This window comes from Brevundimonas diminuta (genome assembly GCF_022654015.1).
GTDB classification, from domain to species: Bacteria; Pseudomonadota; Alphaproteobacteria; order Caulobacterales; family Caulobacteraceae; genus Brevundimonas; species Brevundimonas diminuta_C.
This window is the reverse complement of record NZ_CP073063.1, coordinates 2915399-2972052: the sequence shown is the minus strand read 5'-3', so window position 1 is coordinate 2972052 and position 56654 is coordinate 2915399. Positions and strand designations below refer to the sequence as shown.

The 56654-nt window shown below is 65.3% G+C and carries 52 protein-coding genes and 2 pseudogenes (2 of these 54 running past the window's edge); 24 read left to right on the top strand and 30 right to left on the bottom strand.

The window, feature by feature from the left end; translation table 11 throughout:
* From KAK88_RS14710 to map, 10 genes and pseudogenes are all read right to left on the bottom strand, one after another.
* Positions 1-745, bottom strand: partial view of an oxidoreductase gene (locus tag KAK88_RS14710; RefSeq protein ID WP_242077198.1) — the 5' portion only. The gene continues 158 nt to the left of window position 1, outside the view; 745 of the gene's 903 nt are visible here — the first part of the coding sequence; the start codon lies at positions 743-745; its stop codon lies off the left edge, out of view.
* A 5-nt stretch (positions 746-750) separates the two neighbouring features.
* Positions 751-993, bottom strand: a complete 243-nt coding sequence (locus KAK88_RS14705; protein ID WP_045809808.1) for a BolA family protein — start codon at positions 991-993, stop codon at positions 751-753.
* 56 nt (positions 994-1049) lie between these two features.
* On the bottom strand, positions 1050-1574 hold the full coding sequence (locus tag KAK88_RS14700) for a GNAT family N-acetyltransferase (RefSeq protein WP_242077197.1): 525 nt from the start codon (positions 1572-1574) through the stop codon (positions 1050-1052).
* Positions 1571-1861: pseudogene (locus KAK88_RS14695) on the bottom strand (JAB domain-containing protein); the annotation flags it as partial. The pseudogene KAK88_RS14695 and the gene KAK88_RS14700, both read right to left, overlap by 4 nt.
* A gap of 238 nt (positions 1862-2099) precedes the next feature.
* Positions 2100-3407, bottom strand: coding sequence for a recombinase family protein (locus KAK88_RS14690; RefSeq protein ID WP_242077196.1), 1308 nt, complete (start codon positions 3405-3407; stop codon positions 2100-2102).
* A gap of 263 nt (positions 3408-3670) precedes the next feature.
* Complete coding sequence (locus KAK88_RS14685) at positions 3671-4288, bottom strand: hypothetical protein (RefSeq protein WP_242077195.1); 618 nt, start codon at positions 4286-4288, stop codon at positions 3671-3673.
* Between the two features lie 7 nt (positions 4289-4295).
* Positions 4296-4502, bottom strand: coding sequence for a DUF2188 domain-containing protein (locus KAK88_RS16125; RefSeq protein WP_347265080.1), 207 nt, complete (start codon positions 4500-4502; stop codon positions 4296-4298).
* A gap of 267 nt (positions 4503-4769) precedes the next feature.
* Positions 4770-5195: pseudogene (locus tag KAK88_RS14680) on the bottom strand (hypothetical protein); the annotation flags it as partial.
* A gap of 41 nt (positions 5196-5236) precedes the next feature.
* Positions 5237-5740: a hypothetical protein gene (locus KAK88_RS14675; protein WP_242077194.1), complete on the bottom strand. Its 504-nt coding sequence runs from the start codon at positions 5738-5740 to the stop codon at positions 5237-5239.
* A gap of 78 nt (positions 5741-5818) precedes the next feature.
* Complete coding sequence (map, locus tag KAK88_RS14670) at positions 5819-6637, bottom strand: type I methionyl aminopeptidase (RefSeq protein WP_017504701.1); 819 nt, start codon at positions 6635-6637, stop codon at positions 5819-5821.
* A gap of 98 nt (positions 6638-6735) precedes the next feature.
* Here map and KAK88_RS14665 point away from each other — a divergent pair, with 98 nt between their 5' ends.
* Complete coding sequence (locus KAK88_RS14665; RefSeq protein ID WP_242077193.1) at positions 6736-7503, top strand: competence/damage-inducible protein A; 768 nt, start codon at positions 6736-6738, stop codon at positions 7501-7503.
* 162 nt (positions 7504-7665) lie between these two features.
* On the top strand, positions 7666-9015 hold the full coding sequence (locus tag KAK88_RS14660; protein WP_242077192.1) for an OmpP1/FadL family transporter: 1350 nt from the start codon (positions 7666-7668) through the stop codon (positions 9013-9015).
* Between the two features lie 112 nt (positions 9016-9127).
* Here the strand turns inward: KAK88_RS14660 and KAK88_RS14655 are convergent, their stop codons facing one another.
* Positions 9128-10618: a DEAD/DEAH box helicase gene (locus KAK88_RS14655; RefSeq protein ID WP_431307194.1), complete on the bottom strand. Its 1491-nt coding sequence runs from the start codon at positions 10616-10618 to the stop codon at positions 9128-9130.
* 274 nt (positions 10619-10892) lie between these two features.
* On the bottom strand, positions 10893-11456 hold the full coding sequence (locus KAK88_RS14650) for a hypothetical protein (RefSeq protein WP_242077191.1): 564 nt from the start codon (positions 11454-11456) through the stop codon (positions 10893-10895).
* 165 nt (positions 11457-11621) lie between these two features.
* Here KAK88_RS14650 and KAK88_RS14645 point away from each other — a divergent pair, with 165 nt between their 5' ends.
* The 3 genes from KAK88_RS14645 to KAK88_RS14635 all read left to right on the top strand — a co-directional run bounded on the left by KAK88_RS14645 (position 11622) and on the right by KAK88_RS14635 (position 14718).
* On the top strand, positions 11622-12374 hold the full coding sequence (locus tag KAK88_RS14645; protein WP_242077190.1) for a hypothetical protein: 753 nt from the start codon (positions 11622-11624) through the stop codon (positions 12372-12374).
* Between the two features lie 410 nt (positions 12375-12784).
* Positions 12785-13744 (top strand): retron St85 family effector protein, encoded by a 960-nt coding sequence (locus tag KAK88_RS14640; RefSeq protein ID WP_242077189.1) that lies wholly within the window; start codon positions 12785-12787, stop codon positions 13742-13744.
* Complete coding sequence (locus tag KAK88_RS14635; RefSeq protein ID WP_242077188.1) at positions 13741-14718, top strand: retron St85 family RNA-directed DNA polymerase; 978 nt, start codon at positions 13741-13743, stop codon at positions 14716-14718. The genes KAK88_RS14640 and KAK88_RS14635 overlap by 4 nt, the downstream gene beginning before the upstream one ends.
* A gap of 20 nt (positions 14719-14738) precedes the next feature.
* Here the strand turns inward: KAK88_RS14635 and uvrB are convergent, their stop codons facing one another.
* Positions 14739-17081 carry an excinuclease ABC subunit UvrB gene (gene uvrB, locus KAK88_RS14630; protein ID WP_242077187.1) on the bottom strand — a complete coding sequence of 781 codons (2343 nt, stop codon included), beginning with the start codon at positions 17079-17081 and terminating at the stop codon, positions 14739-14741.
* A gap of 141 nt (positions 17082-17222) precedes the next feature.
* On the opposite strand from uvrB, the gene KAK88_RS14625 reads away from it, so the two are divergent.
* The 6 genes from KAK88_RS14625 to KAK88_RS14600 all read left to right on the top strand — a co-directional run bounded on the left by KAK88_RS14625 (position 17223) and on the right by KAK88_RS14600 (position 21336).
* Positions 17223-17558: a PadR family transcriptional regulator gene (locus tag KAK88_RS14625; protein ID WP_161638426.1), complete on the top strand. Its 336-nt coding sequence runs from the start codon at positions 17223-17225 to the stop codon at positions 17556-17558.
* A gap of 26 nt (positions 17559-17584) precedes the next feature.
* Entirely contained in the window at positions 17585-18697 is a 1113-nt protein-coding gene (locus KAK88_RS14620; protein WP_242077186.1) for a hypothetical protein, read from the top strand.
* A gap of 73 nt (positions 18698-18770) precedes the next feature.
* Positions 18771-19472 (top strand): hypothetical protein, encoded by a 702-nt coding sequence (locus KAK88_RS14615; protein WP_242077185.1) that lies wholly within the window; start codon positions 18771-18773, stop codon positions 19470-19472.
* Positions 19465-19674 (top strand): helix-turn-helix transcriptional regulator, encoded by a 210-nt coding sequence (locus tag KAK88_RS14610; protein ID WP_017504712.1) that lies wholly within the window; start codon positions 19465-19467, stop codon positions 19672-19674. The genes KAK88_RS14615 and KAK88_RS14610 overlap by 8 nt, the downstream gene beginning before the upstream one ends.
* 58 nt (positions 19675-19732) lie before the next feature.
* Positions 19733-20812, top strand: a complete 1080-nt coding sequence (locus tag KAK88_RS14605) for a bifunctional transcriptional activator/DNA repair enzyme AdaA (RefSeq protein WP_242077184.1) — start codon at positions 19733-19735, stop codon at positions 20810-20812.
* Positions 20809-21336 carry a methylated-DNA--[protein]-cysteine S-methyltransferase gene (locus KAK88_RS14600; protein WP_242077183.1) on the top strand — a complete coding sequence of 176 codons (528 nt, stop codon included), beginning with the start codon at positions 20809-20811 and terminating at the stop codon, positions 21334-21336. Before KAK88_RS14605 ends, KAK88_RS14600 begins: the two co-directional genes overlap by 4 nt.
* Here the strand turns inward: KAK88_RS14600 and KAK88_RS14595 are convergent.
* Together KAK88_RS14595 and KAK88_RS14590 are read right to left on the bottom strand one after the other, a co-directional pair.
* Positions 21333-21905 carry a tetratricopeptide repeat protein gene (locus KAK88_RS14595; RefSeq protein ID WP_242077182.1) on the bottom strand — a complete coding sequence of 191 codons (573 nt, stop codon included), beginning with the start codon at positions 21903-21905 and terminating at the stop codon, positions 21333-21335. The genes KAK88_RS14600 and KAK88_RS14595 overlap by 4 nt on opposite strands.
* A 318-nt stretch (positions 21906-22223) precedes the next feature.
* A complete protein-coding gene (locus KAK88_RS14590) occupies positions 22224-22934 on the bottom strand; it encodes a LamG domain-containing protein (protein ID WP_242077181.1) in 711 nt (236 codons plus the stop codon).
* Between the two features lie 109 nt (positions 22935-23043).
* Between KAK88_RS14590 and KAK88_RS14585 the strand changes: the two genes are divergently transcribed.
* The gene (locus tag KAK88_RS14585; RefSeq protein ID WP_017504716.1) at positions 23044-23442 is read left to right on the top strand and encodes a host attachment family protein; all 399 of its coding nucleotides are present in this window, start codon (positions 23044-23046) and stop codon (positions 23440-23442) included.
* A gap of 37 nt (positions 23443-23479) precedes the next feature.
* Here the strand turns inward: KAK88_RS14585 and KAK88_RS14580 are convergent, their stop codons facing one another.
* Positions 23480-25687, bottom strand: a complete 2208-nt coding sequence (locus KAK88_RS14580) for a methyl-accepting chemotaxis protein (protein ID WP_242077180.1) — start codon at positions 25685-25687, stop codon at positions 23480-23482.
* Positions 25688-25756: 69 nt separating this feature from the next.
* Positions 25757-27271 carry a threonine ammonia-lyase, biosynthetic gene (ilvA, locus tag KAK88_RS14575; protein WP_242077179.1) on the bottom strand — a complete coding sequence of 505 codons (1515 nt, stop codon included), beginning with the start codon at positions 27269-27271 and terminating at the stop codon, positions 25757-25759.
* Between the two features lie 188 nt (positions 27272-27459).
* On the opposite strand from ilvA, the gene nadA reads away from it, so the two are divergent.
* The 4 genes from nadA to nadC are packed head-to-tail and all read left to right on the top strand — an operon-like array spanning position 27460 to position 31835.
* Positions 27460-28551: a quinolinate synthase NadA gene (nadA, locus tag KAK88_RS14570; protein WP_242077178.1), complete on the top strand. Its 1092-nt coding sequence runs from the start codon at positions 27460-27462 to the stop codon at positions 28549-28551.
* Between the two features lie 58 nt (positions 28552-28609).
* Positions 28610-29470 carry a metalloprotease gene (locus KAK88_RS14565; RefSeq protein ID WP_242077177.1) on the top strand — a complete coding sequence of 287 codons (861 nt, stop codon included), beginning with the start codon at positions 28610-28612 and terminating at the stop codon, positions 29468-29470.
* A complete protein-coding gene (locus KAK88_RS14560) occupies positions 29467-30981 on the top strand; it encodes an L-aspartate oxidase (RefSeq protein ID WP_242077176.1) in 1515 nt (504 codons plus the stop codon). Before KAK88_RS14565 ends, KAK88_RS14560 begins: the two co-directional genes overlap by 4 nt.
* On the top strand, positions 30978-31835 hold the full coding sequence (gene nadC / locus KAK88_RS14555; RefSeq protein WP_242077175.1) for a carboxylating nicotinate-nucleotide diphosphorylase: 858 nt from the start codon (positions 30978-30980) through the stop codon (positions 31833-31835). Before KAK88_RS14560 ends, nadC begins: the two co-directional genes overlap by 4 nt.
* A gap of 21 nt (positions 31836-31856) precedes the next feature.
* Here the strand turns inward: nadC and KAK88_RS14550 are convergent, their stop codons facing one another.
* Positions 31857-32981 (bottom strand): cell wall hydrolase, encoded by a 1125-nt coding sequence (locus tag KAK88_RS14550; RefSeq protein WP_242077174.1) that lies wholly within the window; start codon positions 32979-32981, stop codon positions 31857-31859.
* A 447-nt stretch (positions 32982-33428) separates the two neighbouring features.
* On the opposite strand from KAK88_RS14550, the gene KAK88_RS14545 reads away from it, so the two are divergent.
* Together KAK88_RS14545 and KAK88_RS14540 are read left to right on the top strand one after the other, a co-directional pair.
* Positions 33429-33614: a hypothetical protein gene (locus KAK88_RS14545; protein ID WP_137722277.1), complete on the top strand. Its 186-nt coding sequence runs from the start codon at positions 33429-33431 to the stop codon at positions 33612-33614.
* A gap of 246 nt (positions 33615-33860) precedes the next feature.
* Positions 33861-34217, top strand: a complete 357-nt coding sequence (locus KAK88_RS14540; protein WP_055752926.1) for a DUF6481 family protein — start codon at positions 33861-33863, stop codon at positions 34215-34217.
* 63 nt (positions 34218-34280) lie between these two features.
* On the opposite strand, the gene KAK88_RS14535 is transcribed toward KAK88_RS14540, so the two are convergent.
* Positions 34281-37556 (bottom strand): PAS domain S-box protein, encoded by a 3276-nt coding sequence (locus KAK88_RS14535; RefSeq protein ID WP_242077173.1) that lies wholly within the window; start codon positions 37554-37556, stop codon positions 34281-34283.
* 200 nt (positions 37557-37756) lie between these two features.
* On the opposite strand from KAK88_RS14535, the gene KAK88_RS14530 reads away from it, so the two are divergent.
* The 4 genes from KAK88_RS14530 to KAK88_RS14515 all read left to right on the top strand — a co-directional run bounded on the left by KAK88_RS14530 (position 37757) and on the right by KAK88_RS14515 (position 42452).
* Positions 37757-38938, top strand: coding sequence for a cell wall hydrolase (locus KAK88_RS14530; RefSeq protein ID WP_242077172.1), 1182 nt, complete (start codon positions 37757-37759; stop codon positions 38936-38938).
* A gap of 79 nt (positions 38939-39017) precedes the next feature.
* Positions 39018-40955 carry a PAS domain-containing protein gene (locus KAK88_RS14525; RefSeq protein WP_242077171.1) on the top strand — a complete coding sequence of 646 codons (1938 nt, stop codon included), beginning with the start codon at positions 39018-39020 and terminating at the stop codon, positions 40953-40955.
* Positions 40956-41018: 63 nt separating this feature from the next.
* On the top strand, positions 41019-41426 hold the full coding sequence (locus KAK88_RS14520; protein WP_039244394.1) for a response regulator: 408 nt from the start codon (positions 41019-41021) through the stop codon (positions 41424-41426).
* Between the two features lie 69 nt (positions 41427-41495).
* Positions 41496-42452 (top strand): aldo/keto reductase, encoded by a 957-nt coding sequence (locus tag KAK88_RS14515; RefSeq protein WP_242077170.1) that lies wholly within the window; start codon positions 41496-41498, stop codon positions 42450-42452.
* Between the two features lie 19 nt (positions 42453-42471).
* Here KAK88_RS14515 and trxB read toward each other — a convergent pair whose 3' ends face one another.
* Positions 42472-43479: a thioredoxin-disulfide reductase gene (gene trxB, locus KAK88_RS14510; protein WP_242077169.1), complete on the bottom strand. Its 1008-nt coding sequence runs from the start codon at positions 43477-43479 to the stop codon at positions 42472-42474.
* A gap of 69 nt (positions 43480-43548) precedes the next feature.
* Here trxB and KAK88_RS14505 point away from each other — a divergent pair, with 69 nt between their 5' ends.
* Positions 43549-43839, top strand: a complete 291-nt coding sequence (locus tag KAK88_RS14505) for a hypothetical protein (RefSeq protein WP_242077168.1) — start codon at positions 43549-43551, stop codon at positions 43837-43839.
* A gap of 124 nt (positions 43840-43963) precedes the next feature.
* Here KAK88_RS14505 and KAK88_RS14500 read toward each other — a convergent pair whose 3' ends face one another.
* The 5 genes from KAK88_RS14500 to KAK88_RS14480 form a co-directional block, all read right to left on the bottom strand.
* Entirely contained in the window at positions 43964-44917 is a 954-nt protein-coding gene (locus tag KAK88_RS14500; RefSeq protein WP_242077167.1) for a mitochondrial fission ELM1 family protein, read from the bottom strand.
* A gap of 47 nt (positions 44918-44964) precedes the next feature.
* Positions 44965-45438, bottom strand: a complete 474-nt coding sequence (gene greA / locus KAK88_RS14495) for a transcription elongation factor GreA (RefSeq protein WP_055752933.1) — start codon at positions 45436-45438, stop codon at positions 44965-44967.
* 146 nt (positions 45439-45584) lie between these two features.
* A complete protein-coding gene (locus tag KAK88_RS14490; protein WP_045809837.1) occupies positions 45585-45785 on the bottom strand; it encodes a hypothetical protein in 201 nt (66 codons plus the stop codon).
* Between the two features lie 54 nt (positions 45786-45839).
* On the bottom strand, positions 45840-46505 hold the full coding sequence (locus tag KAK88_RS14485; RefSeq protein WP_242077166.1) for a glutathione S-transferase family protein: 666 nt from the start codon (positions 46503-46505) through the stop codon (positions 45840-45842).
* Positions 46506-46575: 70 nt separating this feature from the next.
* Positions 46576-46776, bottom strand: coding sequence for a hypothetical protein (locus tag KAK88_RS14480; RefSeq protein WP_039244534.1), 201 nt, complete (start codon positions 46774-46776; stop codon positions 46576-46578).
* A gap of 128 nt (positions 46777-46904) precedes the next feature.
* Between KAK88_RS14480 and KAK88_RS14475 the strand changes: the two genes are divergently transcribed.
* Positions 46905-48203: a dicarboxylate/amino acid:cation symporter gene (locus tag KAK88_RS14475; protein ID WP_242077165.1), complete on the top strand. Its 1299-nt coding sequence runs from the start codon at positions 46905-46907 to the stop codon at positions 48201-48203.
* Here the strand turns inward: KAK88_RS14475 and KAK88_RS14470 are convergent.
* From KAK88_RS14470 to KAK88_RS14450, 5 genes are all read right to left on the bottom strand, one after another.
* Positions 48193-48471, bottom strand: coding sequence for a DUF1294 domain-containing protein (locus tag KAK88_RS14470; RefSeq protein ID WP_242077164.1), 279 nt, complete (start codon positions 48469-48471; stop codon positions 48193-48195). The two genes, KAK88_RS14475 and KAK88_RS14470, sit on opposite strands and share 11 nt — an antisense overlap.
* A gap of 70 nt (positions 48472-48541) precedes the next feature.
* Positions 48542-51841 carry a carbamoyl-phosphate synthase large subunit gene (gene carB / locus KAK88_RS14465; protein WP_242077163.1) on the bottom strand — a complete coding sequence of 1100 codons (3300 nt, stop codon included), beginning with the start codon at positions 51839-51841 and terminating at the stop codon, positions 48542-48544.
* Between the two features lie 25 nt (positions 51842-51866).
* Positions 51867-52181 (bottom strand): ribonuclease E inhibitor RraB, encoded by a 315-nt coding sequence (locus tag KAK88_RS14460; protein WP_038293704.1) that lies wholly within the window; start codon positions 52179-52181, stop codon positions 51867-51869.
* Positions 52182-52421: 240 nt separating this feature from the next.
* On the bottom strand, positions 52422-55751 hold the full coding sequence (locus tag KAK88_RS14455) for a TonB-dependent receptor domain-containing protein (RefSeq protein ID WP_242077162.1): 3330 nt from the start codon (positions 55749-55751) through the stop codon (positions 52422-52424).
* A 227-nt stretch (positions 55752-55978) separates the two neighbouring features.
* A protein-coding gene (locus KAK88_RS14450; RefSeq protein ID WP_242077161.1) for an HAD family hydrolase crosses the window boundary here: on the bottom strand, positions 55979-56654 show its 3' portion. It continues 41 nt past the right edge of the window; only the last 676 of its 717 coding nucleotides appear in the window; its start codon lies off the right edge, out of view — the gene reads right to left on this strand; the stop codon is at positions 55979-55981.

The following is a 56654-nucleotide window of genomic DNA, read 5'->3' as shown; positions in this document are numbered from 1 at the left end:
ACAGGCAGATCGCCTCGGCCGTCCAGTTCTGGGTGCGATAAAGGAAGCCGAAGGCGTCCTTCTTGGGCGTATCGACGGGACGCTTGTCCTTGCCGAAGCCGAACAGACCCTTTTTGAAGATCGGCGCATCGGGCGCTCGCGCGCGGCGGTCGGCGTAGAAGTCATAGGCGAAGACCGCCATGTCCTGCTCGCGCGCCGAGCGGATGCGGTTTCGGATCTTCCAGTCGGCGTTGATGTCGAACGGCGTCAGCAGGGCGTCGAACGCCCCTGTCGACACATAGGCGTCCATCACGTCGCCGCCGCCGGCGATGCCCAGCAGCTTGATGCGCCCGGTGGCGCGCATGGCCTTCAGCGCGCTGAGCGACGACTGCGCCAGTTCGGTCTCGCCCGGCTCGTGCAGCACCGCCACGTCGATCCACCCCAGGCCCGAGAAGTGCAGCACCCGGTCGATGGCCGCTGTCATGCCTTGTGCCGAGAAGTCCCGCTGCTGGTCGCGGCCGTCGCCGGCGCCCAGCGTCAGGCTGACATAGACCAGCTTGCGATCCACATGCGACAGGGCCTCGCCTAGCACCTCGGCCGCCACCGGGTCGGCGGTCTCCAGCCGATAGCTGTTCACCCCGGCTTCCAGCGCCGAATACAGCAGGTCCAGCCCGGCTTCGCGTCCGCGCTTCAGCACGTCGGCGCCGAAACTCAGTGTCAGGTTGGAGATGGCGGAGCCAGAGACGCCGAAGGGGCGATAGCGCATGGCCCTCAGCCCTCCTTGGCCGGCGCTGAGGTCTCAAGCGCCAAGGCGTGCAGCTCGCCGCCCATCTGACCCTTCAGCGCGGCATAGACCATCTGGTGCTGACGCACGCGCGGCAGGCCGGCGAAGGCGCTCGACACGATCCGCGCGCGATAGTGGTCACCGTCGCCCGCCAGATCCTCGATCTCGATCTCGGCGTCGGCGAAGGCGTCGACCAGATGCTGGCGCAGCGTTTCCACGGACATGGGCATGGCGGGCACTCACACTTCGTTGGACGCCAGTTTGTCCGATAATCCTTAATGCCGACCTACGGCGCGCGGCGGGGCCGTTCGAACAGCTGAACCGGCTGATCTTTGTAAGTCGTCGTCGCATAGGGGCGATAACCGACCCGCGCCGCCAGCTTCAGCGAGGCCAGGTTCGCCGGCGCGATCATGCAGACGGTGCGCCCCTCCAGCCGCCGGTCGGTCCAGTCCAGGGCCGCCGTCAGGGCCTCGGCCGCATAGCCCCGCCCCTGAAACCCCGGCGCCACGCCCCAGCCCAACTCCGGCGCGTCGAACGGCGGCTCCATCTCGCGGCGATAGTCGAACACTCCGACGCTACCCAGATAGGCGCCGCCGTCCCGCAGCCGGATCGTCCAGTTGCCATGGCCCATCGCCGCCCAATGGCCGAGATCGCGCAGCAGCCGGAACCACACCTCTTCGCGCCCCAGCGCCCGACCCATGATGTGGCGCGTGAAATCCTCATCGGACCACAGCTTAAGCAGATCGTCGAAATCGTCGGTCGAGACGGGCCTCATCACCAGTCGCTCGGTCGTCAGAATCCTGTCGGTCACATCAGGCCCAGTTGCTTGAAGCTGGCCACCCCGTCGCGGCCGACGACCAGATGGTCGTGAACCTCGACGTTAAGGGCGCAGCCGGCCTGCACAACCTGTTTCGTGATCTCGATATCGGCGCGGCTGGGTGTGGGGTCGCCCGACGGATGGTTGTGCACCAGGATCAGGGCGCTGGCCGACAGCTCCAGCGCGCGCCGCACGACCTCGCGCGGATAGACCGGCGCATGATCGACCGTGCCGCGGTTCTGCATCTCGTCCAGGATCAGCTGGTTCTTCTTGTCCGAGAAATAGACCGAAACGCTAACCCGCCCTCAAAAGCGGACGATGCGAATGTCCGAGATGGTTGGAAAGCGGACTTCGGGTATATGCGCGACGCTTGGATTTCTGGCTGCGCAAAGTTGGGCAGTATTGGTCATCAATGGGATATCTTCTCGGCTCTGCGTGGCCCGGCGCTCAAGAGTTCTAGCCGTGAAGCAAGGTCGGCCACCTTGCTTCGCACTTGACATCGATGGCCCGACCTAAACTTCATGAGGAAAGCAGTGACGCTCGCTTTCGACCGCCGGAAACCATTTCGCCTTGGGTTCGGACATAACCGGCGAGCTCATAGGCGAGTGACAAGCTTCCAAATATTCTGCCTATTGTCCTCGGGGTGGGGAGGTTTGGGCTACGGTGAATGTTTCGGGTGCTGAGATACCCCATTTCCGCCAAGAGGAGCTTAAGCTGGCGTAGGATTTCGTCAGGATGACACGCCTCCGCTGATAGGATTCTCCGGCGTGGAATGGCTCCCGTAAACGGTACTTGCGCCCATGCAGCCTCTATCGAGCCGAACCGACGAATGTAGGCCTTCTGTCCCATGGTGGACTTCGAGTGGTCAAGCATCCGTGGGGTGAGATTGCCGTTCGCGGCGAGAAGCTGCTGCAAGTCGCGAATCATGTCCGCGTCCGTTTGACTTGCACCGTGGAGTACCGTGAACCGCGCCTGTGCTGCATCAAAGAGGCTTAGGGGTATGAGCGCCGGAGCGACCTCAACTCTCTTCCAGTCGTCCCTAGGCACCGCTTTTCGCTCGCCGAACCGACAGTATGTGCGGTTGAAAACGAACCGCCCGACGGCAATTTCATTTCGGAGAATCCGACGCACCCTCTCTGTCGTCCAAGCGGAGCCATCGCGGAATGGCCGCGCAGTAGCGTTTAGATGTTTCGCTATGTCCTTTGGTTCCCATCGCGCCTCAGCGAACCACTTGAACATGTCTCTTACTATGTCGGCTTCGCTGGCTGGCCCGTGCACCAACCGGACCACCTGATACGGACCCCGCCTCTCACCGTACTCCAAGCAGCGACCCGGCGACCCATCGGCGTTAAATATCTGACGCGCAAACCCATAGGGAGCGACGCCGCCGTGCTTCGCCCCGGCCATCACATGACGCCGCAGGGCTGACCGGCATCGGTCGGATAGCTGCCGACTGTACTCTCCCGCCATTACGCGTTTGATGCTCTTTAGAAGAGCTGACGTAGGTGAACCGTCGTCAATCATCCCGTCTGCGCAGTAGCGGACTTTCACACCCGCCTCAAAACAGAGGAACTCGTAATGGGCCGCCTGATCGGGGTTTTGATAACGCCCCCACCGGCTCACATCCAATACTAGGATCGTTGAGAAGGCAGCCCCGGAGAGCACGTCTCGCAACAGAGTTTGAAGTCCGTCGCGGCCAGTGATTGTGACGCCGCTCCGTGCTTCATCCTTGTAGGTCTGAACAATCTCAAAGCCCTCTGCTTCAGCATAGGCGGCGATGGCTGAACTTTGCGCTTCGATAGAATACCTCTGCTTGTCAGTGGACATACGAAGGTATTGCGCTGCGGGAGCTAGACGCTTGGGTTGGGTAGGGTTCATTCGGCTGGATACCGCTACTCCGTTAACGTCAAGACCCAGCGATCCTGATGGCTCCCTCGGCAGAAGGACCGCGATGGGTCGAAAGCCGTCTGAGCCAGAAGGCCGGAAAGCGAACGTTCGCGTCTGCTGTGTATTTCAATTTTAATTCCGCGTACTTCCGTCCGGGTGCGACACGCGCAACGAGGCCTCGGTGGCTGACAAAGGTATCTCTTTCACGGTGCTGCGGGACGCAACCATTCTCGCATCGCAGCCATCAACTCACGCAGGGGCTGGTCTTCTATGTCTTGGTCAGAATAATTCTGTGACTGAAGCTTAATATAGTTTTCCCCAGTGAAGTCGGCGAACTTACCCCATAGTTCCGAAGGGGGCGGAGCGGGGGCGTCCATTGACTGAGCTAACCAATCTCGGACAATTTTACAGATTTTTGCTGGTTCGTTGTTGTGGGCATCAAAATCTGAACCAGCCAAATCTGATAGAGCCTTTTTTAGCTCGTGAGCCTTATCTTCCAAGATAAGAATCTTTTTTGTCGAAAATTCACCACCCTTGTAGCGGCGGCAGGCGTAGTCTATTCCTAGTTCGAACGGCATGTTCAGTCGAAAGTACTCTTTTGCCTTTTTCGCTTTTAGTCTCGACAGGTCGTGAACTGCAAACTTGCTATCTTCGATAAGTTCTATAATTTTTTCAAGGCGAACCTCTGCTCCGTCAGCTCGCTCTTTAGCAATGCGGGGCTCAAAACCTAGGGCGAGTATGCAAAATACCAGCGGTCTGAGTATATCAACATACTCAGGATCAAACGGGCAGTTTACAAAGACGTTTTTATCAAAAGGCAATATAATTCTACTTCTTGTAGGAATTATGGGCTCGGATCATCCCGTTCTTGCCGTGAATAAAAACGTCGCTTTGATCTTTTCGAGCGTGCGTTTTGCCATACTCGATGGCGTCTTCCTGCTTTGCAAAATTTTTCGATGCCTTAGCTGCACCTTGCTTGCGGACGCTCCATCCACCAGACGTACTGGGGACCACGTGTCGGGTGTTTTTCGCCATTAAAGCACCGCAGGTCGTTGAGATCGGAGGACAAGGTGCCCGTGCCAGCCTCGCAGTTCAAGGAAGGCTTTGCGCACCGCGACATTTGCTGTGAGCCGACCTCGCCGGTAGGGCGGCAACTCCGCCTTGACGCGGCTTGAAGGCAGGTAGGCTGGGTAGCGGTGGCGTCTGCGATCCTCACTTGTTTTGGAACATCGGTGAGTGAAAGCTGGAGCCAATGGCATTCTGAGTGAGGCGCATTTCAAGGTTTTAATTCCGCGCACTTCCGTCCAGATACAGCACCCGGAACTGCTCGCGCGGCTCGTGCTGCAAGGCGACGCGCACATAGGCCAGCAGCGCCGTCCACGACGAGATCACCGGCCGTTTCGCCGTCGGCTCCTTCGCGATCCGCCGCGTCACGTCGAAGATCAGCTGAAGGTCCAGCGCCACCGCCCGCGTCGCCTTGCCGACGGCGTATCCCATCGACCGCGCCACCTGATCCTCGATCGCCTCGTGGCTGGCCGCGCCGATCCCCTCCAGCCCTCCGAACCGCGCCAGCAGATCCTTGGCCAGCGGCTTGGTATCCTTGTAGGGCACGCTGCGAAACAGCAGGAGTTCTAGCAACTCATAGTCGGGCAGGGCGCCCAGGCCCCCCTTCGCCGCCCGCTCTCGCAGCCGGTCTCGATGACCGCTGTGGCGCGGCTTGGGCTTCACTTCAGTGTCGGCCTGCCTCGGTTTCCCGGTCTTCGGCGTGGTCACGGCGCAGCCTGTTCAGGGCCAAACTCCAACCCACGCGGCCAACGAGGCCATACGGGCGGGACGGTGGACCCGCTTGCGGGAGGAGATTGGTCGTGGTGGCTGAGGAACCGCGTTCCATCCATGCGCTCCGCCGCCATCCCGACACGGCCTTCGCTGTCCGCATAAAAGGAGATGAGTTGCCACGTCCCACTTTTGCGCTCGTAGGCGTTGCCGCCTCCGGGCGCGCCGCTGTTGAGATAGGCGCCGACCTTAGCTTTCAAGCCGCAGGACGGTTCGTCTTCGGCGTAATTGACGCAGTGGGTTAGCGGGGCGTCAGGGCCCGACCACCAGCAACTGAAGATGACCTTGGTTTTCAGCGGCACGCACCGCTCGAGCTCTGCGCCTTGATCAGAAATCATTCCGATGGCGCTTGGCTTGGAAGGCCCGCGATCAGCGGCGCAGCCCAGTAGCAGCACCGCTAGGCCAATCATGGCGCAGGCATTCCTCATCGGCGAATCCATCAGGTTGCGTTCCGGCAACCTAGCGTCGCGCTCTCGATCGAGAAAGTGCCTGTCTCTAAAGCACGCCGCCGCCGTCCGTCAGTTCGGTCGGAACAACCCCGCCGGCGACGCCGTGAAGATTTCCAGTCCGTCTTCGGTCACCCCGATGGTGTGCTCGCATTGGGCCGACAGGGACTTGTCGCGCGTCACGGCGGTCCAGCCGTCGGACAGCACCTTCACATGCGGCTTGCCTAGGTTCACCATCGGCTCGACGGTGAAGAACATGCCGGGCTTCAGCACCGCGCCCTCGCCACGACGGCCGTAGTGCAGGACGTTGGGGCTGTCGTGGAAGACGCGGCCGATGCCGTGGCCGCAGAAGTCGCGCACCACGCTCATGCGCTGGGCTTCGACGAACTTCTGGATCGCATAGCCGATGTCGCCGAACGTATTGCCAGGCTTGACCTGCTCCAGGCCCAGATCCAGCGACTGATAGGTCACGTCGATCAGCTTCTTCGCCCGCGCATTGATCTCGCCTACCGCATACATGCGGCTGGAATCGCCGTGCCAGCCGTCCACGATCACGGTGTGGTCGATGTTGACGATGTCGCCGTCCTTCAGCACCCGGTCGCCGGGAATGCCGTGGCAGACGACGTGGTTGATCGAGGTGCAGACGGTCTTCTCGTAACCCTTGTAGCCCAGGCAGGCGGGAAGGCCGCCGTTGTCCAGGGTGAACTCGCGCACCAGATCGTCGATCGTGCTGGTCAGGACCCCCGGCTTCACATGGGCCGCGATCATATCCAGCGCCTCGGCGACCAGACGGCCGGCCTTGCGCATGCCCTCGAAGTCTTCCGCCTCATGGATGCGGATGGCGCTGGAGCGGACCAGGACGTCGGTTTCGAGTTCGGGCGTTTCGTACATGGGGGCGATCGGTCTGCAAAAGGCGGGATACGGCGCAATCCGTTCGCCGCAGATGGGCGTTATAGCATGAAACCTCAAGCCTGCCCCCGGATTCCCGCATGACCGACGCCGCTTCAATCGCCTCTGCGCCGACCGCCGCCGTCCTGGTCATCGGCGACGAAATCCTGTCGGGCCGGACCCAGGACACCAACACCAACACCATCGCACGATTTCTGGCGGCATTGGGGATCGACCTGATGGAGGCGCGGGTCGTCAGCGACGATCACGGCCGGATCGTCGAGGCGTTAGACGCGCTGCGCTCACGCTGGGACTATGTCTTCACCACCGGCGGCATCGGTCCGACCCATGACGACATCACCGCCGACGCCGTGGTGGCCGCCTTCGGCGTGGCCCTGCCCGAACATCCCGACGCGCTGGCCATCCTGTCGCGCCGCTATGGCGACGAGTTCAATGCCGCGCGCCGTCGCATGGCGCGCATTCCCGAGGGCGGCGTTCTGATCGCCAATCCGGTCACCGACGCGCCCGGCTTCCAGATCGGCAATGTCTTCGTCATGGCCGGCGTGCCCAAGATCATGCAGGCGATGCTGGAGGATGTGGCCCCGCGCCTGCGCACCGGCGCGATCGTTCATGTCCAGACCTTAAAGGTCACCGGCGTGGGCGAGGGTGCGGTGGCGGATGTGCTGCGAGCGGCGGCCAATCAGCGCCGCGACCTGTCCTTCGGCAGCTATCCATTCGGCCATGGCGGCAGCGGCGAGATCGGAACCCAACTGGTCATTCGTGGCCGCGATGCCGATCAGGTCTATGCGGCGGCGCATGACTTGATCGCAGAACTGCGTAATCTGAGCATCGACGTTGCCGCTGCGTAACCTCGCAAAGCCGTGATCGTGTGCGGCTCAGGCGCCACGGTTTCGCCTGTTTCCGGTCCGATGGGGGCCTTGCCCGCAACGCTTTCGCGCCGCGAACGCTGAGAGGGCTCCTCCCCTGATCGACCGCGCGTAATGCGGCCGGCGCTTACTTAGGTGTATGAAATGACCTCCAGGAACTTCGCCCGCGCGGGCGGGATCGCCCTGACGACCGCCCTGCTGGCCGGCGTCGCCGCCCCGGCCATGGCCGGCTCCTTCTATGTCCAGGAACAATCGACCCGCGGCCAGGGTCGCGCCAACGCCGGCGTCGGCGCCGACAAGGGCGTCCAGTCGCTGTGGTGGAACCCCGCCGCCATCGCCGGCACCCAGCGCGAGGTCTATCTCGGCGCCCATGGCCTGATCCTGGACTCCGATGTCGACAACACCGGTTCGACCCTGACCTACAACGTCCCGGTTCCGGGCGTCGGCGTCGTCAGCCGCTCGGCCCCCGTCAACGGCGACCCGCACGTGCATGACGTGGTCGAAAGCGGCATCGTGCCGAACTTCGCCGTCTCCATGCCGATCGGCGACCGCTTCAATGTCGGCCTGGCCGTCCAGGCGCCCTACAACTTCACCACCAAATATGAGCCGACCGACTTCGCGCGCTACGACGCCCTGACGTCGGAACTGCGCTCGGCCAACGTCAGCCTGGTCGCCGCCATGACGGTCACCGACTGGCTGGACCTCGGCGTCGGCTTCGACGCCCAATACGCCAAGGCGACCCTGTCGTCCGCCCTGCCGAACGTGCCGATCCCGGCCGTCCTGTCGCCGGCCTATGTCGTCTCGCCGTCGACCGACGGCCGCAACCAGCTGGAAGGCGACGGCTGGGATTACGGATGGAACGCCGGCGCCCAGATGCACTTCGGCAAGCTGGACCTGGGTCTGTCGTACCGCTCCAAGATCGAGCACGAGCTGGAAGGTTCGGTGAACATCTCGGGCCTGACCGGCGTCCTGGCCGGCGCCAACGTCTCGACCGATGGCGGCGCCTCCTTCACCACGCCCTGGTACGCCACCGTCTCGGCCCGCTACGCCGTCAACGATCGCCTGACCCTGAACGCCCAGGTCAACCAGATCGGCTGGAGCGAGTTCGACGCCATCCGCGTCTCCTACACCGGCGGCGGCTCGACCATCGTTCAGGACTATGACGATGTCACCACCGGCGCGATCGGCTTCGACTACAAGATCGATCCGTCGATGACCTTCCGCGCCGGCCTGGGCTACGACCCGACCCCGACGCCGGACGATCACCGCACCGCCCGTATCCCGGACGGCGACCGCTGGCTCTACGCCGCCGGCCTGTCCAAGACGGTCGGCAACATGACCTTCGACGGCGCCGTGACCTACATCGACATCGACACCGCGACGATCAACGACACCCGCGACGTCTATGGCAACGGCCTGGTCATCTCGAACCTGCGCGGCGAAGCGCAAGGCTCGGGCGTCGGCTTCTCGCTGGGCGCCACCTGGAACTTCTGAGGTCCGCTCAGCCCCGGCTGACATAAGAACGGCGGCTCCTTCGCAGGAGCCGCCGTTTTTTATTGTCTCAACATGACGGCGTCGGGGAGCAAACGCTCCCCGATCCTCAAGCTCAGCCCTTGGCGGCGCCGCCGTAGCCCTTGCCGCCGTTCGACGGGCGGCGACGCGGGCGGCGCTTCATCTGACCTTCCGCCGGCTTGGCGTTGTCATTGATCGACGGCACGCGCTCGCCGGCCAGGGGGTTGTAGGCGCGTTCGGGACGCGGGGCCGCCGGGGTTTCGCCCGGGCGGTTGCGACGCTGGCGGTGCGGCTGGCCGCCGCCTTCCGGACGCACGCCCTCGCGGTGCGGGGCGCGACGGCCGCGACCGCCGCGTCCGCCTTCGTTGCGCTCGCCGCCTTCGCGTTCCGGCATGGTCGCCTTCTTGCCGACGCCGGTGGCCATGATGGTGGCGTCCAGCTGGCCCAGGGCCTTGTCGTTGCGGCGGTCGATGGCCGGGATCTTCTGGCGCGTGACCTTCTCGATGTCGCGCAGCAGCTTCATCTCGTCGCCGGCGACGAAGCTGACGGCGGTGCCGTCCTTGCCCGCCCGCGCGGTGCGGCCGATGCGGTGGACGTAGGATTCCGGCACGTGCGGCAGTTCGAAGTTCACGACGTGCGAGACGCCGTCCACGTCGATGCCGCGCGCGGCGATGTCGGTGGCGACCAGGACGCGCAGCTTGCCCTTCTTGAAGGCTTCCAGGGTGCGTTCACGCTGGGGCTGGCTCTTGTTGCCGTGGATGGCCCCGGCCTCGACGCCGCCGGCTTCCAGATAGGCCGCGACCTTGTCGGCGCCGTGCTTGGTCTTGGTGAAGACCAGGCAGCGCGTGTACTCGGGGTCGCTGAACATCTCGGTCAGCAGGGCGCGTTTGCGGCCCTGTTCGATATAGACGACCGACTGGCTGATGCGCTGGACGGTGGTCGACTGCGGCGTGACCTGGACCTTGACTGGATCCTTCAGCAGTTCGCCGGCCAGCTTGCCGATCTCGGACGGCATGGTCGCCGAGAAGAACAGGTTCTGGCGCTTGGCCGGGATCTTGGAGACGATCTGGCGGATCGGCTTGATGAAGCCCAGGTCCAGCATCTGGTCGGCCTCGTCCAGCACGAAGATCTCGGTCGAGGACAGGTCCAGGTTCTTCTGCTGGATGTGGTCCAGCAGGCGGCCGGGCGCGGCGATCAGGATGTCCAGACCCTGTTGCAGGGCCCGCTCCTGGGCGCCGTATTTCACGCCGCCGAAGATCACCGCGACCCGGAAGCCCAGGTGCGCGCCGTAGGCCTTGAAGCTGTCGCCGATCTGGGTGGCCAGTTCACGCGTGGGGCTCAGGACCAGCACGCGCGTCGTGCGCGGCCGGGGCGGAATGCGGTTTTCGGCCAGGCGATGCAGGATCGGCAGGGCGAAGGCGGCGGTCTTGCCGGTGCCGGTCTGGGCGATGCCCAACAGGTCCTTGCCGGCCATGACGTCGGGGATGGCCTTTTCCTGGATCGGGGTCGGCTTGGTATAGCCGGTCGAGGCCAGGGCCTGCAGCAGGGCCTTGTTCAGGCCCATGGATTCGAATGTGGTGCTCACAGCAGTATCTTTCGCGTAGCGGCAGGGCGCTATCAGCCATGGCATGACGCCGTCGGGCCGCGCACCGCCAGTCCCGACGGGGCCTCGGGGAGGAGGCCTGCGGGGTGGATCGGGCGCCGCCCCGCGTGTCCGGGCAGCGAATGGATATGAGGGGCCGGCGGCTTCTACAGACAGGTCCGAAGGGGACCCACACGCGCTGGAGACGCCGGAGATCGCGAGTGTGCGACGCCGCGCAAATGGGCGCTTATCGCCGATAAGTCAACAGCCGCACACATCAGGGCGCGTATCGCGTCGCCGCCTTGGGCAGTCCGTCGGGCAGGCCGATGGCCGCGCGCCAGTCCTCGGGATGCAGCCGCGCCATCTCCAGATCCAGCCACGCCAGCGGCTTCAGCGCCCCGTCCGCGTCCCAGAACCGCTCGGCCCACGGCTGGCCCGTCTCGATCGCCCGCGCCCGGTCCCGCGCTGTCGCCTCGGGCCCCAGATGGGTCGCGCGCCAGTGATACAGCCACGGAATATGCCAGTGCGGCGCCTGCGTCAGCCGCTCGTCCGTCATCGCCGCCGCCAGACATTCCGCCAGCGCCCGCGCGTCCTCCAGCTGCGCCGTGAACGCATCGCGCCGCGCCTGGATATGCCGATCCCAGCCCTCGGCCGGCTCGATCGGCGCCAGCGTCGGCTCGGGCCGTTTCCAGCCTTCCGCCTCGCGCCGCTTCCACAGGGCGTGAACCCCGACGTCATAGCGCGCGGCGACGGATCGCGCGGTCTCGCCGTCTTCCCACGCCTTACGAACCTCGGCCCAGACGGCGTCCGGCCGGATCTTGCGATGTATGCCCTGGCTCATAGGGAAAGGGGTGTCGCACGCCCCTGCGTCATCATCGGTCGCACCCGCGCCTCATGCACAGCTGGCGCGTGACCCCTGACATGTCGCGATGTGGAAAATCAAATCTCTAGCCTCGAAAATCGGCCTTCTTCCGGCCTGGGGTAGAGACCGCCCCATAATGCCCGCATGGAAAAACGCCGCTACAAGATCAAACCGCCCGAGGTCTGGACCCAGGTCCGAAAGGACTATCTGTCCGGCCTCGACGCCAGGACCGTCGCCGCCCGCCACGACGTGACCGAGGCCTCCATCCGCGCCCGCGCGACGAAGGAGGGCTGGTCCCGCCATCCGCGCAGCGAGGCCGCGACGCCCGCGCCCCAGCCCCTGTCGTCCCAGGAGGCGGCCGACCTGTCGCCGGACGACCCCGATGATCCCGCATCCCTGGCCCGCGCCGCCGCCCAGGCCTCGGGCCGCGCCCTGCACGCCCAGGACTTCGCCCAGGCCCGCGCCCTGGCGGCCCTGGCCGAGACCTATCGCAAACTGGCCGACCGCGACGGCCCCGGCCGCGCCTCCCGCCTGACGGTTAAAAACGCCCCCCTGCAACTGGTCTTCGACATCTTGACCAACGAGGCCGAGGCCGAGCGCCGCTTCGCCATGAACACCAGCGACAAGAGCGACTGGGAACTGCGCGGCCAATACTGGCAGGCGAAGCAGAAGCTGGAGCGCGCCAACACCGAATGGGGCCACGCCCAACTGGCCCGCCGCGTCCAGTTGGAGCGCCGCATCGCCGCGCTGGAGGACCAGCTCCGCGCCGCCGGCCTCGACCCCGTCATCGAACGCGAACAGGACCGTCGCATCTCCCAGGGCCTCGACCTCTTCCTTGGCCCCCTGCGGGGGAGAGTGACGATGGAGGAATGGGAGAAGACGCTGGATGACCTCTAACGCGCTCCATCTGCTTTGCCGACGCGCGCTCCGCTACCAAAGACCGAAAACACCTGAATGGATGCCGAGGGACGCAGATTGTAATATTTTTCAAATGATTGGCGAGGCCAGCGGCTGACGCGACGGCACCTGCCGCGAGCTAGAAACCTTTGATTAGCAACTCCGCCTAGATCGCCGGAATTATCTGACCGCAAATGACGCCGAGAATGCTTCTTGACACTCACGTCACAAATGGGAAAGTAGTCCCACTTACGCGTATGGGTTGAAATTCTGTTTCGACTTTAAGTCTGGCGCTTCGCCGGACATCAGTTGATTGGTCATTTTTTGGGTGCCGTGCAAGAGACCGACATCTTGTCGCCTTTGGACGCTCCGCTCTTTCAGATGCCGTTCTCTTGCACGGCCTTAGGTAAGTGATAGACGTCAAATCGAACGTGCCGGAGATCGTGGAGTGGCTCGACCTAGCTAATCTCCACGTTCATTCGCCTAGCGACGCGGTCCTAGTGTGCGGCGGGGAGCAAGACCCCGGTGCGCAGGCTGCTTTATCGCTTAGAGATGCTTTTCTAAGGGTGACGTTCAACCCTCCGCTTTCCAAGTTGAAATTCCGTCTGGCGGAGGAAACAAACCTCTATAGTAAGTCTAGCGCCTACCGCGATTGGATGAATTTTGAGTCAGATTTGGCTCAAATCTGCCGGCTAGTTATACTGTTTTGTGAGAGCGCAGGCTCTATTGCTGAGCTAGCGCTTTTTGTTTCTGTAGATGAAATTGCCGATAGGCTGGTAATTGTTATAGACAATATAAATAATTCAGCCGATTCATACATTAACCTAGGACCAATAACGGCTTTCGTTGAGCAATACGGCAGGGATAGAAAATTTCTGCTCAACCTTGAAGATGTAGGTATCAAGAAGCATTCTGAAATAGCAAATATTAATCTAAAATCACTTAGGTCTGTGATTGAGAATTTTGTATATCAATCTGCCACAAAGCATCAAGAGCCTCGTAGCTTTATGCCCGATAGAGCGGGGCATCGAATTAAGCTTATAACGGGCTTGATACAACATTATGGCGCTTTGACTATCGAAGAAATAGATGTTCTGGTATGGTCCTTATCTTTGCCAATGACAGAAAAGCAAATATCGCAGTATTTGCAGTGTGCAGAATTTTTAGAGTGGGTAAAAACTGAAGAAAGAGGCCAAAAAGTCTTCTGGGTGTCCCTAGAATCGTCGGACGCAATAGAATACGCGCTTAAGGTTGGTGCACCTACCCTCAACAAGGGGGCGTGGAAAGCGCGTGTTCGTCAGTACTGGATGGACAAGCAACCTGACAGGTTTAGTGCAATACGGTCGAACGAATTGAGGGTTGTCTTGTGACTCCACTAATTCGTGCCTTATCAGCGTCCAGTGGTCTGAGCGCTGCCGATACGCTTAAGCTCGTCAAAGACGCACCCGATCGCTATAAAATTTTCGACATCGATAAAAGAAGGGGGTCGGAAAAGCGAAAAATTGCGCAGCCAGCAGCTGAAGTGAAGTATCTTCAGAGAATTGTAGTGGAAATACTTCTATCACGTCTTCCTGTCCATAGTGCTGCGACAGCGTATATCAAAGGTGGTTCGCTGCGAGATAATGCGGCGCCTCACGCGGGTGTTGGCAGGCCCATTCTCAAGATGGACTTGAAGCAGTTCTTCCCATCCATTCGTTCGCGAGACTGGGAATCCTATTGTTCGGATAATGAGGTGTTCTCTGACGCGCAGGATGCTTATTTATCTAGTCGCCTCCTGTTCCACCGCCCTCCTGGGGGTAGGGTGCTTCGCTTGGCAATAGGTGCTCCGTCATCTCCGATGATGTCGAACATACTAATGTATGAATTCGATAAACGTATATCAGCCGCTGTCGAAGAAGATGAAGTTACTTACACTCGATACGCTGACGACCTGACGTTCTCCGCCCGTCGAACCGGGTATTTAGTTGATGTCAGAAAGCGAGTATATCGAGTTGTTCGTGAACTAAACTATCCAAAGCTTGATATAAATAGATCAAAGACAGTGTATGCGACAAGTCGTTACCACAGAGAGGTAACCGGATTGATTTTGTCCAACGATGGAAGAGTGACTATAGGTCGCGACAAGAAGCGAGTTATATACTCTATGGTGCATCGATATTTGAAGGGGGGGCTTAATGGTGCAGAAATTCAGCATCTCGCTGGCATCCTGGCTTTCGTAAAAAGTGCCGAGCCGGACTTCCTACTCAACATTGACCGCAAATATGAAATCGGCACCGTTTCAGATATCGCCAAAACTGCGGGTCGTATTCACGTGTCTGATCGTCAGAGTTATTGGCAGTCGTAGTCCCACGCGCTCCTGCGACCTTACAACCGCCCCTTCCTGAACCGCTCTTGCGCCTCCGCCGCCGCCTCGGCGCGCCAGCGTTTGGGCGCGGACTTGTCGACGGCTTCGCCGGCGCCGGTCAGGGCTTCGTTGGCGAACTCCAGGTCCATCAGCTTCATGCGCTTGATCTCGTCGCGCAGGCGGCCGGCTTCCTCGAACTCCAGGTTGGAGGCGGCCTCGCGCATCCGGCCTTCCAGGTCGCGCAGGGCGGCCTGGAAGTTGGAGCCGACGAAGGGTTTGGAGGCTTCGGCCACGCCCGGCTTGGTCAGGCGATCCATCTCGCGCGACTCATAGGGGCTGTCCATGATCTCCTTGATGTCGCGCTTGACCGTTTCGGGCGTGATGCCGTGTTGGGTGTTGTAGGCCATCTGCCGTTCGCGACGGCGGTCCGTCTCGGCGATGGCGCGCTCCATGCTGCCGGTCATGCGGTCGGCGTACAGGATGACGCGGCCGTCCACATTGCGCGCGGCGCGGCCGATGGTCTGGATCAATGAGGTCTCGGAGCGCAGGAAGCCTTCCTTGTCCGCATCCAGGATGGCGACCAGGCCGCACTCGGGGATGTCCAGACCCTCGCGCAGCAGGTTGATGCCGATCAGACAGTCGAAGGTCCCCAGCCGCAGGTCGCGCAGGATCTCGATCCGCTCCAGCGTGTCGACGTCGGAGTGCATGTAGCGAACGCGGATGCCCTGCTCATGCATATATTCGGTCAGGTCCTCGGCCATCTTCTTGGTCAGGGTGGTGACCAGGCTGCGATAGCCACGGGCCGTCGTCGCCTTGACCTCGTCGATGACGTCGTCGACCTGGTTGCGGGTCTTGCCCGAGACGGGGCGGATCTCGACCGGCGGGTCGATCAGGCCGGTGGGGCGGATGACCTGCTCCACGAAGACGCCGCCCGCCTGTTCCATCTCCCACGGGCCGGGGGTGGCGCTGACGTGCACCGTCTGGGGGCGCATGGCCTCCCATTCCTCGAACTTCAGCGGGCGGTTGTCGATGCAGGAGGGCAGGCGGAAGCCGTATTCCGCCAGCGTCGACTTGCGGCGGTAGTCGCCCCGGAACATGCCGTTGATCTGGCCGATGGTGACGTGGCTCTCGTCCACGAACAGCAGGGCGTTGTCGGGGATGTATTCGAAGAAGGTCGGCGGCGGCTCACCCGGCGCGCGGCCGGTCAGCCAGCGGCTGTAGTTCTCGATTCCGGCGCAACTGCCTGTGGCCTCCATCATCTCCAGGTCGAAGCGGGTGCGTTGCTCCAGCCGCTGGGCCTCCAGCAGCTTGCCGTTCTCGACCATCCAGTCCAGCGTCTCCTTCAGCTCCGCCTTGATGCCGGCGGCGGCCTGGTTCAGCGTCGGGCGCGGGGTCACATAGTGGCTGGCGGCATAGACGGTGATCTCGTTCAGATCGGCCGTCTTCTTGCCCGTCAGCGGATCAAACTCCTGGATCGCCTCCAGCTCGTCCCCGAACAGGCTGATGCGCCACGCCCGGTCTTCCAGGTGGACCGGGAAGATTTCGATCACATCGCCGCGCTTCCTGAACATGCCCCGGTCGAAGTTCAGGTCGTTGCGCTTGTACTGCAGCGCGATCAGATCCGCCCGCAGCTTCGCCTCGTCGATCTGATCCCCCACCTTCAGCGTGAACGTCATCGCCGTATAGGTCTCAACCGACCCGATCCCGTAGATGCAAGACACCGACGCCACCACGATGACATCTTCCCGTTCTAGTATAGCCCGCGTCGCAGAGTGCCGCATGCGGTCGATCTGCTCATTGATGCTTGAGTCCTTCTCAATGTACGTATCCGTACGTGGAACATAAGCTTCCGGCTGGTAGTAGTCGTAGTAGCTGACGAAGTATTCTACTGCGTTGTCGGGAAAGAACGATTTGAATTCGGAATAGAGCTGGGCCGCCAGTGTCTTGTTCGGCGCCAGAATGAGGGCAGGGCGCTGGGTTTCCTCGATCACCTTGGCCATGGTGAAGGTCTTGCCCGAGCCGGTGACGCCCAGCAGGACCTGGTCGCGGTCCCCGGCCTGGGCCTGGGCCACCAGTTCGGCGATGGCGGCGGGCTGGTCGCCGGCGGGCGTGTATTTGGTTTCCAGCCGGAAGCGGCCGCCCTTCTTCTTGCCCTCGTGCGAGGGGCGGTGCGGCACCCAGTCTGCGGGCGCGGCGACCGGCTCCTCCGGCGTCAGGCGCGGGCCGGCGACCGGGGCGAACATCGGCATCTTGCCCGTATCGCGGATAAAGGCGGCCGACGCCTCCTGCACCCCCGGATTGGGCACGTGAACGGGCTTGGCCGGCTTGGCGGCTGCGGGCTTCGGCGTCGAAGAACGGTTCATGAACAGAACTTAGTGCGTGAGGAGGTATCCCGCCATAGCGCGCTAACCTGCGCCTAGTTGCGGTCGGCCTAGCTTGACTCCCTCGCACAGTATGCCCCATACACTGTGTATCACACACTATGTGGCGCACGGAGATGGCGGGTGAGCGAGAACGACGAGGCGTTGCTGTTCGAGAGTCTGCGGCTGGAGCTGCGGCGGGGGTCGTTGATCCTGGCCGTGCTCGCGAGCTTGCGGCGCGAGCAATACGGCTATTCGCTGCGGGTCGCCTTGGGCGAGGTCGGGGTCGAGATGGAGGAGAGCACCCTCTATCCGCTGCTGCGCCGGCTGGAGAGCCAGGGGCTGCTGGACAGCGAATGGCGTGAGGAGGAGCGGCGCAAGAAGCGGTTCTACCGCCTGTCGTCGCGCGGGGAGGCGATGCTGGAACGGCTCGCCGTGGAATGGCGCGGCCTGTCGGCCTCGCTGGAGAAGATGCTGTGAACATCGGGAAAGAGGGAGAGGCGGGCATGGACCTGGTCGAACGTTATTTGAAGGCCGTGGCGGCCCAGCTGCCGAAGGAAAACCGCGAGGACATCGTCGCCGAGCTGCGCGACGAGATCATGGGGCGTCTGGAGGCGCTGGAGGCCCGGCTGGGACGGGCGCCGACCGACGACGAGGTCGAGGGTCTGCTGCGCGAGGTCGGTCATCCGCTCAGCGTGGCGGCGCGCTATCGCCCTGGACCGCAGGCGCTGATCGGGCCTGAACTCTATCCGTGGTGGATGTTCGGGTTGAAGGTCGGGCTGACGGTCATGGCGGCCGTCACCCTGATCGGCCTGGCCGTGCGGGTCCTGGTCGGCGACGTCTATGTGGGCCAGGCGATCGGGCAGGGCATTTCCAGTCTGATCAGCGGCGCGATCACGGTCGTCGGCTTGCTCACAGCCGTCGGCTTCATTCTGGAGCGTCAGTCGAAGAAGCCGGACTTCATCGCCAAATGGCGCGTCAAGGACCTGGGTCTGTTCGAACTGGGCGGCGGTTTCGACGCCGAGCAGTGGGGGCAGAAGCTGGCGAACGGAGACTGGTCGGGCGGAAGCGCGGGGCAGGCCAAGTCGGGTCGTGCTGTGCGCAGGAGCGCCGAGATGTCGCCCGTGGCGCGTGCGGTGGCCAGCGCCATCGGCTGGACCGTGGTGCTGCTGTGGTGGACGGGTCTGTTGCAGGTGGCGCCGATCCGGCCGGAGGAGCTGGCCGGGGTCGTCGACGGCGTCGATTATGGGCGCATTCTGGCCGACATGGTGCGGGTCGCCTATTGGCCGGTCGCCCTGTTCGCCGCCTGCCGCATCGGTTTCGATCTGATGAGGGCGGCGTCGGGCGGCAACGCGCGGGTCACGGCGCTGGGCGACCTGTCGTTCGGTATCGCCGCCGCCTGGGGTCTGCTGTGGGTCTGGTTCTGGTCGGCGCTGTCGCCGCTGATCTGGGTCGGCAGCGTCACCGATTTCGTGGATCGGATTCGGGTGTTGATCGGCCGCTCCGGCGAGGACGTCGGCGGCGTGGCGACGATCCTGATGGTCGTGGTGGTTTGGGCCTTTGCCGCCGAGGTGGTGCGTGTGATCCGCGCGGCGGCGCGCTTGGTCGTCGGTCGATAAAGGCGACGTCCCCTCTTGACGGTGTGTAACCTATAGGTGATATGTCACCTCAAGGTTACTTCAGGAGGACGTCGTGAACAAGGATGAAAACGCCGCAGTTCTGCGGGTGCAGTCGAGCCGGCGTCGATACTGGTGGGGCGGCGTCGCCATGCTCGTCATCGGCGCAGCCGCCCTGGCGGGCGGCGCGGGTTTTGCGCTCATGCATGGAACAGAGGGCGATCAGGCGACGACTGCGGGCGTGGCGGCGGGCTTCGGTTTCGGGCTGATGCTCATCGGAGCCATGATGGCCTGGTGTGGCCGCTCCGGTCAGCCCATCGATGTTGCGGAGAGCCGTGACGGCGCCCGCCGCGAAAAGCTGCAGCGGGAGCGCACCCGACAGCTGGTGCTCTTTCCTCTCGTGCTGCTGCTGTTCATGGCTCAGGCGCATCTGGCCATGCAGCGGGTTCTGGGCGGGGACCACAACCTGGGCGCCTATGTGCAGATCCTGCTGCCGGTTCTGTACGGCTGGTTGATCCCTGTGCTCGTCATGGGCTGGGACTGGAACGCGCAGAAGAACCGCCGTCTGATGGAAGACGAGCTCACGCAGGTTTTGCGGGCGCGGTCGATGATCCTGGCCTTCGTCGTGCTGATGGGCGGGGTCACCGTGGCGCTTGGTCTGGGTCTGTGGCGCGCGGACTATGGCGTGCTGGCTTTGCCCTATGTCCTGGCGCTGGGCGGGGCGTCGGCGGGCCTGCGGTTCGCCTGGCTGGATCGCGAGGCCGGTCGCGATGGGTGATCCCAGGCTCGGCTCGCGGTTGAAGGAGGCGCGCACCGCCGCGGGACTGACGCAGCAGGGGCTGGCCGACAAGGCCAGCGTCTCGCGCAAGACCATCAATACGGTCGAGAACGGCGTCTTCGTGCCCTCGACCGTTCTGGCGCTGGAACTCGCCCGGGCCTTGGATACGACGGTGGAGGCCTTGTTCTTCCTGAGAGACTGATCCGATCCATGTCCGAAAACCGCGAGACATCGTCGGGCGGGCGGCGCATCCTTCGGGCATGGATCAGTCGTTGGATCAGGAGGCGTGCTGGCGCGCCGTCGTAGCGCGGGACGCCCGTTTCGACGGGCGTTTCTTCACCGGCGTGACCTCGACGGGCATCTATTGTCGGCCCGTCTGCCCGGCGCGGACGCCCAAGCGCGAGAATGTGGTCTTTCACCCCAGCGCCGCAGCGGCCGAGGCGGCAGGCTTGCGGGCCTGTCTGCGGTGCCGGCCCGAGACGGCGCCGGAAATGGGCGCCTGGCTCGGCACGTCCAATACCGTCAGCCGGGCTCTGGCGCTGATCGAGGCGGGGGCGTTGGATTTCGGCAACACGGACGCCCTCGCGACACGGCTGGGCTTGGGCGAGCGACAACTGCGCCGCCTGTTCCGTCAGCATCTGGGCGCGGCCCCGGTCAGTGTGGCCCAGACACGGCGCGTCCTCCTGGCCAAACAGTTGATCCACGAGACCGACCTGTCGATGGCCGAGGTGGCGATGGCGTCGGGCTTCGGCAGTGTGAGACGATTCAACGAGACGTTTCAGGCCCTTTACGGTCGCGCGCCGTCGGACCTGCGGCGCCGCAAGGTCGAGGCGGAAGCGGGCGGGGTGATCAAGATCGGTCTGTCCTACCGCCAGCCCTATGACTGGGACGCCATGATGACGACCTTGGCGACGCGCGGCGTCGCGGGCGAGGCGGTTGTCGATGGCGTCTGGGCTCGGCGGCTGCGCCCCGACGTGGATGGCACGGGGGGTGCGGTGACGCTGCGCCCCGCTCAACCGGGCAAGGCGGCGGTCGAGGCGCGGATCAACAATCTGAAAACCTTGCCGGGCGTGCTGGCGCGGGTGCGGCGCGTGTTTGACCTCGCCGCCGATCCCGAGGCGGTCACGCGCGACCTGTCGGCCGATCCCGTTCTGCACGGCGCAATCAGGGCCAGGCCGGGGTTGAGACTTGCGGGCGAGTGGATCGACGCCGGCGAGGATGCGCCCAGCGACCGGCTGGCGACGACGGACGCCGCGCTGCTGGCGCGCGCCGAGCGATGGCGGCCGTGGCGGGCCTATGGCGCACTCTATTGGGGCCCTGAGCGAGGAACGGCGAAATGACCGAGCAGCCTGACATGCACCTGACCCTGGATCGCATCCCGTCCCCCGTCGGCGAGGTGCTGGTCGTCACCGACGCCGACGGCGCGGTGCGCGCGCTGGATTTCCACGACTACGAAGCCCGTCTGCGCCTGCTGCTGCGCCGACACTACGGTGAGGTCGTGCTGACCGACGGCCGCGCGCCGGAGCCGGTGCGTCGGGCGGTCGAGACTTGGTTCGGCGGCGACCTGACCGCCTTTGACGCCATCACGGTCCGCACCGGCGGCACGGATTTCCAACGCGCGGTGTGGAAGGCGTTGCGCGACATCCCGACCGGCGAGACCCGCACCTATGGTCAGCTCGCTGCGGCCATCGGCGCGCCCAAGGCCGTCCGCGCCGTGGGCCTGGCCAACGGCGCCAATCCGGTCGGCGTCATTGTGCCCTGCCATCGCGTGATCGGAGCGAACGGGACCCTGACCGGCTATGCGGGCGGGCTTGAGCGCAAACGCTGGCTTCTGGCGCATGAAGCGGGCGGTCGGCTGCTCTAGCGGATTGGTGGAGCAGGCGTCGGCGAGAGCGGAGAGAGCACTTGGGGCGCAGTAGGCGATGCGCCACCCTTCAGTTCAGCGATGTATTCCAGTTCGCGTTTGGCGTTTGCGTCGTCCGGATCGATTTTAAGCGCGGCCTCATAAGCGGCCTTCGCCTCGTCCAATCGGCCTAGTTCGATCAGGATGAAACCGCGCCGGCGATGGAATGGGCCGCGATGCAAAAGCATCAGTATATCGTCGTCCGCCAATGCGGCGTCAGCCAGAACCAGGGCGTCATTCCAACGTCTCAACCCCTGCAGGGCGGCGGCCTTTTCGACAAGCAACAACCAGTTTTTCGGCTGTACCTTCAGCACGCGATCTAGATAGCTGATGCCTTCTTCGTACCGACGCGCCTCGACGGCTTCCGAAGCGAGCATCAGGGCGATGTCGCCATAGACGTTGGGCAGGGCCGTCGCGCCTTTTGCGCCGCTTCCATCCTTGCCGGCGGCTGCCGACAGGCCGACCATCATCATCAGCACGTCGCCGGGATCGGAGACTCTCACAACGTGCTGGCCTGCTTGCTCGACCAACTGTCCATAATCCGCAGGCATCCGATCCAGCGCCTGACGGAGCGCGGGAAGACGCCGGGCGAGAGCGGGATAGCCCCGTCGTTGAAAGTCGGTGTTGGCCTGAACGAAAAGGTCGTGATCTCGGGATTCCTGGCGCGACATCTGTGGCGTAGCGGCTCTGGCCGCCGCGAGAGCCGGCGTAGGCGGCGTCGTCAAAGCAGCCGTTGAAAGCGCTAGTGCTGCAGCCAAAATTCTCAGCATGATTTTTCGCTCCCCATCGATCGTCTGACCATAGGCGCAACCTGGACGATTAGGCGAGGCTTAGCGCAGCGCCTGTCGTTAGCCCCGCGTGAACCGTCCAGGCGGCAGGGCGGCGTGGGTGAAGCGGGCCTGACGCACCGCGCCTTTGAAGTAGTTCACGCGGTTGATGCGGCAACCGACCGAGGCCCGGCCTGGCCCTTGCGGCTTGAACGGCACGGCATGTTCGCCTTGCAGGACGCCGTCGACATAGGCCCGGTACAGGACGCCGTCGAAGGTTTGCGCGACGTGGAACCACTGTCCGCACGGATGGAGCCGCTCGGGGAAGATCAGGGTGTGGTTGTAGCTAGGCCCGCGCGTGAAAGCGTCCAGGTACCAGCGGTCCTGAACCACGCGGATCTCGAACAGGAAGCGCGTCTGCGACGGCGGCTGACCGGCCGGCGCCTCTTCGGCGAGATGAAACCAGCGTTGCTCGAAGGCGCCGCCGTCGGGTCGGAACAGGGCCTCGAAAGTGAAGGTCTCGGCTCCGGCCAGCGGATGCTGGTCGATGAACAGGGCGTCGTCCACGCCGTCGAACTGAACCGCTCGGCCAAACGGACTGTCGATCAGGCCCGGCGCGCCCTCGACGCGGGTCTCGATCCCCCCGATGTCGGCCAGGCGATCGAAGGTCCATACCGTCTGGCGCGGCGATGCAGCCGTCACGGTCGCGCACGCCGGCAGGATCGCAGCCGCAGCGCCGGATGCGCCCAGGACCATCAGGCGGCGGCGGTCCAGCGGCAGGACGTCAGGCATGGTTCATCTCCCGGCGGTTTTGTCGCGCGACACTATGGGATCGGCGGCGTGAGGCAACGGCCTGCGTTCCGGTTCGTTGTCCAGGTCCCTACACACTGGAGTATCGACGATGAAACTTTCCAATGGCGCGCTGGTGGCGGTGGTCGATGGCGAGAAGCTGGCCCTGTTCAAGAATACGAACGCTTCGGACATCAAGCTGACGCCGCTGGAAACCCCGGCCATCGCGGATCGGGTGTCGGGTTCGGCCGGCCGCCGATCCAATGAGGCGAACCCCGACAATGACACCCAGGCCGAGGACGGTTTCGCCATGGGCGTCGCCGAGGTGCTGAACAAATGGTCGGTCACCAACAAGATCGACGAACTGCTGGTGATCGCAGCGCCCAAGACGCTGGGCGAGCTGCGCAAGCATTGGCACAAGGACCTTCAAGCCAAGCTGGTCGGCGAGATCGCCAAGGATTTGACGGGCCATTCCAGCGATCAGATCGCCGCCGCCATCGATAAGGCGTGAAGACAGACGGGCGCTGTACGTGGCGCCCGTTCCCGGATCAGGCGGCGCGTCTCGACTGCGCCGTCTGACCCAGATCAAAGCGGCTGATCAGCCCCTCCAGTTCGCCGGCCTCGCTCGTTAGGGCGTGGCTGGCGGCGGTGGATTCCTCGACCATGGCGGCGTTCTGCTGGGTGAACTGGTCCATCTGATTGATCGCCACATTGATCTCGCCGATGCCGACCGACTGTTCGCGCGTCGCGGCGGCGATGGTACGAACCAGGGCGTTGGCCTCCGCCACCTGGACAGCGATGGCGCTGAGGCTGTCGCGCGTCAGCGACACCTGATCGGATCCGCGCTGCACATTGCTCTGCGACAGGGCGATCAGCGCCTTGATCTCCTTGGCGGCGCTGGCCGACCGTTCGGCCAGGCCCCTTACCTCGGAGGCGACGACGGCGAAACAGCGTCCGGCTTCGCCGGCCCGGGCGGCCTCGACACCGGCGTTCAGGGCCAGAAGGCTGGTCTGGAAGGCGATCTCGTCGATGACACCGACGATCTGGTTGATCTGGGTCGACGACTGCTCGATCTCCGACATGGCGCCGATTGCGTCCTGCACGACGGCCTCGCCCTTGTCCGCCGCCGCCTGAGCGGCCTGAGTGATGTCTCGGGCGCGCTCGGCGTTTTCGGCGCTGCTGCGTACCGTCTGCGTCAGCTGGTCCAGCGCGGCAGCGGTCTGTTCCAGACCGGCGGCCTGCTGCTCGGTGCGGCGCGACAGGCTGTCAGCGGCGGCGGCGATGTCCTGACATCCGCCGCGCATCGACTGGGCCGTGGTCCAGATGCCGGTCATCGTTGTGTGCAGTTGGTGCAGGGCGGCGTTATAATCTTCCGGGATGCGACGCGTGTCGGCGGTGAAGCCCGCCTCGGGCATCCGCCAGGCCAGGTCGCCGGCGGCGAGGCGCGATAGACCTTCTCCCAAAGTCTCGACGGCGCGCGTTTGCGAGGCGGCGAAAAGCTCCGTCTCCTCGGCGTGCCGGCGACGATCGGTTTCGGCGGCCGCACGTTCTCGCTGCTGCTGGTCGCGCCGCGCCAGACCGTCCGCAAGCTCGACCCGGAACCCTTCGAGCGCCCTCGCGATCTGGCCCAGTTCATCGGCCTTGTCCGCACCGGCGACGGGAATGTCATAGCGTCCGTCGCTCATGGTCCGAACATGGGCGGTCAGACGCGCAAGCGGGCGTCGGATCAGACGGTCGCTGGTGACCAGAAGGGCGACGATGATGGCGGCGATGATCAGAACACCGCCGACCAGAAGCATCAAGGCCAACTGCCGCGCCGGGGCCTCGATCGTCGCGACGGGAATGTCCAGCACGACGGCCCAGGTCGCCTTTTGACCGGGCAGGATCACGGGCTGGATCAGACGTCGAACCGGCTCGCCGTTCACGCTGACGCCCTCGACCGCCTGGGCCTGGCGTTTGGCGATCACGTTGTGCACGATGTCCGCACCAGTGTCCGCATAGGCTTGGCCTCGCACGGCGGCGTCCGGATGGGCGACCCAAACGCCCTTGTTCGACACCAGGGTGACGCGGCCCGTGCCCAGCGGCTTCATCGCCGCCAAGCGCTGCGACAGGTTGGCCAGGGTGATGTCCAGGCCCGCGACTCCGATGATGCGGCCGTTGGCGCGCACCGGATAGGCGACCGAGGTCATCGCGACCTTGCCGCCGCCAATGTTCTCTTCGTACGGTTCGACCACGACCGGCGCGCCGCTGGCCATCGGCTCGGTGTAGTAGGCCTGTTCGAAGTCCGAGCCGTCAGCCTCGGGCTCCAGGGAACTCTGACCGTCACGGCGCACCCAGTAGATTGAAAGTCGTCCGTTGACGTTCGAACTGCTCGCCGGATCGCTGATGTGGGCGGCGTCGGCCCCGACGGCGTCCGGGGCGGCCATGAACCAGGCGCCCATCACCTGATCGGTGGCTTCGGCGTTCGGCTTGACCAGCGCCATATAGGCGGCGCGGTCGGTCAGTCCCGTCTGTCGTGCGGCACCCAAGGTCGCGGCCAGGGTCTTGGCACCCGTGCCGGCCGAGACGATCTCGTTGCGGATTTCTTGCGAGGCTTCTAGCGCAGCGCTTTCGGCGTATCGGCCGGCCATGTCGCGGACGATCGCGCCGGAATAGGCCGTCACGCCGATGGCCGCGACGATCATCAAGGCGCCGATGGCGAGCCCCGCCACGACGGCGAGCTTCAAGGCGATGGACAGGCGATTGAACGAGAACATGACGGGCTCCGTAGGCTTGTACTCATGCGCCGCGGCCCGCAAACGCCCGGTTAAGGTCGCACTACGTAGTTACGCGCCGTCCAGAAACAGGCGGCACGCCGGATTGGCGGTCTCGTCGACGTAGGGGTAGCCCAGATGGGCCAGGGCGGCGGTCAGCAGGGCCTGCTCCTGGGGCGGCACGCTGATGCCCGCCAGAACTCGGCCGACGTCGTCGCCGTGATTGCGATAGTGAAACAGCGTTAGGGCCCAGGCGGGTTGGAGGCTGTTCAGGAACCGCAGGAAGGCGCCGGGGCGTTCGGGGAACTGGAAGCGCAGGATGCGTTCATGGGGCAGGCCGACGGTGCGGCCGCCCACCATGTAGCGGACATGCAGCTTGGCAGTCTCATTGTCGCTCATGTCCTCGACGGCGTAACCGCCCGAACGCAGGGCCGCGATCAGGTCGTCCCGCTCGTGCGGACCGTTTCGCAGGGCGACGCCGACGAAGATTTGCGCCTGCCCGTCGCCGGACCAGCGATAGTTGAACTCGGTGACCGAACGACCGTCCAGACTGTCCAGGAATCGACGGTAGTCGTCGCGGTCGTCCTTCATCGCCACGGCCAGCAGGGCCTCAGCGCCCTCTCCGATCTCGGCCCGTTCGGCGACATGACGCAGCCGGTCGAAGTTCAGATTGGCGCCCGAGTTGACGGCGATCAGACTCCCGCTTCCGGGATGGGCGGCGGCCCAGGCTTTCAGCCCGGCCAGTGCGACGGCTCCGGAGGGTTCGGCGATGGCACGGCTATCATCAAAGATGTCCTTGATCGCGGCGCAGATGGCGTCGGTGTCCACCAGCACGATCTCGTCCAGCAGATCCTTGCACAGGCGGAAGGTCTCGGTCCCGGCTCGACGCACGGCGACGCCGTCGGCGAACAGGCCGACCTCGTTCAAGGTCACGACCTGCCCCGCGTCGATGGCGGACTTCATCGTCGGCGCATCCACCGGCTCGACTCCAACGATCTGGGTCTCGGGCCGCAGGAATTTGATGATGGCCGCGACGCCGGCCGCCAGGCCGCCGCCGCCGATGGGCACGAAGACGGCTTCGATCGGATCGGCGTGCTGACGGGCGATCTCGAGGCCCACCGTGCCCTGGCCCGCGATGACGTCGGGGTCGTCGAAGGGGTGGATGAACGCCGCGCCGGTCAGGCCCTCCAACTCACGAGCGTGGGCGTAGGCCTCATCGAAGCTGTCGCCATGCAGTACGACCTCGCCGCCCAGGGCGCGCACGGCCGCGACCTTAATGCCGGGGGTGGTGGTGGGCATGACAATGGTGGCGGGAATGTCGCGACGTGCGGCCGCCAGGGCCACCCCTTGCGCGTGATTGCCGGCCGAGGCGCAGATGACGCCCCTGGACAGTTCATCTTCCGACAGGCTGGCGATCTTGTTGTAAGCGCCGCGGATCTTGAACGAAAAGACCGGCTGCAAGTCCTCCCGCTTTAGCAAGACAGGCCGCTCGAGCCGTGCCGACAGGCGGCGCAGCGGGTCGAGAGGCGTTTCCTCCGCCACGTCATAGACGCGGGCGGTGAGGATGCGGCGGATGGTGTCCTGCATGGAAATGTCGTGAATAGGCGCTTGAAGGCAAAGAAGTTAGCTGCCGTCTAGGCGATATCCACCAAAGTGGGAACAGTTTTGCAAATCTGTATCTTGGGCGGTTGAGAGGAAGCGGCATGCATTTCCTCTTGCACAGCGCCCGCATCGGCCTACATTGCGCCTGCTTATGCTAAATGTGAGCATAAGGTATGGAGATGATCATGGCTGACGGCGCCTTTGGTCTGACGAAAGAGTTGGAGCGGGAAACCGCCGGGGTGTGGGCCAAGGTCAAGGACCACGTCACGCCGCTGGAATGGCCCGCGCAGGCGCGGCTGATCAGCGAGATCAACTGGCTGAAGCGCGAGCGCGACGCCGTGATCCTGGCCCACAACTATATGACGCCCGAAATCTTCCACGGAGTCGGCGACTATGTTGGCGACAGCCTTGGCCTGGCCAAGGAGGCCGCGCGGTCGGACGCGAAGGTGATCGTCCAGGCGGGCGTCCACTTCATGGCCGAGACGTCCAAGATCCTGTCGCCCGAGAAGACGGTGCTGATCCCGGACCTGCGCGCCGGGTGCTCGCTGGCGTCGTCGATCACCGGGGCGGATGTGCGGCTGATCAAGCAGCGCTATCCGGGCCTGCCGGTCGTGACCTATGTGAACACCACCGCCGATGTGAAGGCCGAGACCGACATCTGCTGCACGTCCGCCAACGCCGTTCAGGTGGTGGAATGGGCGGCCAGGGAATGGGGCGTGGATCGCGTCATCCTGATCCCGGACGAATTCCTGGCGCGCAACGTCGCGGCCCAGACGACGGTCGGCATCATCGCCTGGAAAGGCCGCTGCGAGGTGCATGAGCGGTTCACGGTGGACGATATCGCCGAGATGCGCGCGGCCTATCCGGGCGCGGAAATCCTGGCCCACCCCGAATGCCCCGAAGACGTGCTGGCGGCGGCGGATTTCGCCGGATCGACGGCGGCGATGACTGACTATGTCGAGGCGCGCCGGCCCAAACAGGTGGTGATGATCACCGAATGTTCGATGGCCTCGAACGTCGCTGGCGACGTGCCGGGCGTGCAGTTCATCGGCCCGTGCAACCTGTGCCCGCACATGAAGCGGATCACACTGCAGAACATCCACGACTGCCTGCTGAACATGCAGTTTGAGGTGACGGTGCCCGCCGACATGATCGAGCGTGGACGTCTGGCGGTGCAGCGAATGATCGACCTGCCGCCGCCCGCCGTTCCCGCGCGCTACGACCTGGTCAAGGCGCGCCACCATGTCGATGTGGAGCTGATCTGAGCGTGACGCGGCGATCGGTCCCGGCGACGGGGCGGGTCCTTGCGCCCATCTGGACGCCATGAGCAACATAGACACCACAGATCAGACGCCCGGCCGCGCGCCCGGCCTCTGGGACGCCAAGCCCGAACCGACATCGGCGCGCGGAGCCGCGCAGGCGCCCGCAGCCGAAGCGCCGGTCGAGAAGGATCAGAGCCTGGTCTGGGCGATGCTGTCCACGGCGCTGATGGGCGGGTTTCTGTGGTGGATCACGGGCAGCGCCATCGTGGCGGGCGCGGTGCTGATCGGCCTGTTCGTCCATGAGGCGGGCCACGCCTTGGCGATGAACAAGCTCGGTATGGGACCGGCGCGCATCTACATCATCCCCTTCCTGGGCGGCCTGGCCAAGGCGCGGCGTGAGCCGAAGAGCGAATGGGACGGGGTTCTGGTGTCATTGGCCGGACCGGCCTTCGGCCTGCTGGCGATGATCCCGTTCGTCGGGGTCTGGATGGTTCTGGGGCAGGGCGAATGGCTGATGGGCGCCTTCTTCATCGCCATGCTCAATCTGGTGAACCTCGTGCCGGCGCCGCCTCTGGATGGATCCAAGGCTCTAGGGCCGGTGCTGACGCGTGTGCACCCGCGCCTTGAGCAGATTGTGCTGCTGGTCATCGGTGTCGCGGTGGTGTGGTGGGGCCTGACGACCGGGCGGTTCATCCTGGCCGCCTTCCTGGCCCTGTCGGTGTTCAGCCATCTGAAGCGTGGCGTCTGGCGTGCGGCCTGGGGCACGCTGAGTTGGTCCGAGGCGGGCAAGAGCCTGGCGCTCTATCTGCTGACCCTGGCGGTGTGCGCGGCGGCGGCCGTCGGCGCCCTGATGCCGATGACCGGGGGCGATCCGTCCGGCGCGGTGCAGTTGGGCCTCAACTACCTAGGCTTTGGACGATGAACCGAACGCGGCATGACGGACCTCTGATCGTCGGGGCGGGGCTGGCGGGGCTGTCGGCCGCGCTGGAGGCGGCGAAGTCTGGGGCCAAGGTTCTGGTCGTGACGCCCGAGCCGTTGCTGAACGCCTGTTCGTCCGCCTGGGCGCAGGGCGGGATGGCGGCGGCGCTGACGGCGCAGGACTCGGCCGCATTGCACGCCAGCGATACCGAGGCGGCGGGCGCGGGCCTGGTCGAGCCGATCGCGGCGCGCGCCCTGACCGACGCCGGGCGCGAGACGGTGGAGTGGCTGGCGGCCCTGGGCGCGCCGTTCGACCGGAATGCGGACGGCGGCTTCGTCGTCAGCCTGGAGGCGGCCCATTCCGTTCCCCGCGTGGCGCGAGTCGGCGGCGACGGGGCGGGCCGTGCCATCCTATCGGCCGTCGTCGCGGCGGTGCGGGCCGAGAAGTTGATCGAGGTCTGGGACGACGCGCGGCTTAAGGCCCTGTCGCAGGACGCCGACGGCCGGGTTGTCGGGGCGGTGGTCGCGCGCGGCGACCGCCTGGTCGAGATAACGGCGACGGCGGCGGTGCTGGCCACTGGCGGTGCGGGCGGTCTGTTCGCGGCGACCACGACCCCGGCGGCGTTGAAGGGTGAGGGGATGGCGCTGGCCGCGCGCGCCGGCGCGGAAATCCTCGATCCGGAGTTCGTGCAGTTCCACCCCACCGCCATCGACGTGGGACTGGACCCCGCGCCGCTGGCGACCGAGGCGCTGCGGGGCGAAGGCGCGCGATTGATCGACGGGCAGGGGCGGTTCCTGCTGGGCGAGGCGGACGACGCCGACCTGAAGCCGCGTGACGTGGTGGCGCGGGCGGTCCATGCGGCGCGCGCCGACGGGCGAGGGGCCTTTCTGGATGCGCGGGCAGCGATCGGGGACGAGTTTCCCCACGCGTTTCCCGCCGTCTTCGCCGCCTGCATGCGCGCCGGGCTGGACCCGCGCGTCAGCCCGATCCCGGTGATGGCGGCCTGCCACTATCACATGGGCGGGATCGCCGCCGATGCCGACGGCCGTACGACGGTTTCAGGCCTCTATGCGGTCGGAGAATGTGCGGCGACCGGCGTGCACGGCGCAAACCGGCTGGCGTCCAACTCCCTGCTGGAAGCGGCGGCCTTCGGTCGGCGCGCGGGCCGGTCGGCGGCCAAGGAAGTCGGCGGCGGCCGCGCCTTGGCAGCTGATATCTCGCCTGACCTGCTGGATGCGGCGATGGCCGAACTGCGGACCGCCATGACGGCGCATGCGGGTGTGGTGCGTGATGAGGAGGGACTGCAGACTCTGATCGCCCTGATCGACCGGCTGGAGAGCCAGCACGGGTCGGCGGCCGTCCTGTTGGCGGCGAGGCTCATCGCTCAGGCGGCGCTGGACAGGCGCGAAAGCCGGGGCGGACACTACCGGTCGGACTATCCGCAAACGGATAGGGCGGCTGTGCACACGCGAGTGCGGATCCCACACCCGGCGGCGCTGGAGGCGGCGGAATGAGACGACTTCCTGAAGTGCTGATCGAGCCCGTCGTGCGTCTGGCGCTGGCCGAGGATTTGGGTCGGGCCGGCGATGTGACCGCCATGGCCTGCATCCCTGAGGGTGCGCGGATGAAGGCGGCTTTTGCAGCCAGGAAGCCCGGGGTGCTGGCGGGCATCGACTGCGTGCGCCTGGCCGTGCTGGCCATGGACCCCAAGGCCTCGATCGATTTGAGATTGAGAGACGGCGACGCCTTTGAAGCGGGCGCCGTGCTGGCTGTTGTCGAGGCCGACGCGCGCGCCTTCCTCTCGGCCGAGCGGACGGCGCTCAATCTGGTCGGACGGCTCAGCGGCGTGGCGACCTCGACGCGCACCTATGTCGAGGCCGTCGCCGGGACCAAGGCGCGGATCGCGGATACGCGCAAGACCACGCCGGGGCTGCGCGCGCTGGAGAAACATGCCGTGGCCTGCGGCGGCGGGATCAATCATCGCTTCGGCCTGGATGACGCCATCCTGATCAAGGACAACCACGTCGCCATCTGCGGCGGCGTCGCCGAAGCGGTGCGGCGGGCCAAGGCCTTCGCGCCGCATCTGATGAAGGTCGAGGTCGAGGTCGATGGGCTGGATCAGCTGGACCCCGTATTGGCTCTGATCGACGAGAGCGCGGCGCCGGATGTCATCATGCTGGACAACTTCAGCCTTGACGACCTGCGCGCCGCCGTGGCGCGCGTCGCAGGGCGGGTCGTGCTGGAGGCCTCGGGCGGGGTCGATCTGACAACGGTGCGCGGCATCGCCGAGACGGGCGTGGACGTCATCTCGGTCGGCGCTCTGACCCATTCGGCGCCCGTTCTGGATATCGGCCTGGACGCGCTCTGATCGCTCCCAGGCCTCCGCCGATCAAGCGGGGCTGGAGGCCGTTTCGGCGACGTCGGTCTTGGCCGGCGTGTCGTGCGCCCGCGCGGGGCGGGAAGCCGGTTGGGCCGCGGCGGCGCGCGTGGCGGCAGGAGAAGGCGTCGTCGACTGGGCAGCTGGCGTGGGCAGGGCGCGACCTTCCTGCGCCAGCACCATCGAATAGGCGACCGCCTGTCCGGCCTGACGCGCGGTTTCGACCGGGTTGAGGCCGGCCTGGATCAGGCGCGGTTGGTCCGCCGGCGTCGCACGACGGGCGGCGTAGGTGAAGGTCCCGCCGGTGCTTGAGCGGCCGCCGAAGCGATAGAACAGATGGCTGCCGACCTGGCTGATCTGGACCAGCGACGAACGCCAGCCCGGCGTCACGGCGGTGGTGTGGAAATGGGTCGCATTGCCGACGCGCGAGAAGACCGACCCCGACATGGCGTTCGAGGCCACGGTCCTGGCGCGGTTCCAGGCGGCCTGGTTGACGCGGCCGCGCATCGCGCCGGAGCAGGTGAAGGAGAATTGGCAACCGGTGCTGCGCGCCGCGCCCTGGAAGACGACGCCGCAGACGGTCTTGGGGAAAGCGGGGTGGCGCACGCGGTTGAGGACCACCTGAGCCACGGCCTTCATGCCGTCGGCGCCTTCGCCACGGGCTTCGTAATAGACGGCCTGGGTCAGGCAATCGAGATCGCGGCTGGCGTCTAGGGCGTTGGCCACGCGGAAGGCGGGCGCGGCGGTCGGTGCGGTCAGGCTGGCGCGGCGAAGATTGGGATCGCCCGGCGCGCGGAGCTGCTCGAGACGGGCGGCCAGCAGTTCGGCCTGGCGATCGCGCTGGGCCGAGCCCGCGCTGGTATAGGGATCATGACGCCGCGCGATAGTCAGGGCGCTGGCGTCGAGGCCGCCGGCGGCGGCGGCAAGGGCTTCTTCCGTGAAACCGGCGGCGGTGGCGCCCTGAATCCGTTCGGCCTGGGCGCGCAGCGTCGTCGCGCGCGCCGTCGTGCCGCCCAGATAGGCGCATCCGATCGCCAGTCCCAACAGACCGCCAAAGGCTGCAGCAGCCGTCATGGGCTTGATCTTGGCCACACGATCGGCGCGCAGAATGGCGCGCGTCTGCGAGGAATGCGACAACGAGGTAGTCCTGTTCAGCAGGGCGAGAAACGCGGCCCCCGGGATAGTCTTGCCGGGGAGGCGACCCATTGCGGTCGCGGTCCAGCCTGCAATTTCCGGCGCTCGGCTCAGTGGCTCGGGCGTCGAGGACGGGCCTTTAGCCAGCCTTTTATGGCCTTAATGTGTTCGATTCGCAATCCTATGGTTAACGCGTCGATTTCGATGGGCATTTTTTAGTCTCGGCGCCCTGTGTGGCTGCAAAACGGCAAGACCAGATAAATCTATCGCTTTAATACTGTATCCAACTACAGTGAGACTTGTTATCTATAGATATGTTGCAGCGCGACAGACTAAATGCATTGATAAAATCTGTTTAAAATTGTGGCGTGGAGTGTCCACGCAACTAGAGCCCAAGCCAGGAACCGCTGTGCGGCGTTTGCGTTCAAGCGTGGCCTTTGGAGAGAAGCCATGACCAAAATCATCACCCTGACCGCAGCCGCTGCGACGGCGCTCGCCCTGTCAGCCTGCGGCGCGACGATCGAACAGAAGGCCGCCAGCGGCGCCATCGCCGGCGCGGTCGTCGGCGGGCCGGTCGGGGCCGCCGTTGGCGGCGCGGCCGGGACGGCCGTCGGCCAGGCGCAAAAGCCGAACTAAGACCGCCTTGATCGATGCACGCTCTTATCGCTGCGCTTGCGATCCGGGCCGCGTCGCCTATCTGATCGAAGTGTTGCGGCCACGCCGCCGCGACGCTCCAAATGACGCATCAGGCCGATTTGCGGGCTGCGAACCTTGATTTTCGCGCGCTTATCGGCTTTGTGCGCCCCGCTTCGGGCCGTGCGTGGCGCAGCCTGACCCCCGACGACCGCCCTGGTCGCTCACAAGGAACCCTGACGCTTTCGCATGAAAGATCTGAAGACCGGATTCTCCGACCGCATTACCGCCCAGCAAGAGGCCAAGAAGGCCCTGCTCGCCAAATTCAAGCCCAAGGCCGCCGCGCCCGATCCCGAGTTCGAGCGCTTGGCCGAAAAGCGCGCCGCCGAAAAGGAAGCCCTGCGCCAGCAGCACGAGCTGGCCAAGGCCGAGCAGCGCCGTGAAAAGGCGGAAAAGGAAGCCGCGCGTCTGGCCGCCGAACTGGCGGCCCAGGAAGAGATCGACGCGGAAAAGCGCGCCGACCGCAAGGCGCGCAAGCAACTGACCAAGGAAGAGCAGAAGGCCAAGCGCGACGCCCGTTACGCCGCCCGCAAGGCCCGCCGCTAAATCCAGCTGCAGCTCCAACCAGATCGACGCGTCGCATCGCTGCGGCGCGTTTTTCTTTGGCCGTCAGATCGCCGGAGTAGCGCTTAGGCGTTCCAGCAGGGCGCGCAGCTGGTCCGATGAATAGGGTTTGCGCAACAGCGGCCAGACTGTGTCGGCCAGCACCGCATCCACGTCTTCGCCGACGTAGCCCGAGGTCAGGGCGATCCGCAGGTCCGGCCAGCGCGCCGCCGCCTCGCGCGCCAAATCGATGCCGCTCATGCCGCCGGGCATCACCACGTCGGTCAGCATCAGATCGAAGTCGTCGGCCTGAAGGAACTTCAGCGCATCGTCGCCCGTCTCGGCCCAATCGACCTCCAATCCGAAGCCTTCCAGGATTTCCAGAGCGATGGCTGCGACGCCGGCGTCGTCCTCCACTAGCAACATCCGCCCGCCCTCGACCAAGGCGGCGCCATCGGCGGCGACCAGGCTCGACGTCACTGCGGCGTCTTCCGCCGACAGCGGCGGCAGGAAGATGCAGATTTCGGCCCCGCGGCCCGGCTCGGAGATGATCTGGACCCCACCGCCCGATTGGCGCGCGAAGCCATAGACCTGGCTCAAGCCCAGGCCTGTGCCCTTGCCGACGCCCTTGGTGGTGAAGAAGGGTTCGAACACCCGGTCGCGGATGTCCGGCGACATGCCTTCGCCGTTGTCGGCGACGCTGACGCAGACGTAGTCGCCGGCCGACAGTTCGGCGATCTGTCCGGCCTCGACGGTGCAGGCCCGCGTCTGCACGGTGATGCGGGCCTGTCGGCCCTTGGCTCCGGTCACATCGCCCAGGGCGTCGCGCGCATTGACGATCAGGTTCAGCAGCGCGGCTTCGAACTGGGCCGGATCGACATTGGCGGGCGCGCCGCCGCGCTTCAGCTTGACCTTGAAGTCCACCGCCTCGCCGACGGCCCGACGCAGCAGCGGTTCGCTCTCGCGGATCAGGGCGTTCAGGTCGATGGGCTCGGGACGCAGCGCCTGACGACGCGAGAAGGCCAGCAACTGATGCGTTAGGCTCTCGCCCCGTCGCGCCGCCGCCAGAGCCGCCTCGCCCAGCTTCTTGCGCTTGGCCGCGTCTTCGCTCCGCAAGATGATGTCCAACGCCCCGATCACCACGGTCAGCAGATTGTTGAAGTCGTGCGCGACCCCGCCGGTCAGCCGCCCGACCGCCTCCATACGCTGGGCGTGGACCAGTTGCGCCTCGGCCTGGGCCTTTTCGATCAGGGCCTCGTCGACCCGTTCTTCCAGCAGTTCATTGATGCGTTTGAGGTCGTCTTCGGCTCGTTTGGCGTCGGTCACATCCAGACAGGCCCCGACGTAACCCTGAAATAGGCCCGAGGCGTCGAAGCGCGGCACGCCTTCGGTTCGCAGCCAGCGCGGGCCGAGCGTCGGGTGGTTGATCCGCGTCAGCGCCTCGAACCGATCCCGGGCCTCGAAGGCGCGCATGAAGGCGGCGGCGAACACTCCTTCGTCATCCGGGTGGATCAGGCTTCGCCAGCTGTCGGGCAGATGCGCGTCGGCCTCTACACCGAAGAAGGTGCGGTAGCGCCTGTTGGCGAACACCATCTGGGCGGCATCGTCGCTCATCCAGATCAGGGCGGGGGCACTGTCGGCGACGGTGCGGAAGCGGTTCTCGGATTCCTCCAGTCGCGCCTGGGCCGTGCGCATGTCCGTCACGTCGAACGCCACGCCCACGAAGCCGACAACCTCCTGACCCGCCAGTCGGGGACGTGAGAAGGATTTCAGCCAGCGCCATTCGCCGTCGTGACGGCGATAGCGCGCCTCCATCGAAAAGGGCTCGCGCGTCGCTTCTCCATTCACGGACTCCGCCAGAATGCGCGCCTGATCCTCAGGATGCAGCACGTCGCGCCAATCCAGGTTGAGGACGGTCTGATAGTCCGAGCCATGGAAATCGACATAGGCGCGGTTGACGAAGGCGCGCGTGCGATCCTGTTTCGTGACCCAGATCAGAACCGGCGCGGTGTCGGCGATGGCGCGGAACCGCTGCTCGCTCTCACGGGTCTCGTTTTCCGCGCGGGCGCGCTCGACCTCGGCCCAGGTGCGCGCGGCGACTTCCTCGACAAGGCTGACCTCAGCCTCGGTCCAGTCGCGCGGGGTCGCGGAATGGACATATAGGAACGCGCGCAAGCGACCGGTGCGGATCAGCGGCGCGCGCACCAGGGCGCGGGTCTGGATGGCGTTGAAGGCGTCGGCGACCGCCGCCGTGCGAGGATCCTCGCGCACATCTGAGATCTGGATGGTGCGGCCTTCGTTCAGGTCCGCGATCAGACCTTCGCCAAAGGCGTTCAGGCTAAATTGTCCCTGGGCGCTTTCGACGCCGGCGGTCCAGTCGCGGCTCATGGAGACGACGCCCGCCGCCTGATCGACCTCGCCATAGCCCACCCGCTCGACATCCAGCAGGGCGCCAAGGGTGCTCTCCACATCGGCCATGATGTCTTCGGGATCTGTCAGGTCGCGCAGTCGGTCGCTGAGATCCAGCAGGAAGGCCTGACGTCGGGCGGCGCGCGCTGCGGCATCCAGCGCCTCGTGAGTTTCGGTCACGTCAAAGGAAATGCCTGCATAGCCGACGAAGGCGCCTTGCCCGTCGAAGCGCGGACGCACGACGGCCCGCATCCAGCGCCAGACGCCGTCCTGTCCCTGAACGCGCGCCTCCATCTGGAACGGCTTGCGATCAGCGGCGCCGGCCTTCTCGGCCGCCTTTACGGTCTCCAGATCGTCGGGGTGCACGGCTGTCTTCCAGCCGCCTTCGCGCAACGCCTCGATGTCCAGCCCATGCAAGGCGAAGACGGCGGCGTTGACGAACTCGAACTCGCCCTTGGCGTCCAGCAGCCAGATCGGCGAGGGGGCGGTATCGGCCAATTCGCGGAACCGGGTCTCGCTTTCGCTCAGCCGCGACAGGGCCTTGCGCAGCGACGCGCCAACCGCCGCGATGAACAGGCCGACGAGAACGAAGTTCCAGGTCGCCGCACCGCCGATGGCGTCAAGCACGCCATCGCGACCGGTCGCCGTCAGCGCGACGATCGCCCAGCCGCCGCCGGTGCAGACCAAAAGCGCCGCCAAGGCGCCGGTCCAGCCAGCCGCCAGAGCCGCAAGGGTCACCGCCGGCAACAGGATGGTGAAGCCGGTCACCTCGCCATACAGCGGAGAGGCCGCGGCCCGGATCACCAGCCCGACGAGCGCGATGCCGACCCCGATGAAAAGACGACGCGACGCGGAGGTCGCGGGCAAGCGCGCCAGGCCGACCAGCCAGCGATCCATGCCTGCGATCCGCCCTTTCGATCCGCCTGCGCTCATATCGTCGGTTCGCCCCACCAGCGACGCGTTTGCGCCGCTGGAACATAGCTTTACACCTTGCGTTTGGGGCGACCACCCCTGACGCGCAAAGGGGTGCGATAACGGCGGTCGTCGTGGCGCCGGAAAATGGCCTATAAGTCGGACTAGACGCGCGATCTCAGCGAAAGGCCGTTGCGCCGATCGCGGCTGTTGGACCCTGAATGACCCGGTTGCCCTGGAAGACGATGTGGAAGGCGCTGCGGCGTTCGGCGGCGGCCTTGCCCGCGGCCGGCGCGGTGCTGGGCGTCGCCATGGCGGCAGGGTCCAGCGTGCGCCCCGATATGGACCGGACCGCTGAGGCGGTCTCGCGCATCACCGGCGGCGATCTCGGCGCGGGCGGGCTGGCGGCAATTAAGGGGCGACTGACGCCGTCGCAACTGGCGGTGGCCATGCGTCATGATCCGAACCTTCTGCAACCGGCCCTTTACGGGCTGACGCCGGGTTGGGAGAGCCTGACGCTGGCCGGAAAGCCGGGTCTGGAACCGGGCAAGAGCGGCCTTGAGGCCCAACGTCTGAACGCGGCCATGGCGCCCGCGTCAGGCGCGCTGCGTCCCGCCTTGCCGTTCGTGTTCAAGGGTAGCGCCGAGGATCGCAGGCGGGCTTTGCGCTGCCTGACCCAGGCCGTCTATTACGAGGCGGCGCTGGAGCCGGACAACGGCCAGGCGGGCGTGGCTCAGGTGGTCCTGAACCGCGTGCGCGATCCGAACTACGCCAACACCGTCTGCGGCGTGGTGTTCGAGGGCGCCGAGCGCGTCACGGGCTGTCAGTTCAGCTTCACCTGCGACGGCTCGCTGGGCCAGGCGCCGGTCGGCTGGGCGTGGGAGCGGGCGCGCAAGGTGGCGGAGCGGGCGCTGAACGGCGCCGTGGCTCAGGACGTCGGCACCGCCACCCACTATCACGCCGACTATGTGCATCCTTGGTGGGCGCCGACGGTGGCCAAGGTGACGCAGATCGGCGCGCACATCTTCTATCGTTGGAAGGGCGTCTATGGCGAAACGGCCGCCTTTAGCAAAACCTACAATGGGCGCGAGCCGGCGATCGACGAGGCGCGCTTCTCGCGTCCGCGCATGACGATCGCGGCCGGCTCCGCAACCGGCGGCGCCGATCCCGATGCGCCGGTCAAGGACGCGCCGTTGAAGACGGTCGAGATCGATGGTCAGCAGCGGGTCGTCGGCGTGGTCAGCCTGGGCGGTCGCCGCCTGCCCACGCGTGACGAGGTTGCGGCCATCAACGCGCGCCTGAACGCTCTGGAGCGGCCAGCATCGTCGACCAAACCCGCCGCCCCGGCGCCCACAGGCGTCACGACGATGGATGTGGAGGAAGTCGGTCGCCCCGCGAACTGACATCCTGCATTGCAACGCTTCGCCACTCCAAGCATTGATGTCGATGGCCGGACCTGACCGGCCCAGCGAGGACGCCTGCTTGACCCACCCCGAAGTCGATTGTCCGAGGTGGGACGAAGCCGACCGTCTGAAGGCCCTGACGAGCTACGGCGTGCTGGACACGACGCCCGAAGGGTCGTTCGACGATCTGGCGTCACTCGCTGCGCGCATCTGCGAAGCGCCGATGGCCGCCGTCAGTCTGGTCGATTCCCAGCGTCAGTGGTTCAAGTCCGAGGTCGGTCTGGGCGTGCGCGAAACGCCGCGGCCGCTGTCGTTCTGCGCCCACGCCATGCTGGGCGACGACGTCATGGTCATCCCCGACGCGATGCAGGATGACCGCTTCATCGACAATGATCTGGTGACGGGCGCGCCGCACATCCGCTTCTATGCCGGCTATCCGCTGAGGACGCCCGACGGCGTGCCGCTGGGCGCCCTATGCGTTCTGGATGACAAGCCGCGCCCGCAAGGTCTGACCGAGCTTCAGTTGATGGCGCTCAAGACCCTGGCGCATCAGGTGATGACGCAACTGGAGTTGCGTCGCGCGTTGTTGGACCGCGACCTGAGCGACCGCACCGCGCGGCTGGCGATGGAGGCCTCGGCCTATGTCGGGGCCTGGGACTGGGACATTCCTGAGAACCGCGTGATCGCCGACGAACGCTTTGCTCGCATGTACGGCGTGGATCCCGAAGCGGCGCGCGAGGGCGCGGCCATCGAGGTTTTCACAAGCAACGTCCATCCCGACGACGCCCAACGCGTCGCCGACGAGATCGACCGAGCCATGACGGGCGACGGCGTCTTCGTCAGCGAATATCGTCTGGGCCAGGGCGATGACGTGCGTTGGGTTCTGGCGCGCGGGCAGGTTTATTTCGACGCGGAGGGTAAGCCGATCCGCTTCCCTGGCGTCGCGGTGGACATCACCGAACGAAAGACCATCGAGACGGATCTCGCCGAGATCGCGGTCGCGTTGAGCGAAAGCGAGAGCCGGTTCCGGGTCTTGGCGGACGCCATGCCGCAGATGGTGTGGTCCACCCTGCCGGACGGTTTTCACGACTACTATAATGCCCGCTGGTACGAATTCACGGGCGTGCCGCTGGGTTCGACGGACGGCGAAGGCTGGAACGACATGTTCCACGCCGATGACCGCGAGCGGGCTTGGGCGGTGTGGCGCAACTCGCTGGAAACCGGCGAGCCCTATGAGATCGAATACCGGCTGAAGCATCACAGCGGCGTCTATCGCTGGACGCTGGGCCGCGCGGTGGCGATCCGCGACGAGGCGGGCGAGATCACCCGCTGGTTCGGCACCCTGACCGATATCGATGAGTTGAAGCGGCTGGAGCAGGGCCGCGAACTGGTCAGCCAAGAGCTGAGCCACCGGATCAAGAACATCTTCGCCGTGGTCACCGCCCTGGTCGCCCTGTCGGCGCGCCAGTATCCGGAGGCCAAGGCGTTTGCGGCCTCGCTGCGCACGCGGATCGCCGCCTTGGCCCGTGCGCATGAGTTCGTTAGGCCGCACACCGAAACGTCCAAGCCCACAATCGGCGCAACGACCCTGCATTCTTTCCTGTCCGACCTGTTCCAGGCCTATGTGGACGAAACCGGAAAAGCACGCGTCGTGATCCGGGGCGAGGACGCGGTCTTTGATGATCAGGCGGCGACCTCCGTGGCGCTTCTGTTCCATGAGCTGGCCACCAACGCCGCCAAATACGGCGCCCTGTCCGAGCGCGGGGGCGTCGTGACGCTCAACACAGAACGACAAGAGGATCGTTTCGTCCTGACCTGGTCGGAAACAGGCGGTCCGGTCATCCAGGGCATGCCGCAGCGCACCGGCTTCGGCTCCTCCCTGGCCAGTCTATCAGTCGAGGGACAGCTGGGCGGTCGGCTGTCGCGCGAATGGCGGCCAGAGGGGCTTCAGGTCATTGTGGATCTGCCGGCGACGGCCTTGTCCAGGCGGCGCGCGGCAGGCGGATATTCAAGTTAGTCCTCTATTGAAACCTATCCCTCACACTGACGTTACGTACGTTCCCGAACACCCGATCGAGCCATGACTGCGCGTATCCTCATCATCGAAGACGAAGCTCTCGTTGCGATGGAGCTTAGGTTCGTCCTGGAAGACCTCGGCCACGAGGTCTTGGGCGTCGCCGCGACCGCACAGGCCGCGCGCGATCTGGTGCGCGAGAACGACGTCGATCTGGCGCTGGTCGACATCCACCTGTCCGATGGTCCGACAGGCATCAACCTGGGCCGAGAACTGGGCCAGGACATGGGCGTCTCCGTCCTGTTCATGACGGCCAATCCCGGCATGGTGCGCGAGGGCGTGGCCGGCACCATCGGCGTGCTGTCCAAGCCAACGGACGAGCATGCCGTCCAGACCGCCGTGGACTATGCCCTGCGTCGTCGCCAGGGGCAGCCGGTCGATTACGCGCCGCCGGGTCTTCAACTCTTCGGCTGACCGCCGCCGAGGCGGTTGCGGTCGCAGCGATGCGGCATATGTCGAGGGCTCCCCAGAGGAGACCTCCCCATGACAACCCTTCCCAAACGCAAGCTCGGCTCAAGCGGCCTGGACATCGCCCCGCTGGTGTCCGGCGGCAACGTCTTTGGCTGGACGGCGGACGAGGCGACGTCATTCGCCCTCCTGGACGCCTTCGTCGAGGCCGGCTTTGACGCCATCGACACCGCCGACGTCTATTCGCGCTGGGTTCCGGGCCATTCCGGCGGTGAGAGCGAGACGATCATCGGCAAGTGGCTGAAGGCGCGCGGCCGGCGCGACGACGTGAAGATCCTGACCAAGGTCGGATCGGACATGGGGCAGGGCCACAACGACCTGTCGTCGGCCTGGATCGAGACGGCGGTCGAGGCGTCGCTGCGCCGGCTCCAGACCGACTACATCGACCTGTATCAGACCCACTGGCCCGATCCGAACACGCCGCAGGAAGAGACGCTGCGCGCGCTGGATAAGCTGGTGCAGACCGGCAAGGTGCGCGCCATCGGCACGTCCAACCATTCGGCCGAACAGGTGTCCGAAGCTCTGGACATCTCGCAGCGCGAGGGTCTGGCCGCCTATGCGACGATCCAGCCGCACTACAACCTCTACAGCCGCGACACCTTCGAGGGCGGGTTGCAGGACTTGGCTGTCCAGAAGGGCCTGGGCGTCATCACCTATTTCAGCCTGGAGAGCGGCTTCCTGACCGGCAAATACAAGACCGTCGATCAGATCGCCGGGACCAAGCGCGAGGGCATGCTGAAGGACAAGTTCGACGAGCGTGGCGTGCGCATCCTGGCGGTTCTGGATGCGGTGGCTCAGAAGAACGAGGCCACCTCCGCCCAAGTCGCCTTGGCCTGGCTGCTGGCCCAGCCGGGCGTGACGGCCCCGATCGTCAGCGCCACCTCGACCGAACAGCTGGCCGACACGCTGAAGGCGGCGACCCTCACACTGTCGGATGCGGATCTGGCGGAACTGACGGAGGCCTCGGCCTAATGATTGCGTAGGATCGGGGTCACCAGACCCCGATCTTTTCCGCCTCGGCGTGGCTGATAGGGTGGTGCGCCTTGGCGTGGTCTTCCTCGGCGAGGAAGCGGCTGACTTCCAGCGCGGCCATACAGCCCATGCCGGCGGCGGTCACCGCCTGGCGGTAGACATCGTCCGTCACGTCGCCGGCGGCCCAGACGCCTTCGATCTCGGTCGAGGCCGTGCCGGGCTTGACCCGCAGATAGCCGCCGGCGTTGGTCTCCAGCTGGCCCTTGAACAGTTCCGACGACGGGGCGTGACCGATGGCGATGAAGACGCCGTCGGCGGGGATTTCCCGGGTCGAGCCGTCCTGGACGTTCTTGAGCCGAACGCCGGTGACGTTCCTGGCTATGCCGTCCACAACGCCGACGATCTCCTCGATCGCCGAGTTCCAGATCACCTCCACCTTGGGGTGGGCGAATAGCCGGTCCTGCAGGATCTTCTCGGCGCGGAACTCGTCGCGGCGGTGAACGACCGTGACCTTGGAGGCGAAGTTGGTCAGGAACAGCGCCTCTTCGACGGCGGTGTTGCCGCCGCCCACGACCACGACCTCCTTGCCGCGATAGAAGAAGCCGTCGCAGGTGGCGCAGGCCGAGACGCCGAAGCCCTGATAGGCGGCCTCGCTCTCAAGCCCCAGCCATTTGGCCTGGGCGCCCGTGGAGATGATGACGGTCTCGGCCAGCATCTCCTCGCCGCTGTCCAGCTTCAGGCGGAACGGGCGTTGCGACAGGTCGGCGGAGACCACGATGTCGTGGATGACCTCGGTCCCGACATGCAGGGCCTGGGCCTGCATCTGCTCCATCAGCCAGGGGCCCTGAATGGTGTCGGCGAAGCCGGGATAGTTCTCGACGTCGGTAGTGATGGTCAGCTGGCCGCCAGGCTGGATGCCGGCGATGACGACGGGGTTCAGCGAGGCGCGGGCGGCGTAGATGGCGGCGGTCCAGCCGGCGGGACCGGAACCGATGATGGCGACGCGAACGGTACGAGCTTGGGTCATGGCTCCTATTTAGGCGGTGATTCCCGTTTGCGCGATGCTAGTCTCGCCCGACATGAAGGGGAGATGGGGATGACGAACAAGAACGCGGCCTTCCTGCCGATCGGGATCGGCATGGGCCTGTCGATCGGCGTGGCGCTGGGCGTGGCTCTGGACAACGTCGGCATGGGTCTCGCCCTGGGCACGGCCATCGGATCAGGGTTCGGCGTGGCTCTGATGGGGGCGGCGAACATGAAGGCCAAAAAGGGCGGCGGATCAGACGGCGGCGCCGTCATGCCGTCATCGGATACGTCCCAGCCCAGCGGCTCGGATTGCAGCGGGGACAGCGGCTGTGACGGCGGCGGCGGGGGTGGCGGCGACTGAAAAGGCCACTCCAGAATATTTTAGTGCACTTTCGTGCAGATTTTTGCGAACCGTTCGTAGAAAGCCCCCTGATGACGGTCGTCACCATAGGGCGTGACGGCGTCAGGAACGGACGTGGGTTTCGCTATCGCGTCTGCATCGCTTCCAGAACGGCGCGCGCGGCGCGGTCGGTCTCGGCCAGCGGCTCGTAGGTCCAGCCGTCCAGCGCGCCGTCAAACGGACGGGTGGTGCCGCGCGATTGCAGGTCGTCGTGCAGGCGAGCGAACTTGTCGCCGGCTTTCAGCGGGATCATCGGCAGGACATGGACCGGCTTGCCGGTCGAGGCGGCCTCGGCCGCCATATTGGCGCTGTCCTCGGTGACCAGGATGTGGTCGGCGAAATGCAGGAAGCCGAACAGGGGGTTGTCGCCTGTTCCGTCCCAGATCCAGCCCGGCAGATCCGAAAGGCGCGCGGTCATGACGGCCTTGGCCGCATCGGGCGTGCGGCGCGAGAAGGTCAGCATCAGTGCGCCGCCCGACGCTCGCACGGCCTCCGCGATCTGGTCGGCCAGGTCGGCCGCATGGGCGGGGGGAAGGTCGAAAGCCTTGGACTTGCCGCCGATCAGCACCGTGATGCGCGGATGGGGTAGGGGGGCGATCCGGTCGGTGAACGCGGGTGCGGCCTGAGCGATGCGCTGGGGCGTGATGCGATGGGGCGAACCGGTGATTTCAAAGACATTGTCGCCCGACAGACCGTCATGGGCGGGCGCGACGATCAGGTCGTAGCGGTCGTTGGCCCAGCGAGGATCCTGGGTCTGAACGACGAAGGTCTTTCCGCCGCTCCAGGCCTTGATGCGGGTCGACAGCGGCAGGGTCGCGCGACCCGTGGCGATCCACAGATCAGGCCAGGGGGCGGTCAGCGGCGCGGACGCCAACATCGCCGGGGTCTTCAACGCCGACGGCAGGCGGTCGAAGATCGGACGCCAGCGGATATGTTTGATCGTGATTTCGGCCGGGGTCAGGCGCTGAACGGCCTCGGCGAGACCTAGAGCCTGATTCTCGATGCCGACGCGGCCGTCGGAGACGACCCAGATGGCCAAGGGATCGGGAGAGAGGGGGCGCGCGGACGCTGCCCCCGCCATCGTTGTTACTTCCACTCGACCTTGAGGATCTCGTAGGCCTTCACGCCGCCGGGCGTGTTGACCTCAACGACGTCGCCGACTTCCTTGGAAATCATGGCGCGCGCGATCGGCGAGGCGATCGAGATCTTGCCCTTCTTCACATCGGCCTCGTGTTCGCCGACGATCTGATAGGTGGCCTCTTCCTCGGTGTCCTCGTCCACCACGGTGACCGTGGCGCCGAACTTGACCTGGCTGCCCGACAGTTTGGACACGTCGATGACCTGGGCGCGGCTGATCTTATCCTCGATCTCGGCGATCTGGCCTTCGATCCAGCCCTGCCGCTCCTTGGCGGCATGGTATTCGGCGTTTTCGGACAGGTCGCCGTGCTCACGCGCCTCGGAAATGGCGGCGATCACGCTCGGCCTTTCGACCGACTTCAATTGCTTCAGTTGATCGTCGAGGGCACGGTAGCCCTCGCCCGTCATCGGCACTTTTTCCATTTGTGTCGTGATTTTTCTGGTTCGCCCGGAGACTGGAAAGACGCGAGATAAGCACACAAAAGGCCGCGGGGCGGGCGCGGCCGGGCATCAAGACTAGGGTTTCTCGCTCAGCAATTCAAGAGCGTAATGCCCGCCCCGGTTGACCCTCAGGCGCGGGCCGGCGGTTCGGGCTTGTGGTCGCGGCGCAGGACGCCCTTGATGAGGCTGTAGGCCAGCCAACCCACTGCGGCGAGGCCGGCGAGCATGAAGATGCCGGAAATCAAGGCGGCTCCTGCCGCCATGAAGGCGAGGACGAAGGCGACGGCCGCAGCCAGTCCGGCCACGATCTGAATGGTTTGAAGGCGCATGAGACCTTAACGCCCTCGACCACGGCGGGTTGCGCCGCCGCGATCACGATCCGATCACGCGTAGCTGTAGGGACCGCCCCGCTCGAGCGCGCGTTGATAGGCCGGCCGCGCATGGATGCGGTTCAGGAAGGCCTTCAAACGGGGCTTGGTCTCGGCGTCGAAGGCGCGGTCGGCGCCCGCCTCGACCGGAAAGCTCATCATGATGTCGGCGGCGGTGAACTGGTCGCCCGCGAACCATTCCGAGCGGCCCAGCTCGTCTTCCCAAAAGCCGACATGGGTGCGCAGTTGCGGGTCTACGAAACTGGCGATCGCCTTGTTGGCGACGCCATTGACGATGGGTTTCAGCAGAGCGGGGGCGCGGCGCGGCAACATGCTGAAGACCAGCTTCAGCAGCAGGGGCGGCATGGCCGACCCCTCGGCATAGTGCAGCCAATAGGTGAACCGACGGCCGTCCTCGGTTCTCGCCGCCGGACGCAGGCGACCTTGGCCATAGGTATCGAGCAGATATTCGACGATGGCCCCGGTCTCTGCGACCTTGACCGCGCCGTCCTCGATGACCGGCGACTTGCCCAGCGGATGGATCGCCAGCAGTTCGGGCGGGGCCAGCCGGTTTCCGGGGTTTCGTTCGTAGCGGACCACCTCATAGTCCAGGCCCAACTCTTCGAGCAGCCACAGGACGCGTTGCGAGCGGCTGTCGTTCAGATGGTGGACTTTGATCATGGGTCGGCTCCGGGCGGCGAGGCATGACTATTCGCAACGCCGCCGGAGAAGTCGAGCGGCGATTGCAGCCTCAGCGCGGGCGGCGGCCGCTCCAGCGTCCGCGCGGTTGCGGCGCGACCTTGGGCTTGGCGCCTTCGCGGCGGTTGCGCCAGACCTCATAGGCCAGGGTCGCCAGGGCCAGCTTCCCTGCGTGACGACCGGCGACGCGACGGCCGCCCTTGGAGAGCAGCAGGCTGCCTAGGAGGGGAACGAGCTTGTGCAGACGGGACATGATGGAGTTCCTTTCGTCGTCCCAACGCGCGGTGTGCGACCGGGGTTCGCCCTGCGACGACATGAACTGTCAGCGACCGACAGAAGGTTTGGCGCGCGCGATGCGTCAAGCGGTGCTAGCGCTAAGGTATGAGCCAATCCCGCATCGCCGCCTTCTTCACCTCCCTGAGCTTTTTCGTCATCGCGGCCCTGGTCGCCGGCGTCGTCGTCGGCGCCCTGGCGCAAGGATCGCAGGCCGCCTGGCTGACCGGCGCCTTGGGCGTGGTCGAGAGCCTGGGCCAGGTGTGGCTGAACGCCTTGCGCATGACCGTCATTCCCCTGGTGTTCAGCCTGTTGGTGACCGGCATCGTCTCCATCGCCGATGCGGCGGCGACGGGCCGAATCGCGGTGCGGTCGCTGGTGGTGTTCGGCGTGCTGCTGGTCGGGGCGACGATCTATGCGATCCTGGCGGGCCTGGGCCTGCTGGCGGTCTGGCCGATCGATGCCGAGGCGGGGCGTGGGCTGCTGGCGGGCGTCAGCGCCGAATCCCTGGCGACCGTGGGGGAGGCGGCGCGCACCGACGGCCTGCGCGCCTTCCTGGCCAGTCTGGCGCCGGCCAATGTCATCAAGGCGGCGTCCGACGACGGGGTGTTGGCGGTGGTGGTCTTCGCCGTCGCCTTCGGCTTCGCCGCGACGCGGATCAAGGCCGAGCTGCGACGGCCCCTGGCGGGCTTCTTCGAGGCGGTGGCCGAGACCATGGTGGTCATCGTCCACTGGGTGCTGCTGGCGGCGCCATTCGGGGTGTTCGCCCTGGCGCTGGGCGTGGGTTTGCGCGCGGGCCTCGGGGTGGCGGGGACGCTCGCCCACTATGTCGCCATCGTCTGCCTGAGCCAGATCGGCCTGATCCTGATCATCTATGTCGTGGCGATCGTGTGGGGGCGGATTTCGCTGGGCCGTTTCGCGCGCGCCGTGGCTCCGGCCCAGGTCGTCGCCGTCTCGACCCAGTCGTCGCTGGCCAGCCTGCCGGTGATGATTGAGCGCGCGCGCGACTGGCTGGGCGTACCGCAGACCTCCGCCGGCCTCGTTCTGCCGCTGGCGGTGGCGGTGTTCCGCATCACCAGCCCGGTCGCCAACCTGGCGGTGTGCCTCTATGTGGCGCAGTTGCACGGGGTGGAGTTGGGGCTCGGCGTGCTGATCGCCGGCGGGCTGACGGCCATCGCCGTGTCCATCGCCTCGGTCGGTTTGCCGGGTCAGGTCAGCTTCTTCGCCGCCATCGGCCCCATCTGTCTGGCCATGGGCCTGCCGCTGGGCGTGCTGCCGCTGCTGCTGGCGGTCGAGGTCATTCCCGACATCTTCCGCACCGTCGGCAACGTCACCGCCGACCTGGCCGCGACCCGAATCGTGGCGGGTGAGGATGGGGCGGGCGAGGGCGATCGCGTTATAGAATGACCCAGGCGGCGCCGCCCGCCAGCAGGATCAGGTGGAGCAGGACGATCAGGCCGAACTGGGTCCTGAACGGTTCCTTGCGCGTCTTGTGGCGCAGGATGTGCTGACCCATCCACGCGCCCAGCCCGCCGATCAGGCCGAACAGCAACAGTGTGGACTCCGGCGTGCGCCACAGGCCGGCCTTGGCGCGCCGCTTGTCCCTGGCGAAGGCGAGAAACCCCAGCACTTCGCCGCACAGGATGGCGATCAGGGCCAGATCGAGATTGGACATCGGCGTGGCTCCGGCGTTCGGCCGCTACATCCTCGTAGCGTGCGGCCGAAAACCGGAGATTTCGTCAACGTCAGGCGTAATCCTGAATCGCCCGCACGCCCAGGTCGCCGGCCTTGATGGCGCCGATGGCCTGGGCCGCCGCCAGGGCGCCGGCGGTGGTGGTGTAGTAGGGCATCTTCATCATCAGGGCGGTGCGGCGCAGCGAGAAGCTGTCCTGCAGCGACTGCTTGCCCGATGTGGTGTTGAAGACCAGTTGGACCTCGCCGTTCTTCATCGCGTCCACGATGTGCGGGCGGCCTTCCAGCACCTTCTTGACCAGCTTCACCTCCAGCCCTTGTTCGACCAGATAGGCGTGGGTGCCGCCGGTGGCTATCAGGCTGAAGCCTTCGGCCAGCAACGTCCTGGCGGCGTCGACGATGAAGGGCTTGTCCTCGTCCTTGACCGAGATGAAGGCGCAGCCCGAGGTCGGCAAGGTGGTCCCGCCGCCGATCTGGGACTTGGCGAAGGCGCGGGCGAAGGCGGGGGCCATGTCGGCCTCTCCCGGCCGCTTGAAGTCCAGGCCCATGACCTCGCCGGTCGAACGCATTTCCGGGCCCAGGACGGTGTCCACGCCGGCGAAACGGGCGAACGGGAAGACGGCTTCCTTGACCGCGATATGGTCGTAGGGCTTGTCCGTCAGACCGAACGACTTCAGCGGCACGCCGGCCATGACCTTGGCGGCGATGGAGGCGATAGGCTGGCCGATGGTTTTGGCCACGAAGGGCGCCGTGCGGCTGGCGCGCGGATTGACCTCCAGCACGAAGATGCGCGGGTTTTCGCTGTGCGGCTCCTCGATGGCGAACTGCACATTCATAAGGCCGCGCACCTTCAGGGCCTTGGCCATTTCGGTGGTCTGGCGTTTCAGCTCGTCCACGATCTCGGGCCGCAGCGAGAAGGGCGGCATGGAGCAGGCGCTGTCGCCCGAATGGACGCCGGCTTCCTCGATATGCTCCAGCACGCCCGCGACGAAGACCGTCTCGTCGTCGCACAGGGCGTCCACGTCCACCTCGGTGGCGCGGTTCAGATAGTGGTCGATTAGGACGGGATCGTCGCCCGAGACGCGCATGGCCTCGTGGACATAGCGGTCAAGCTGCTCGCGGTCGTGGACGATCATCATGCCGCGACCGCCCAGGACGTAGGAGGGGCGCAGAACGACGGGATAGCCGACCTCTTCGGCCTTCTGCGCGGCTTCTTCCGCCGAACGGGCCAGGCCGTTGGGCGGCTGGCGCAGGCCAATGCCTTCCAGCATCTGCTGGAAGCGTTCGCGATCCTCGGCCAGGTCGATGGAGTCGACGCTGGTGCCCAGCACCGGAATGCCGTCGTCCTGCAGGGCGTGGGCCAGCTTCAGCGGGGTCTGGCCCCCGAACTGGACGACGCAGCCGATCAGCTCGCCGTTCGAACGCTCGACCTCGATCAGCTCCAGCACGTCCTCGGCCGTCAGCGGCTCGAAATACAGGCGGTCGGAGGTGTCGTAGTCGGTCGAGACGGTCTCGGGGTTGCAGTTGACCATGATGCTTTCGACGCCGATCTGGTCGAAGGCGAAGGCCGCGTGGCAGCAGCAGTAGTCGAACTCGATGCCCTGGCCGATCCGGTTCGGACCGCCGCCCAGGATGATGGCCTTCTTCTTGTCCGACGGCTCGGACTCGCACTCGGGGATCTGGCCGAGCGCGCCGGTCTCATACGTCGAATACATATAGGCGGTGGCGCTGGCGAACTCGGCGGCGCAGGTGTCGATCCGCTTGAACACCGGGCGGACGTTCAGGCCGCGACGGGCGGTCCGGACGGATTTTTCGCTTTGGCCGGTCAGCTGAGCCAGACGGGCGTCGGAGAAGCCCTTGGACTTCAGGCGGCGGAACTCGGTCGGGTCGGTCGGCAGGCCCTTGACCCGGACGTGGCCTTCCTCGCGCACGATGTCGGCGATTTGGCGCAGGAACCAGGGTTCGTAGGCACAAGCGGCGTTGACCTCCTCGACCGTCAGGCCATGGCGGAAGGCCTGGGCGATGACCCGGATGCGGTCGGGGGTCGGAACGCCCAGAGCGCGCACGACGGCACCGCGGGCCGTGGCGTCGTCTTCGGCGCCGGCCACCCCTTCAATCTCGATTTCGTCGAAGCCCGACAGGCCGGTCTCCAGCCCGCGAAGCGCCTTCTGCATCGATTCCTGGAAGGTGCGGCCGATGGCCATCACCTCGCCCACCGACTTCATCGAGGTGCCCAAGAGGGGCTCGGATCCCGGATATTTCTCGAAGGCGAAGCGCGGGATCTTGGTGACCACATAGTCGATCGACGGCTCGAACGACGCCGGCGTCACCTGGGTGATGTCGTTGGTCAGTTCGTCCAGGGTGTAGCCGACCGCCAGACGCGCCGCGACCTTGGCGATGGGGAAGCCGGTGGCCTTGGACGCCAGGGCCGACGAGCGCGACACGCGCGGGTTCATCTCGATCACGACCATGCGGCCGTCGGCGGGGTTGATGGCCCACTGCACGTTCGAGCCGCCCGTCTCGACTCCAATTTCGCGCAGCACATTGATCGAGCCGGTCCGCATTCGCTGATATTCCTTGTCGGTCAGCGTAAGGGCGGGGGCCACGGTGATGGAGTCGCCCGTATGGACCCCCATCGGATCGACGTTCTCGATCGAGCAGATGATGATGCAGTTGTCCGCCGTGTCGCGGACGACCTCCATCTCGTATTCCTTCCAGCCCAGCACCGACTCCTCGATCAGCACCTCGGTGGTCGGCGACAGGTCCAGGCCGCGCAGGACGATCTCCTCGAACTCCTCGCGGTTGAAGGCGATGCCGCCGCCGGTGCCGGCCAGGGTGAAGGACGGGCGGATGACGGCGGGCAGGCCGACGAACTCCAGCCCCTCCAGCGCCTCTTCCATCGAATGGGCGGCCTTGGAGCGGGGCGATTCCAGGCCCAGCTTGTCCATCGCGTCGCGGAACTTCTGACGGTCCTCGGCCTTGTCGATCACCTCAGCCTTGGCACCGATCATCTCGACCCCATGCTTCTTCAGCACGCCGGATTCATGCAGGGCCAGGGCCGTGTTCAGCGCCGTCTGGCCGCCCATCGTCGGCAGCAGGGCGTCGGGCTTTTCCTTGACGATGATCTTCTCGACCATTTCGGGCGTGATCGGCTCGATATAGGTGGCGTCGGCCACCTCCGGGTCGGTCATGATGGTGGCGGGGTTCGAGTTGACCAGGATGACCCGATAGCCTTCCGCCTTCAGCGCCTTGCAGGCCTGAACGCCGGAATAGTCGAACTCGCACGCTTGGCCGATGACGATCGGGCCGGCGCCGATGATGAGGATGGACTTGATGTCTGTGCGCTTGGGCATCGCCAGCTCTTCTTCTTATTGAACGCTAGTGGGTCACGACCGCGCATTCCCAGCCGTCATACTCCAGCTGGAAGGCCGCGGCCCAGGTCTGCATCATGGCCGAGGTCGCCGCAAACGACGCCTCGTCCACCGCCATGGTCGTTTCGAGCACCGTCATGTCGTCGGCGCCGCGCGTCAGGAAGCCGGCGCGCCGTGCGACCTCGTTCAGGTCGCCGTGGTCGCCCTCGCCATAGAAGTAGAACAACGTATGGCGCGGCGTCACGCCGCTGTCGCCCTGTTCGGCCAGCGCCGCGCGCACCATGGCGTCGCGTTCGTCATGACGGATGTCCGAGGCGTCCAAGGGAGTGCGTCGTCCTTCGTTGTCTGTCGTTCTCTGGGCGCGCGAGAAGTCCCCGCAGAGCCTGGCCCTGCGACGCTCACGTCTGCTTGTCGGTTAAGCGGCCCGTTTAGAGAGGGAGGGGCGAGGGGGCAAGATGCAAAGCAGAATTCCCAATGTTTGGGCGCGGCACAGACTGAGCAAAAAGAAAGGGGCGACCGTCGCCGGTCGCCCCTCGTTTCAAGATCACAGGACCTGTGAGTCTTAGAACACCTTGTAGTTCAAACCGATGAAGAAGCGACGGCCGTAAGGATCGAAGTTGCTGTAGAGCGTCTGACCCAGTTGCGGCGCCTGTTCGGCGTCGAAGGCGTTGACGACGCCCACGCGGAGCGACAGGTCGTCCCGGACATTGTAGCGGACCGTGAAGTCGTTCCGCATGAAGTTGCCCGTGTTGTTCAGGCTCTGCTCGCGGGTGTCGGCGTTCAGGACCAGATCGCGGTTGCGGTTGATGTTCTGAGCCGACTGCCAGTCCACGGACCAGTTGACGCTCCAAGTGTCGTTGGGCGTGTAGGTCAGCGAGGAGGTGAAGCGGACGTTCGGGAAGAACAGGTTGCCGCGATCGCTGGTGAAGTTGGCGGCGTTGGTCGAGTCGAGGAAGTTTTCCTGCTCGATCAGCCACGAACCCGCCAGCGAGTAGTCCAGGCGACCCCAGTTCCGGCCCATCATCTCGTCGAAGTCGAAGCCATAACGAGCCGTGAAGTCCAGACCACGCGTGGTCAGGGCGGCGTAGTTCAGGGCGCCTTCGATGAAGCCGCCGACCGGATCGTTCGCCGGAGCGCCCAAGCCGAACGGGATCTGCGGGTTGTTGCGGAAGATGGTCGCGCAAGCCGCGTTGTTCAGACCCGGACCGTTGACGCAGTTGTTGGCTGCGGTTTGGGCCGACACGGCGGCGATCACCTGCGTGATCTCGATCTCATAGTAATCGAGCACCAGGCTGAAGTTCGGGATGAACCGGGGCTGCAGCACGGTGGAGAAGGTGAAGGACTCCGATTCTTCCGGGGTCAGATTGGGGTTGCCGCCCGTGACGCCCGATACGCCGCTGCCATACACCGGGTTGAAGTCGTCCGTATTGGTCGCGGTCGTTCCAGCAAAGTCGAACGTCAAGCCGCGCGCTTGGGCCAATGCCGTACAGTTGGCGATCCGGTTAGCGCGGATCTCCGCCGTCTGCAGGGCGATGTTGGTGGTGGCGCAGGGATCGACAAAATTGTTGGCGAAGGTTTCACCCAGCGGCGAGAAGTTTTCGCTGAGGTCCGGCGCGCGGAACGAGGTGTTGAAGCTGGTCTTGAACGTGATGTCCCGGATCGGACGGTAGATCAGGTTGACGCCATAGACGTCGCCCGTGCCGACCGTGCTGTAGTCGAAGTAGCGGTAGGATCCGCTCAGTTCGGCATACTCACCCAGGATGGAATCGCGGAACAGGGGCAGCGAAAGCTCGGTGAAGCCTTCATCGCTGGTGTATTCCGCACCCGGGAAGTCCGGGCCGCCGTTCAGGAACAGCGCGCGACCAGCGGTCGACGCGTCACGTCCAACCGCTTCGGTGTATTCGCGGCGATGCTCATAACCCAAGGCCACGCCGATAGGACCGGCGCCCCAGAAGTCCCAGAGCTGGCCGGAGACCGACGCGATGGCGTCTTCCTGCTCGTTGCGCTCGGTGTAGTTGACGGCAGCGTTGATGTAGTCGCGAGCAGCCTGGCTTTGGTTGCCGACGCCGAAGATGTTCAGCGGTTGGCAGTTGGCGACCGCATCGCGACCGACCTGGCTGTCGCGTAGGTCGTTGAACGGCAGGAAGTAATCGTCCAAGGGCAGGCCCTGGGCGTTCAGCAGGCGCGAGCGGCAGACGATGGCGCCGGGCGTACCGAGAATGCCGGCGGTGTCGCGCACGGCGTCGGCGGCCAGGTTGACCCGCAGGGCGTCAGTGCCGGTTTCCGTCTCTTCAACCTCGACCTGACCATAGGTGTAGGACAGGCTCCAATCGACGTTCTTGACGAAGGAGACCTTGTCGAAGCTGCCTTGGACGCCGGCCACGAACCGCAGCAGGTCGCGCGTGCTGTACTGGTCGCGGTTTTCGCCGAACAGGGTGTGACGCGCGTAAGGCGCGGCGGCCGTGCCGGCGACGGTGCTGGGCGCGGTCGCGGTGGGCGGATTATAGAGGGTGATCCGGTTCGCATAGATCGCCTGACGCAGGTTGTCAGGGATGTAGGCGTTGTCGGCGATCCGCAGACCTTGGCGGTTGAAGAAGTTGTAGTTCGAGCCGATCTGATTGGCCGTGGTGGCGCCGCCGTAGAAGCTGTTCGGCAGGTTGTCGCCCAGGATAAAGTCGTAGAAGTCCGGCTGCGACGAGAAGTGCGTGTCTTCGGTCACATACTTGGCTTCGACGAAGGCCAAGATGTCGTTGGTGACCTTGAAGTTCGCGCCGACCTGATAGCGCTGCGATTCCGAGGCGGGAACGCGGGTGATGAGCGAGAATTCAGCAGGCTGGTCGCCGTCGCCGCCGATGGTCAGCGGACGGTTGATGCCGGTGTTGCCGATGCGCTGACCGAAGTTGGCCAGGCGTGCCGTCGTGCCGTCGAAGACCCAGGTGCGGCCCGGTTCGACCGAGAAGCAGTTCGCGCTGCTGCCGCCGATTGCAGTGTTGACGCTGGCGCAGTTGGCGTAAGGCACGTCCGGATCGTTCAGCGGGCTGGCCTGCTGGTTGTTGGCCAGGGTCGTTTGGCCCCAACGCGGGCGTTGCAGAGTGCGGTAGCCATAGAACAGCTGGTTGTCACGATCGCCGTCGTAGCGAGCATTGGTCGGATCGGCGTCGATGCCGACCAGGCCGCGGGCGTTGCGCAGCCAGTCGATGTCCATCGACTGCACTTCGTCGAGCTTCTCGTATTCGCCGAAGCCGTAAACGTTCAGGCGGTCGTCGAAGAAATTCTTGCCCAGCAGGGCGGAGACGCGGCGGGTGGCTTCGCCGTTCTCGTTGATCATGCCGTAGTTGGCGTCCAGTTCCAGACCTTCGAAGTCCTTGCGCAGGACGAAGTTCAGAACGCCCGACACAGCGTCAGCGCCGTAAACCGACGAGGCGCCGCCGGTGATGATCTCGATGTTCTGGATCAGCAGACGCGGGATGGTATCGACGTCGACCGAAAGCGTGCCGCCTTGAGAACCGACGTGACGACGGCCGTCCACCAAGGTCAGGGTGCGGCCGGCGCCGAGCGAACGCAGGTTGGCAAACGAAAGGCCGCCGATACCCAGGACGCCAGTGGAATCAGAGGGCACCTGCGAGTTCGAAAGGGCCGGGATGGTGGCCAGGTAGTCGATCACGGTCGATTGACCGGTGGTCAGCAGCTGCTCGCCTGAAACCTGAATGAGCGGCGTCGCCGAGTTGACCGGGTCGCGGCGGATACGCGAGCCCGTAACCACGATTTCTTCCAGCTGGTCGGCGGGCTGTGTCTGAGCCGACACCGGACCTGCGGTCAGCGTGGTCTGCTCGGCTGTTTGTGCTAGGGCGCTGGTTGCGACAAGAGCGCCGGCCAGAACGGTGGATGTCAAAAGAAGGTTTCGCATAAGTTCTCCCTGAGCAGCTGCGGCATTAAAGAGCCGATACCGTGTTCAAACTGCCATAGGAGGGGCACAAAGCTGACACAAGGAACAGCGTCAAGCGCGACCGTGACTAAGTCACCCTCCAGACGCAAGCTTTTTGCAACCTGTCATAAAAGAGGCACGTCGACGTTCGCTCAAATACGGCAACAATGTGTTTCCTTTGCACGGGCTCGGCCTTATGCGTTAGTCCGTGTCGGGACGTGCATCGCCGCGATCCAGTCGGGGAGTTCGTCGATGCGGGCGAGGGAGACGTAGCGGGGCTCGTCGACGGGAGCATCGGCCAGTTCGTGGGCCCAGGTGACGTGGTAGGGGATGTGGACGCCGAAGGCGCCGGCCGCGATGGCGGGAAGGACGTCGGACTTCATGGAGTTGCCGGCCATGACGGCCTCGGCCGGGCCGGTGCCGTGGCGGGTGAAGACCCGTTCGTAGGTGGCGCGATCCTTTTCGGAGACGATCTCGACGGCGCTGAACAGGTCGCCCAGGCCTGAGGCCGCTAACTTGCGCTCCTGATCCAGCAGGTCGCCCTTGGTGATCAGGACCAGGCGGTATTTTTCGGACAGTTCGGCAACGACTGCATCCACGCCGGGCAGGGTCTCGACCGGTTGGGCCAGCATCTCGCGACCGGCGGCCAGGATCTCGCGCACGACATGGGGCGGAGCCTCGCCGTTCGTCAGCTCCATCGCCGTCTCGATCATCGACAGGGTGAAGCCCTTGATGCCGTAGCCATAGAGCCGCAGATTGCGTTGCTCGGTTTCGGCCAGGCGCGCCTCAATGGTCGCCTCGTCGCCGTGGTCGGCCAGAAGATCGACGAACCGCGCGTGGGTCAGGCGGAAGATCGTCTCGTTGTGCCAG

Excerpts from the sequence above, each read along its gene's own strand:
- KAK88_RS14705 (WP_045809808.1), bottom strand. The coding sequence starts at position 993 with ATGCCCATGTCCGTGGAAACGCTGCGCCAGCATCTGGTCGACGCCTTC.
- KAK88_RS14690 (WP_242077196.1), bottom strand. The coding sequence starts at position 3,407 with ATGTCCACTGACAAGCAGAGGTATTCTATCGAAGCGCAAAGTTCAGCC.
- KAK88_RS16125 (WP_347265080.1), bottom strand. The coding sequence starts at position 4,502 with ATGGCGAAAAACACCCGACACGTGGTCCCCAGTACGTCTGGTGGATGG.
- KAK88_RS14675 (WP_242077194.1), bottom strand. The coding sequence starts at position 5,740 with ATGGATTCGCCGATGAGGAATGCCTGCGCCATGATTGGCCTAGCGGTG.
- map (WP_017504701.1), bottom strand. The coding sequence starts at position 6,637 with ATGTACGAAACGCCCGAACTCGAAACCGACGTCCTGGTCCGCTCCAGC.
- KAK88_RS14665 (WP_242077193.1), top strand. The coding sequence starts at position 6,736 with ATGACCGACGCCGCTTCAATCGCCTCTGCGCCGACCGCCGCCGTCCTG.
- KAK88_RS14660 (WP_242077192.1), top strand. The coding sequence starts at position 7,666 with ATGACCTCCAGGAACTTCGCCCGCGCGGGCGGGATCGCCCTGACGACC.
- KAK88_RS14650 (WP_242077191.1), bottom strand. The coding sequence starts at position 11,456 with ATGAGCCAGGGCATACATCGCAAGATCCGGCCGGACGCCGTCTGGGCC.
- KAK88_RS14645 (WP_242077190.1), top strand. The coding sequence starts at position 11,622 with ATGGAAAAACGCCGCTACAAGATCAAACCGCCCGAGGTCTGGACCCAG.
- uvrB (WP_242077187.1), bottom strand. The coding sequence starts at position 17,081 with ATGAACCGTTCTTCGACGCCGAAGCCCGCAGCCGCCAAGCCGGCCAAG.
- KAK88_RS14620 (WP_242077186.1), top strand. The coding sequence starts at position 17,585 with ATGGACCTGGTCGAACGTTATTTGAAGGCCGTGGCGGCCCAGCTGCCG.
- KAK88_RS14610 (WP_017504712.1), top strand. The coding sequence starts at position 19,465 with ATGGGTGATCCCAGGCTCGGCTCGCGGTTGAAGGAGGCGCGCACCGCC.
- KAK88_RS14605 (WP_242077184.1), top strand. The coding sequence starts at position 19,733 with ATGGATCAGTCGTTGGATCAGGAGGCGTGCTGGCGCGCCGTCGTAGCG.
- KAK88_RS14600 (WP_242077183.1), top strand. The coding sequence starts at position 20,809 with ATGACCGAGCAGCCTGACATGCACCTGACCCTGGATCGCATCCCGTCC.
- KAK88_RS14590 (WP_242077181.1), bottom strand. The coding sequence starts at position 22,934 with ATGCCTGACGTCCTGCCGCTGGACCGCCGCCGCCTGATGGTCCTGGGC.
- KAK88_RS14585 (WP_017504716.1), top strand. The coding sequence starts at position 23,044 with ATGAAACTTTCCAATGGCGCGCTGGTGGCGGTGGTCGATGGCGAGAAG.
- KAK88_RS14580 (WP_242077180.1), bottom strand. The coding sequence starts at position 25,687 with ATGTTCTCGTTCAATCGCCTGTCCATCGCCTTGAAGCTCGCCGTCGTG.
- ilvA (WP_242077179.1), bottom strand. The coding sequence starts at position 27,271 with ATGCAGGACACCATCCGCCGCATCCTCACCGCCCGCGTCTATGACGTG.
- nadA (WP_242077178.1), top strand. The coding sequence starts at position 27,460 with ATGGAGATGATCATGGCTGACGGCGCCTTTGGTCTGACGAAAGAGTTG.
- KAK88_RS14565 (WP_242077177.1), top strand. The coding sequence starts at position 28,610 with ATGAGCAACATAGACACCACAGATCAGACGCCCGGCCGCGCGCCCGGC.
- KAK88_RS14560 (WP_242077176.1), top strand. The coding sequence starts at position 29,467 with ATGAACCGAACGCGGCATGACGGACCTCTGATCGTCGGGGCGGGGCTG.
- nadC (WP_242077175.1), top strand. The coding sequence starts at position 30,978 with ATGAGACGACTTCCTGAAGTGCTGATCGAGCCCGTCGTGCGTCTGGCG.
- KAK88_RS14545 (WP_137722277.1), top strand. The coding sequence starts at position 33,429 with ATGACCAAAATCATCACCCTGACCGCAGCCGCTGCGACGGCGCTCGCC.
- KAK88_RS14540 (WP_055752926.1), top strand. The coding sequence starts at position 33,861 with ATGAAAGATCTGAAGACCGGATTCTCCGACCGCATTACCGCCCAGCAA.
- KAK88_RS14535 (WP_242077173.1), bottom strand. The coding sequence starts at position 37,556 with ATGAGCGCAGGCGGATCGAAAGGGCGGATCGCAGGCATGGATCGCTGG.
- KAK88_RS14530 (WP_242077172.1), top strand. The coding sequence starts at position 37,757 with ATGACCCGGTTGCCCTGGAAGACGATGTGGAAGGCGCTGCGGCGTTCG.
- KAK88_RS14520 (WP_039244394.1), top strand. The coding sequence starts at position 41,019 with ATGACTGCGCGTATCCTCATCATCGAAGACGAAGCTCTCGTTGCGATG.
- KAK88_RS14515 (WP_242077170.1), top strand. The coding sequence starts at position 41,496 with ATGACAACCCTTCCCAAACGCAAGCTCGGCTCAAGCGGCCTGGACATC.
- trxB (WP_242077169.1), bottom strand. The coding sequence starts at position 43,479 with ATGACCCAAGCTCGTACCGTTCGCGTCGCCATCATCGGTTCCGGTCCC.
- KAK88_RS14505 (WP_242077168.1), top strand. The coding sequence starts at position 43,549 with ATGACGAACAAGAACGCGGCCTTCCTGCCGATCGGGATCGGCATGGGC.
- greA (WP_055752933.1), bottom strand. The coding sequence starts at position 45,438 with ATGGAAAAAGTGCCGATGACGGGCGAGGGCTACCGTGCCCTCGACGAT.
- KAK88_RS14490 (WP_045809837.1), bottom strand. The coding sequence starts at position 45,785 with ATGCGCCTTCAAACCATTCAGATCGTGGCCGGACTGGCTGCGGCCGTC.
- KAK88_RS14485 (WP_242077166.1), bottom strand. The coding sequence starts at position 46,505 with ATGATCAAAGTCCACCATCTGAACGACAGCCGCTCGCAACGCGTCCTG.
- KAK88_RS14480 (WP_039244534.1), bottom strand. The coding sequence starts at position 46,776 with ATGTCCCGTCTGCACAAGCTCGTTCCCCTCCTAGGCAGCCTGCTGCTC.
- KAK88_RS14475 (WP_242077165.1), top strand. The coding sequence starts at position 46,905 with ATGAGCCAATCCCGCATCGCCGCCTTCTTCACCTCCCTGAGCTTTTTC.
- KAK88_RS14470 (WP_242077164.1), bottom strand. The coding sequence starts at position 48,471 with ATGTCCAATCTCGATCTGGCCCTGATCGCCATCCTGTGCGGCGAAGTG.
- carB (WP_242077163.1), bottom strand. The coding sequence starts at position 51,841 with ATGCCCAAGCGCACAGACATCAAGTCCATCCTCATCATCGGCGCCGGC.